Here is a 46,956-nt window from a genome sequence, read left to right as displayed (position 1 = left end):
GTCCTGGTACGCCGGCAGAGCGATGGCGATCAGGATGCCGAGGATCGCGATCACGATCATCAGTTCGATCAGGGTGAAGCCTTGCTGGTTGTTCTTCATGGTGTAGTCCCCTTTGGCGAGTTCACGTGTCCGCGGCTCGGAGTGCGGCGGCAGCCGTGCGGAGTGCACGTGCCTAGGGAAATGCTACGCATAAAGTATGCCAATTCAGCCTTTTAACAAGTCTCAGGACGGTACCTTGCGTACCTGCGCCGTGTGGAAGGAGGGAGGGGTTGGCGCTGAGGTCGGCAGGCGCGCTGGGCTTGTGTGGCACACAAACTAAAGACCCCGGCAAGCCGGGGTCCTGAGGTCACAAAAACGAAACCCCGGCGAACCGGGGTTTCGTGTGCAGCGCTTACGGAGACGCTTAGCGGCACTCGGCCGGGATCTGCGAGTCCGGAGCGTTCGAGGTGCAGGTCCACTCGATGCGGCCCGAACCGGCCGGCATAGCCGGGGTCAGGGTGTGCGTGGCAGCGGTGGTGGCGCCGGTGCTCTGGGTGGTCATGCTGATGACGCCGTTGGCGCCCACTGCGACGTTGGCGCAGTAGNGCCGGGGTCAGGGTGTGCGTGGCAGCGGTGGTGGCGCCGGTGCTCTGGGTGGTCATGCTGATGACGCCGTTGGCGCCCACTGCGACGTTGGCGCAGTAGTCGCTAGCGGTGAAGTTGTAGCCGGTGTTGGTCGAGGTGACCAGGCTCAGCGAACCACGGTCCTGAGCGGTTTCGGACACGGCCAGCTTGGCGGCGGCGGCGACGTTCAGGCACTCGGTGTTCTTGGTGCGGATCGTGTAGTCCTGGTACGCCGGCAGAGCGATGGCGATCAGGATGCCGAGGATCGCGATCACGATCATCAGTTCGATCAGGGTGAAGCCTTGCTGGTTGTTCTTCATNGTCCTGGTACGCCGGCAGAGCGATGGCGATCAGGATGCCGAGGATCGCGATCACGATCATCAGTTCGATCAGGGTGAAGCCTTGCTGGTTGTTCTTCATTGTATTTCCCCTAGGAGTGGTGAACTTCACGTGCCTGCTGGCCCGGCTTTGCGGTCCTTCGGCTGCCGTGCGGAACTGCACGTGCGCTAAAAGCATACGCATAACCCATGCCAATAGCGGCCATCGCCGATCCGAAATTCCAAACTGGCAAGCCGATCACGCTAACCGGGGCGGGCCTCAAAAAAGGGTGACGCGAATTGTCAGTCGCGGCAATTCGATGTGACGTTTTGCGTCACATCGCGCTTCGGCGAGCCGCTAATGGGCGCGCTGCGCGCGGCACGGGCGCCCCCGGTAGAGAGGGTGCGGCAGCGGTGACGGCGATCCCAGCTCGGCCGCTCGCCGCGTCGCAGGTGCGGGGCGAAATGCATACTAAGCGTGTAGCGCGAGCGCGGGAGACATCCCTGCCGAGCCGTGCATGCATAAGCTGGGGGCTTGGGTGATCCGTGAAATCCTGATGATCGTGTTTGTGGCCTGCTCGACCCTGGGCAGCCAGTTGTTGATCAAGCGTTCGTTGCTGCATCTGGCCGCGAGCAGTCCCGACCTGAAGGGTTTCGAATGGCTGATGGCCGCCGTGCTGTCGCCGGGCGTGCTGACCGCGGTCGCGATCCAGGGCCTGGGCTTCGTGATCTGGGTAGTCGTGGTCAGCAAGGTCAAGCTCGGCATGGCCTTCGCGATCAATGGCGCGTCCTTCTATATATTGATGGCGGCAGTGAGCTGGTGGCTCTACGGCGAGCGCCTGACACCGGTGCAGTGGGGCGGGATCGTGCTGGTGTCGGCTGGCGTGTTGATGCTGTCGAGCATGGGGCAGAACGCCTGAGCCCCGAACCCATGTCTGACCTGCTCCATTCCTTCGTGGTCCCGGCTTACGGCCGTTCTCCGCACCTGCGCGATTGCCTGGAGTCGCTGCGGCGCCAGAGCCTGCCCTCGCGTCTGTTCATCGCCACCTCCACGCCCTACGACGGCCTGGCCGAAGTCGCGCGCGAATACGGCGCCACGCTGGCCGTGCATGCGCCCAACGCCGGGATCGGCCGCGATTGGAACCATGCCCTGGCCCAGGCCGACACGCCGTGGCTTACGGTGGCGCACCAGGACGATATCTATCTGCCCGAGTTCACCCGCCGCACGCTGGACGCTGCCGCGGCGCGACCGGATGCGGCGCTGCTGTTCACGGGCTATGCCGAATTGCTGGCCGACAGCGATGCGGTCCGCGACGCCACCGCGATGCTGCGGATCAAGCGCCTGCTACTGGAACTGGCGTTCCTGGGACGCGACGCCGTCGCCCGGCCGGGCGCGAAGCTGCGTGCCCTGCGCTTCGGCTGCCCGATCCCGTGCCCCTCGGTGACCCTGGCCCGGCGCTCGCCGCCGTTCCGCTTCCGCGAAGACCTGCGCGTCAATCTGGACTGGGACGCCTGGGTGCGTTACGCGCGGGAGCCCGGCGCGTTCGTGTACATTCGCGAGTCGTTGATGCTGCATCGCATCCATCCGGGTAGCGAGACCAGCGCGGGCGTGCGCGACGGGGTGCGCGCGGCGGAGGACCAGATGATGTTCGATTCCCTGTGGCCGAAGCCCATCGCGCGCACGCTCGCGCGGGCCTACCGGCTGTCCTACGCGGGCGCGGAGCGATGAGCCAGGTCGCCGACCGGATCGGCCTGAATGCGCTGCCGCAGGCGCTGGCCGAGGACGCGCCGCGGATCGCGGTGGTCGTGCCTTGCCACCGCGTCCGCCAGCACATCCTGGAAGTGATCGACGACGTGCCGGCCGTGGTCTGGCGCATCTACGTGGTCGACGACGCCTGCCCCGAACAGTCCGGCCGCTACGTCGAACAGGAATGCCGCGATCCGCGCGTGCAGGTGCTGTTCAACGAGGTCAACCTGGGCGTCGGCGGCGCGGTGATGGCCGGCTACCAGCGTGCGGTCGCCGACGGCGCCGACGTGGTGGTGAAGATGGACGGCGACGGCCAGATGGCCGGTGCGGCGCTGCCGCAGCTAGTCGGGCCGATCCTGCGCGGCGACGCCGACTACACCAAGGGCAATCGCTTCTACGACCTGGCCCAGATCGGGCGCATGCCGAGGCTGCGGATCTTCGGCAACGCCATGCTGTCGTTCATGACCAAGATCTCGTCCGGCTACTGGGACGTGTTCGACCCGACCAACGGCTACACCGCGATCCACGCCAAGGTCGTGGCCAAGTTGCCGCTGCACAAGATCAGCCGGCGCTATTTCTTCGAGACCGACATGCTGTTCCGGCTCAACATCGTCCGCGCCGTGGTCGTGGACGTGCCGATGGACGCGCGCTACGGCGCCGAGACCAGCAACCTGCGCATCTCCAAGATCTTGTTCGACTTCCTGTTCAAGCACCTGCGCAATACCTTCAAGCGGGTGTTCTACAACTATTTCCTGCGCGATCTGTCGCTGGCTTCGATCGAACTCGCGTTCGGCGCGCTGTTCATGCTGGTCGGCACCGCGCTCGGCGCCAAGTTCTGGTTCGACTCCTACCTGACCGGCGTCACCGCCTCGGCCGGTAGCGTCATGCTCGCGGCGCTGCAGGTGATCGTGGGCATCCAGCTGGTGCTGGGGTTCCTGGCCTACGACATCGCCTCGGTGCCCAAGCGCACCCTGCATCCCTTGTTGCCGTCAGACGAGGAATGAATGAGCGGCGAATTCGACCAGCGCTACACGGCCTACCAGACCGATCGCAGCGCGCTGCGGCGCCTGGTCCGACGCGTCTACCTGCGCAGCGCGGCCGCGCAGTTGCAGGGGCCGACCTTGGATTTCGGTTGCGGCGTCGGCGAACTGCTGGAGCGCCTGCCGGCCGGATCCAAGGGCCTGGAGTACAACCGCGCCACCGTCGCCCATTGCCGTTCGCGCGGACTGGACGTGGACTGGTACGACGGCTACGCCGACGACTGGGGCCTGACGCCGCTGCGCGGCCAGCGCTACCAGTCGATGGTGATCAGCCACGTGCTGGAGCACTTCATCGGCCCCGAGGCGATCCTGTCGAGGTTGTTGCGTTCGGCGGGGGATCTCGGTGTGCGGCGCGTACTGGCGATCGTGCCCGGCCGCGCCGGTTACCGCATCGACGACACCCACCGCACCTTCGTCGATCGCGCGATGCTGGCCGATCCGGCGATCGTCGCCGGCAGCGGCTTCGCGCTGCAGCGCGCACGCTATTTCCCGGGCGATGTCCGCAAGATCGGCGACTGGTTCCCGCACCACGAACTGCAGGCGCTGTTCGTCCGTCGCGATTGAATGCGCCGCGCCAGCGCGCGGCGGCGGGGCTCAGTCGATCCCGAGCTTCTTGAGCTTGTAGCGCAGCGCGCGGAAGGTGATGCCCAGCGCCGCGGCGGTGCGGGTCTTGTTGTAGCGGTTTTCCTGCAAGGCCTGCTGGATCGCGGCGCGTTCGATTTCCTCGATGTACGAGGGCAGGGCGCTGGTCGAGGTGTCGCGCGGGTTGAGCGTGCGCGGGTCGGCGCCCGCGGGCGCGGCGGCCGCAGCCGCGGGGGCGCCGGCGACCGGCGCCGGGGCCTGGGTCGACAGGCGCGGCAGGCGCAGGTCGCTGGCGTTGAGCAGTTCGCCTTCGGCCAGGGCCAGGGCGCGTTCGAGGATGTTCTCCAGCTCGCGCACGTTGCCCGGGAAGGCGTAGGCGCGCAGCGCTTCGAGGGCGTCGTCGCCCAGGCGCGGGATCGGGCGGCCCTGGGCGTTGGCGAGGCGCTCGAGCACCTTGCTGGCCAGGCCGGGCAGGTCGTCCAGGCGCTCGCGCAGCGGCGGCACGCGCAGCTCGATCACGTTGATGCGGTAGTACAGGTCCTGGCGGAAGCGGCCGTCGGCGACCAGTGCGGCCAGGTCCTTGTGGGTGGCTGAGAGGATGCGCACGTCGACCACGACTTCGGCCTGGGCGCCGACCGGGCGGATCGACTTCTCCTGGATCGCGCGCAGCAGCTTGACCTGCATCGGCAACGGCAGCTCGGCGACTTCGTCCAGGAACAGGGTGCCGCCGTCGGCGGCCTGGAACAGGCCGGGCTTGTCGGCGTGGGCGCCGGTGAAGCTGCCCTTCTTGTGGCCGAAGAACTCGCTTTCCATCAGCTCGGCCGGGATCGCGCCGCAGTTGACCGGCACGAACGGGCCGCTGGCGCGGCCGCCCTCGGCGTGGATGGTGCGGGCGACCAGCTCCTTGCCCACGCCGGACTCGCCGGCGATGTAGACGGGGGCCTGGCTGCGCGCGACCTTGCCGATGGTCTGGCGCAGTTTCGCCATCGCCGGCGACTCGCCGTACAGGCGCGAGGCCACGGTCTCGGCGGTGCTGCGGCGGCCCTCGTTCAGTTCCAGGGCGTGCCGGACCAGGTCGCGCAGCACGGTCAGCTCGACCGGCTTGGCGACGAAATCGAAGGCGCCGGCCTTGAGCGCCTCGACCGCGGCTTCGACGTTGCCGAAGGCGGTGATCATGGCGACGGGGGTGTCCGGATGCTTGTGGCTGATCTCGGCGATCAACTCCAGGCCCGAGCCGTCGGGCAGGCGCATGTCGGTCAGGCACAGATCGTAGCGATTGCGGGACAGCTGGCTGCGCGCCTCCGAAACGCTGGAGGCGGTGTCGCAACGCAGGCCCATGCGGCCCAAGGTCATGACCAGCAACTCGCGAATATCGCGCTCGTCGTCGATCACCAGTGCACTACGAGTTTCAGCCATTGCGTCCTCCGCCCGACACGATAGCTTAAGGGTGCGTCACGGCCAAGCCGGAAGCGTGCTCCAGATCACGCCGGGAGCATGGCATTGGTGCCTGAGAGGTGGATCCGGAAGCAGCCGCCGCCGCCGGGCATGGGTACGTAGTCGAGCGAGGCCTGGTTGGCCCGGCACAGTTCCCGGGCGATATACAGCCCCAATCCGGTGCCATGGCTGGAGGTGGTGAAGAACGGCCGGAACAGCCGCGCGGCCACCGATTCGGGGATGCCGGGGCCGCGGTCGAGCACGTCGATCACCGGCACCGCGTTCGCGTCCAGGTACGCATGCACGGTCACCCGCGCCGGTTCGCCGGGCATGCGGCCGTAGGTCAGGGCGTTGTGCACCAGCACGGTCAGGGCCTGATGCAGCTGGCGCGGGTCGACCAGGGCCGCGATCCGCGGCTGGGTCGAGGTCGCGCGCAGGCTGTCGAGTTCGATCGGGTGGCTGCTGTTGTATTCGTCGACGAACTGGCGGTTGAAGCCGACCAGCTCCACATGCTCGGGCTTGGCCGGTTCGCGCCGGGCCATGCCGAGCACGTTCTCGACGATGCCGTTCATGCGCGTGCCCTGCTGGCGCACGATCTCGAGCAGGCGGCGGTCGGCCACCGCGATGTCGCGCGACTCCTCCAGCAGTTGCACGGCATAGCTGATCGCCGCCAGCGGGTTGCGGATTTCGTGGGCCAGGCTGGCCGAGAACCGGCCCAGCGCGGCCAGGGTGATCGATTCGGCGCGGCGCGAGACCAGCGAGGTGTCGTCGAGGAAGATCAGGGTCTGGTCGCTGCCGGCGAGCAGGCGGGTGAAGCGCGGCACCACCTCGGGCTGGTCGGCCGCCATTTGCAGCGGGGTCTCGTCGGGGATGGCGTCGGCGCGCCAGCGGCCGAGCCGGCGCGCCAGCTCCGGGGACGCGATCGCCAGGTTGCGGTGACTGTGCTCGGAGTGCTCGCCGGGGTCGCCCAGCAGCAGCATCGCGGCCTCGTTGGCCAGGCGCAGGCGGCCTTCGCCGTCCACCAGCAGCACGCCGGTGCGCATGCGGCGGATGATCAGCTCGTTGATTTCGGCGTAATTGGCGGCTTCGGCGCCGCGGCGTTCGGCCAGGTCCGAGCTGGCGCGCATCTCGCGCCCGAGCAGGCTGGTCAGGGTGGCGATGGCCATGAAGCCCAGGGCGAACATCGCCGGCTCGCCGACCACGCGTTCGCTGCCGCCGGCGTACTCGCTGAGCGCGTATTCGCCCAGGATCAGGGCCACCGCGACTGCGGCCATGCCCAGCCCGTAGCGCATGCGCAGCAGCAGCGCCGCCGCGCCGACGTTGAACACCAGCATCAGGGCGATGCCGGTGCCGGCCGCGGGCAGGGCGTGCAGGGCCAGGATGCCGGCCGCCAGGTCGACGATGATGCCGATCAGGGCCTGGGTGTGGAGGTCGCCGCGGCGGCCGGACACGAACAGCAGCATCGCCGCGAGCATGTAGCCCAGGACCACGCCGCGGGCCAGCAGGGGCAGGGTCGGGGCGCGGATCAGGACCTGGGCCGGTCCGAACACCAGCAGCGCCAGCAGGGCGGCTTCCAGCAGCCGGTACAGGGTGAAGAAGTACAGCTCGCGGCGCAGCGCGTGGTCGGCATCGGTGGCGGCGACGGGGGCGAGACCTGACGGCAAGCGGCTGTCCCTGTTCGGACCTGGATGGCACCGAGTATGCGCGAAAGTGCACGGATCGCCCACGCGCCGGGGCCTCGCGCCGGCCGGCAGCGGGTCGCGCCGGGAGCGCTCCGGGGCCGGCGCGGCGGGCTTTGCCGGGTCTGGCCGGGCGGGCCGCGGCCGGGGCCGGTTTTGCTCGCCCAGCCGCGATGGGCGACAATGCGGCCCCCTCGCGCTGGCCCGTCCAACGGTCCGCTGTTCGCGCGGGACGTCTTTCACTCCCCTCGGTGACGCATGAATTTTCACGAATATCAGGCAAAGCAGCTGTTTGCCGACTACGGCATTGCAGTGCCGGCCGGGCGCGTCGCGCGCACGCCGGATGAGGCCGTTGCGGCCGCGAAGGCCATCCCCGGCGACCTTTGGGTGGTCAAGGCCCAGATCCACGCCGGTGGCCGCGGCAAGGCCGGCGGCGTCAAGCTGGCCAAGAGCTATGACGAAGTGAAGCAGTACGCCACCGCCATGCTCGGCACCAAGATGGAGACCTACCAGTCCGCCGGCGTCGCCCTGCCGATCGACACGGTGCTGATCTCCGAAGGCACCGACATCGCCAAGGAGCTGTACCTGTCGGTGTTGGTCGACCGCTCCACCAAGTCGATCACCTTCATCGCCTCCGCCGAAGGCGGCGTCGAGATCGAGAAGGTCGCGGCCGAGACGCCGGACCTGATCAAGACCCTGCACGTGAACTACATCCAGGGCCTGCAGCCCTACCAGTGCCGCGATCTGGGCTTCGACCTGGGCCTGAACGCCAAGCAGGTCGGCCAGCTGACCAAGATCATGCTGGGCCTGTACAAGCTGTTCAACGAGAAGGACCTGGCGCTGGTCGAACTGAACCCGCTGGCCATCCTCACCAACGGCGACCTCGCCGTGCTCGACGGCAAGATCAACAGCGACGACAACGCCACGTTCCGTCACAAGGACCTGGCCGCGATGCGCGACATCCGCCAGGAAGACGAGACCGAGGTGCTGGCCAGCCAGCACGACCTCAACTACGTCACCATGGACGGCAACATCGGCTGCATGGTCAACGGCGCCGGTCTGGCGATGGCGACCATGGACGTGATCGCGCTCAACGGCGGTTCGCCGGCCAACTTCCTCGACGTCGGCGGCGGCGCCACCAAGGAACGCGTGACCGAGGCGTTCAAGCTGATCCTCAGCTCGGACAAGGTCAAGGCGATCTTCGTCAACATCTTCGGCGGCATCGTCCGCTGCGACATGATCGCCGACGGCATCATCGCCGCGGTCAAGGAAGTCGACGTCAAGGTGCCGGTGATCGTGCGCCTGGAAGGCACCAACGTCGAAGCCGGCAAGGAACTGCTGAAGAATTCGGGTCTGGCCATTACCCCGGCGGACGACATCAACGACGGCGCGAAGAAGGCGGTTGCCGCCGTCGCCGGCAAGTAAGGGGCCAATGACATGTCCGTTTTGATCAACAAGAACACCAAGGTCATCGTCCAGGGCTTCACCGGTACCCAGGGCAGCTTCCACGCCGAGCAGATGCTCGATTACGGCACCAAGGTCGTCGGTGGCGTGACCCCGGGCAAGGGCGGCACCCAGCACCTGGGCCTGCCGGTCTTCAACACCGTGCGCGACGCGGTCGCCGAAACCGGCGCCGACGCGTCGGTGATCTACGTGCCGCCGCCGTTCGCGGCCGACGCGATCCTGGAAGCGGCCGAGGCCGGCATCAAGGTCATCGTCTGCATCACCGAAGGCATCCCGGTGCTGGACATGCTGCGGGTCAAGAACACCCTTGCCGGCTACCCGGACGCGGTCCTGATCGGTCCGAACTGCCCGGGCGTGATCACGCCGGGCGAGTGCAAGATCGGCATCATGCCGGGCCACATCCACCTGCCGGGCAAGATCGGCATCGTCTCGCGTTCGGGCACGCTCACGTACGAAGCCGTCAAGCAGACCACCGACGCCGGCCTCGGCCAGTCGACCTGCATCGGCATCGGCGGCGACCCGATCAACGGCACCAACTTCATCGACGCGCTGAAGCTGTTCCAGGAAGATCCGCAGACCGAGGGCATCATCATGGTCGGCGAAATCGGCGGTTCGGCCGAGGAAGAAGCGTCCGAGTACATCGCCAAGCACGTGACCAAGCCGGTGGTCGGCTTCATCGCCGGCGCCTCGGCTCCGGCCGGCAAGCGCATGGGCCACGCCGGCGCGATCGCGTCCGGTGGCCAGGGCACGGCCGCGGGCAAGTTCGCGGCGATGGAAAAGGCCGGCATCACCACGGTCAAGTCGCCGGGCGACCTGGGTGCGGCGATCGCGAAGCGTCTGGCGAAGTAAGCCGGGACGCTACGCTGTTGTGGAAAGGCCGCCTTCGGGCGGCCTTTTCGCTTTCTGGGGGTGTGTCGGCGGGCGGCCCTCACCCCAACCCCTCTCCCGCGAGCGGGAGAGGGGCTCAGGGCGCTGGGCTTGGTTTTAGCGCATCGTCTGCCGCGCGCGCGCGCCGCCTTCCCGAAATCCCACCCACCGCTGCGGCTTAGCCCCTCTCCCGCTCGCGGGAGAGGGGTTGGGGTGAGGGTCGGCTTCTAGCGCATCGTCTGCCGTACATGCGCGCCGGCTTCCCGAAGCCCCCACCTATCGCTGCAGCTTAGCCCCTCTCCCGCTCGCGGGAGAGGGGTTGGGGTGAGGGTTGGCTTCTAGCGCATCGTCTGCTGTACATGCGCGTCGCCTTCCCAAATTCCTACCCACCGCTGCGGCTTAGCCCCTCTCCCGTTCGCGGGAGAGGGGTTGGGGTGAGGGCGGCCCTTTCCGATACAGCCCCAGCCCGCAAACCAAGAAGCTGTAACCCCAACCAGCCCCAAGGAGCGCAAGGATGCGCCCAGACCAGAAACGCGACTGCGCACGCCGCCTGCGCCGGAGCATGACCGACGCCGAGCATCGCCTGTGGTTCCATCTGCGCAACCGGGCGCTGATGGGCTGCAAGTTCCGCCGCCAGCACCCGGTCGGCCCCTACGTCGCCGATTTCGCCTGCATCGAACGCAGCGTGGTCGTCGAAGTCGATGGCGGCCTACACGCGGATTCCGGCGCCGACCCGGGGCGGACCCGCTTCCTCGCCGCCTGCGGCTACCGTGTCCTCAGATTCTGGAACAATGACGTCCTGGCGCGGACCGATGCGGTGCTGGAGCAGATCCACGCCGCTTTGAGCCACGCCGCTTTGAGCCGCGACGCCGTGAGCCCGCGCTGACCTTCCTGCCGACCGAGCCCCCATGTCCCAGATTCTCCGCATCGCCCTGGCCCAATTCGACTTTCCGGTCGGCGCCGTCGAGCGCAACGCCGAACGCATCGCGCAGATGATCGCGCAGGCGCGCGACGAGCATCGCGCCGACGTGGTGCTGTTCCCGGAACTGGCGATCAGCGGCTATCCGCCCGAAGACCTGCTGCTGCGCCCGAGCTTCCTGGCCGACTGCGAGGCCGCCTTGTTGCGCATCGCCGCCACCACCAACGGCATCACCGCCGTGATCGGCTGGCCGCAGGCGGCCGGTGCGGTGGTCTACAACGCCGCCAGCGTGCTGCGCGACGGACGCGTCCACGCCACCTACCGCAAGCGCGAGTTGCCCAACTACGCGGTGTTCGACGAGCGCCGGTACTTCGATGTCGACCCCGACGGCGAAAGCTGCGTATTCGAGGTCAAGGGCGTGCCGGTCGGGCTGGTGATCTGCGAGGACCTGTGGTTCCCCGAGCCGCTGGCCGCGACCGCCGCGGCCGGCGCCGAACTGGTGCTGGTGCCCAACGCTTCGCCGTTCGAGCGCGACAAGCACGCCCAGCGCGATGCCCTGATCGCCCAGCGCGTGCGCGAAAGCGGTTGCGCGCTGGCCTATCTCAACGTGGTCGGCGGCCAGGACGCGCTGGTGTTCGACGGCGCCTCGGTGCTCGCCGACGGCGGCGGACGCGTGCACAACGCTGCGCGCGCGTTCGAGGACCACTGGCTGGTCGCCGACTACGACGCCGCCACGCGCGCGTTCGCGCCGGTGGCCTGGCCGGAAGAGGGCGACGACGGCCGCGATTCCCTGGCCTGGCGCGCGGTGGTGCGCGGCACCCGCGACTACTGCCGCAAGAACGGCTTCGACTCGGTCTGGCTGGGCCTGTCCGGCGGCATCGACTCCTCGCTGGTGCTGGCGATCGCGGTCGACGCATTGGGCGCCGACAAGGTCACCGCGGTGCGCATGCCTTCGCGCTACACCGCCGGCCTGTCCAACGATCTCGCCGCCGAGCAGTGCCGGGCGCAGGGCGTACGCCTGATCGCGCTGCCGATCGAGAAGCCGTTCCAGGGCTATCTGGATGCCCTGGCCGAGGTATTCGCCGGCAAACCGGTCGATGTGACCGAGGAAAACCTGCAGTCGCGCACCCGCGGCGCGCTGCTGATGGCGCTGAGCAACAAGTTCGGCGGGCTGCTGCTGACCACCGGCAACAAGAGCGAGTACGCGGTCGGCTACGCCACCATCTACGGCGACATGTGCGGCGGATACGCGCCGATCAAGGATCTGTACAAGACCGAGATCTACGACCTGGCGCGCTGGCGCAATGCGGTCGCCGGCGAGCCGCTGATTCCGCCGGGCGTGATCGACCGTCCGCCCTCGGCCGAATTGCGCGACAACCAGAAGGATCAGGACTCGCTGCCGCCTTACGACGTGCTCGACGCGATCCTGCTGCGCCACGTCGACCAGGAGCAGTCGCGCGACGAGATCGTCGCCGCGGGTTTCGCCGCCGACACCGTCGATCGGGTGCTGCGTCTGGTGCGGATCAGCGAGTGGAAGCGGCACCAGGCCGCGCCCGGGCCCAAGGTCTCGCACCGCGCCTTCGGCCGCGAGCGCCGTTATCCGATCAGCAGCGGCTACCGCGGCTGAGACGCGGTCGGCGCAAACGCCTTAGCATTCCTGCTTTCCCCCCTGGCTCTCCCTACAGGATTCCGCCCATGTCCCGACAGATCGTCCACACCGACAAGGCTCCCGCCGCGATCGGCCCGTACTCGCAGGCCGTGCGCGTCGGCGACACCGTCTATCTCTCCGGCCAGATTCCGCTGGACCCGGCCACCGGCCTGGTCATCGAAGGCGACATCGAGGCGCAGGCGCACCGCGCCTTCAGCAACCTCAAGGCCGTCTGCGAAGCCGCCGGCGGTTCGCTCGAGAACGTCGTCCGCCTGGGCCTGTTCCTCACCGACCTGGGGCACTTCGGCCAGGTCAATGCGGTGATGGGCGAGTACTTCAACGCGCCGTACCCCGCGCGTTCGACCGTGCAGGTCTCGGCGCTGCCGCGCGGCGTCGGCTTCGAGGTCGACGCGATCATGGTGCTCGACTGAGCGACCGCCGCCGCGCCGCGCTCAGGCGGGCGGCAGCGCTTTGCGCGGCATCGCTTCGTCCAGCAGCCGCTCGCGCGCCTCGCGCGGCGTGCTGCCGGTCAGGCGCTTGAACGCGCGACGGAATTCGCGCGGGTCCTTGTAGCCGATCGCCGCGGCGACGCCGGCGATCGGCCGTTCGCGGTCGCGCAACAGCGCATAGGCCTGATCGATCCGTAGCCGGTCGTGCAGCGCGTTGTAACGCGTGCCCTCGGCGCTGAGCTGGCGGCGCAGGGTGCGCTCGCTGACGTGCAACTGCGCGGCGATGTCGGCCAGCTTGGGGTCGCTCGCCAGTTGCGCGCGCAGCAGGCGCTCGACCGCGGCGGTGGTTTCGCCGGGGGACTGGGTCGCCGGCATCTGTGCGCGCAGCAGCTCCAGCACCTGGCGTGCCGCGATCGGGTTGTGGGTGCTCAGCGGATGCGCCAGCCAGCGCTCGTCCAGCACCAAGCGGTCCTGCGGCTGGTCGAACGCGACCGGGCATTCGAACACCTGGGCGTAGCGCTCGGCGTAGTCGGGCGCCGGATAGTTGAACTCCAGGCGCAGCGGCCGTAGCTCCGCGCCGACCAGTCCGCGCGCCAAGGCCAGGCAGCTGGCGAAGAACTCCTCGCAGACGAAGCGATGGATCGCCGGGATCGCCACGATCATCTCGCCGGCCAGGGCGATCTCGCCCGGTGCGGCCGCGCTTTCGACGAAGCGCATCAGGCTGCCGACCACGGGCGTGAAGCGCAGGCCCAGCGCGATCGCCTCGCCGAAGGTGGCGGCGGTGGTCATCGCCAGGCCGAGCAGGCCGAAGTTGCCGACGTTCTGCTGCGCCCCCAGGTCCAGGCCGATCGACGGCGGCAGCACCCGCAGCGCGCGTTCGACCACGATCGCGGTCTGGCGGTCGGGCAGGCGCACGCCGGGGTCGTCGATCTGGGCGCGGCTGAGGCCGGTGCCCTGCAGCCAGTCGGCGCTGGACACGCCGAGTTCCTCCGCGCTGCGGAACAGCCCCCACAGCAGATTCGGCGACATCAGGGCGATGTCGGCGCGCGGCGTCTCCTGGATCCGATGCGGCATCGTTCTCGCAACTTGGCCGTTAATCCCCCCTTAGTGTGCCGCAACTGCCCTCACGCGTGCTCGCGACCGCGGCCGAGACTCGTGGATGGAGCGGCGGCGCCGGCATGGGGGATGCGGCGCAGCCCGAACGCAGCGGCGCGCGAGCGCGCCGGCCACGACCACACGGGGAGCGCAAGACTCGATGAGCAGACTGATCCTGGCATTGTCGATCGTGATCGTCCTGGCCGCCTGCGGCCGCGACGCCGGACCGGCGCACGTGCCCAGCGCACAGGTCGCGGCCGGCGATCCGGCCTTTGCCGACACCCTGCGCACCCGCCTGCTCGACGCCAAACCCGGCGACGTGATCGAAGTGCCGGCCGGCCGCTACAGCTTCGACCGCAGCCTCAGCCTGCGCGTGGACGGGGTGACCCTGCGCGGTGCGGGGCCGGACAAGTCGGTGTTGAGCTTCAAGGGCCAGAAGGCCGGCGCCGAAGGCCTGCTGGTCAACGCCAGCAACTTCACCATCGAGAACATCGCCATCGAGGACAGCAAGGGCGACGGCCTCAAGGTCAACGAAGGCGAGCACATCACCATCCGCAACGTGCGCGTGGAATGGACCGGCGGCCCCAGCACCAAGAACGGCGCCTACGGCCTGTACCCGGTCAAGACCCGCAACGTGCTGATCGAGAATTCGGTCGCGATCGGCGCTTCCGACGCCGGCATCTACGTCGGCCAGTCGCGCGACGTGATCGTGCGCAACAGCCGCGCCGAGTTCAACGTCGCCGGCATCGAGATCGAGAACACGATCAACGCCGACGTCTACGACAACGTCGCCACCAACAACACCGGCGGCATCCTGGTGTTCAACATGCCGGCGCTGTCGCAGCAGGGCGGGGCGATCCGGGTGTTCAAGAACAAGGTGTACAAGAACAACACCGCCAACTTCGGCGCAAAGGGCACGCCTGTGTCGAGCGTGCCGGCGGGCAGCGGCATGGTCGTCAACTCCAACGACGACGTCGAGATCTTCGGCAACGACATCAGCGACAACGCCACCGCCAACATCATCATCTCCAGCGTCTACTCCACCGGTTACAAGGACGAGCAGGCGGCCAAGGATTTCGACCCGTATCCGGAGCGCATCTCGGTCTACGGCAACCGCCTTTCCGGCGGCGGCGACGCGCCCGACGGCTTCGATCTCAAGGCCCTCAAGGTCGCCAGCTACGGCCTCAGCGGAAGCCTGCCCGACGTGCTCTGGGACGGTTACCGCAACCCCAAGCCGGCCAAGCCGGGCGATCCGCACCTGTGCCTGCGCGACGTGTCCGGCGTGCTCAACGCCGACGGTCCCGGCGGCTACAAGAATCCGAGCAAGGACATGGCGGGCTACGGCTGCACCCTGCCGAAGCTGCCGGCCATCGATCTCAAGCGCGGCTAAGCGATGACGGGATCGCGATCGCGCACCTGCTTGTTGTTGCTGCTGTTGTCGTGGCTGGCCGCCTGCGATCGCGCACCGGCGCCGGTGCGCTTCCACGCCCAGGGCCAGCCGGCCCTGCTCAGCGACTGGGGCGTGCTGCGCGTGGCCGACCACCATTTGCGTCTCAACGACGGCGTGGTGCCCTACGAACTCAACACGCCGCTGTTCAGCGACTACGCGCACAAGCTGCGCACGGTCTGGATGCCCAAGGGCGATGCGGCGCGCTATGTCGCCGACGGCGCTTTCGATTTCCCGGTCGGCACCGTGGTCAGCAAGACCTTCTACTACCCGCGCGTGCCCGGCGAGGCGGTCGATAGCGACGTGGTCGCGCGCAGCAACAGCGCCGATGGCGAGTTCCATGACGGCGCGCTGGACCTGGCGAAGGTGCGGCTGATCGAAACCCGGCTGCTGGTGCGCCGCCAGGAAGGCTGGGTTGCGCTGCCTTACGTCTGGAACGCCGAGCAGACCGAAGCCAGGCTGATGCGCGGCGGCGAACTGGTGGCGCTGAGCCTGCAGGCCGCCGACGGCAGCCGCGAAAGCGCGACCTACCAGGTGCCGGATCAGAACCAGTGCGGCGGCTGCCACGGCACCGACATCAAGAGCAAGACGCTGCAGCCGATCGGGCTGAAGGCGCGCCATCTCAATCGCGACTTCGACTACGCCGGCGGCCGCGCCAACCAGCTCGCCCATTGGCAGCAGCTGGGCTACCTGCGCGACGCACCGGCGCCGGACGCCGCGCCGCACGCGGCCGACTGGCGCGACAGCGCCCGCGCCAGCCTGGACGCGCGGGCGCGCGCCTACCTCGACATCAATTGCGGCCATTGCCACAGCCCCAAAGGACCGGGCAACACCTCGGGCCTGTGGCTGGACGCGGCGACCGACGAACCGCTGCGCCTGGGCCGCTGCAAGCTGCCGATCGCGGCGGGCAAGGGCACCGGCGACCGCCGCCACGACATCGTGCCGGGCGATCCGGATGGGTCGATCCTGGTCTACCGCATGGGCAGCGACGACCCGTCGGCGATGATGCCGGAGGTCGGCCGCAGCGTGGTGCATCGCGAAGGCGTGACGCTGATCCGGGAATGGATCGCGGCGCAGCAGGGAGATTGCGGCTAGCGCCCGGCGAGGGCGTGCGCTGCGTGGGGAGGGCGACGGGCGTGTTCGGGGGAACGCGTCGCCCATGTCGAAAACGAGCGTGAAGGAAGATCCCGATGCTCTTGCGTAAACACAAGCTGGTCACCGCGATCGCCGCACTCTGCGGCGGCGCCGTCCTCACCTTCGGCGCGCCCGCGCCGGCGCGCGCGCAGACCGCGCCCGAGCCGCAGCCGCGCGCCGAGGCCAAGGACCTCGACACCATCACCGTCACCGCGCAGAGCCGCGAGCAGGAACTGCAGGACGTGCCGATCGCGCTGCAGGTCGTGACCGAGCAGCTGATCGACGATGTCGCCGCCGAGGACCTGGGCGATATCGACAGCTTCGTGCCGGGACTGGTGGTCAACAGTCAGCAGCCGACCCAGCCCAGCTTCCAGTTGCGCGGCATCAGCACCGACGACTTCGGCATCGGCACCGATCCGGCGGTCGGCATCTACGTCGACGGCGTCTATGCCGGTCGCGGCGGCGGCGTGCTGCTGCCGTTCACCGACGTCGAGCGCATCGAAGTGCTGAAGGGCCCGCAGGGCACCTTGTTCGGCCGCAACACCGCCGCCGGCGCGGTATCGATCGTGACCCGTAAACCCGGCAGCGAAACCGAGGCGCGCGCGCGCCTGCGCCTGGGCAACGAAGGCAAGATCTACACCGACGCCATGGTCAACCTGCCCACCGGCGAGGACTCGGCGCTGCGCGTCAACGCGCTGTTCAACCACAGCGACGGCTGGATCCAGGACGCCAACACCGGCCGCGACCTGAACCCGGAGAACAACTGGGCCACGCGCGCCGCGTTCAAGCTCGGCCTGGGCGAGCGCACCAGCGCCCTGATCAGCTGGGACCACGAGAACCTCGACCAGCTCGGCCAGGCCACCACCGGCATCGTGCCGCTGCCGCCCGCACCGGGCCTGCCGACGCTGCCGGTGGACGAGGCCGGCTACCTCGATCCGCGCAAGATCCCGACCGCGGTCGATGTCGAAGGCAACGAAGAGTCGCGCCGTTTCGACGGCATCACCTTCATCCTCGACCACGGCTTCGACTGGGGTTCGTTGACCGCGACCACTTCCTGGCGCGACTACGATTCGGTCAACCGGGTCGAAGAGGACGGCACCGACCGCAAGTACCTCTACGTCGACTCGACCAACACCGAGAGCAACCGCAGCCTGTACCAGGAGTTCAAGTTCGCCGGCAGCACCGACCGCATCGACTGGGTCGCCGGCGCGAGCTACTTCGAGGAAGAGGCGCGCCAGACCAGCGAAGTCAACGCGATGACCGACTCGGTCGACACCATCGTCCACAATCTGGGCATGGCGCCGACGCCGACCGGTTACCTGTTCGGCTACGTCGATCAGCAGCTCGAAGCCTTCGGCATTCCTGTCCGTCTGCTCGGCCATCGCTGGAACGAGAAGTTCAACAACACGCTCGACACCAAGTCCTACGCGGTGTTCGGCGACGTGATCTGGCACGCCACCGATAAGCTCAACCTGACCTTCGGCCTGCGCTACACCCGCGACGAGAAGGAGTTCAGCTGGCGCAACGATCCGCGCTACGCGCCGACCCTGGACGCCGCGCTGGACCAGCTGGAGGCGATGGGTTTCTTCAGTCTGGCCGGCATTCCGCGCGAGGCCTTCGTTTTCGACGTCGCCTTCATCGACCCGCCGGCGCTGCTCAACAAGGGCGTGACCAACCGCACCAAGCGTGCCTGGACCGACTTGAGCCCGCGCTTCGTGGTCGACTACCACTTCAGCGACGACACCATGGCCTTCGCTTCCTTGGCCAAGGGCTACAAGGCCGGCGGCTTCAACTCGCTGCAGATCGGCAGCCGCTTCGACAACGAGGACGTCTGGAACCTGGAGGCCGGCATCAAGCAGGCCTTCCCCGACCAGCGCCTGCAGTTCAACGCCTCGGCCTACTACTACGTCTACGACAACCGCCAGGCGGTGCGTCTGGACACCACCACCAGCATCCCGCGTTTCGTGGTCGACACCTCCGATCTGGAGGCCTACGGCCTGGACTTCGACGCGCGCTGGCAGGCCACCGACGCGCTGGGCCTGGACTTCAACGCCTCGTACATCGATTCGACCTACAAGAACTACGTCACCCCCGAGGGCGTGGACCTGGGCGGCAAGCCCACCGGCGTGCCGCATTGGTCCTTCGCCGGCGGCTTGACCTACCAGTGGTACTTCCAGGACGCCGGCGATCTGCGCTTCTCGCTGCGTCATGCTTATCGCGGCAAGAACCGCTGCACCGCCGAATCGCAGTCGCAGGGCAGCTGCGGCATCAGCCCGGCGCTGGACCTGGGCGAGGCGCGCAACCGCACCGACCTGCGTCTGGCCTGGACCGCCAGCAGCGGCCATTGGGGCCTGGCGCTGTACGGCAACAACGTGTTCGACAATCAGTACATCAACGCGCTGGGCACCTACGGCATGGGCGTGCTCGGCACCGTCGGCGCGCGCGTGAGCGAACCGCGCACCTACGGTGTGGAGTTCAACGCGAAGTTCTGAGGGCGCCGCAGCCCGGCCGCGCGCCGGGCGACGACACCGGACCCCGACGCCGCGAGGCGCCGGGGTTTTGGTTTGCGCGCGTTACCGGCATGCTTAGCCGATGCCGAAGCGCAAGGGCGGGGCATCCGTCGATCTCCAATTGCTGCCGCTCTCCAGCCTGCCCGGGGTCGGCCCGCGCGTGGCCGAGAAACTCGCCGCGCGGGGTCTGACCACCCTGCAGGACCTGTGGCTGCAGCTGCCGCGTCAGTACGAGGACCGCACCTCGATCACCCCGATCCAGCTGTTGCAGCCGGGCGTGGCGGCGCAGGTCGAGGGCCGCGTCGAAGCGGTCGAGCGCGGCTTCCGTTATCGGCCGGTGCTGCGCGTGGCGATCGGCGACGACAGCCGCGGCACCCTGGTGCTGCGTTTCTTCCATTTCCGCGCCGCCCAGGTCGCGCAGTTCCGGGTCGGCGCACGCGTGCGCTGCTACGGCACGCCCAAGCCCGGGCAGATCGGGCTGGAGATCGTGCATCCCAGCTATCGCGTGCTCGACGATAACGACGGCAGCGCGCTCGGCGACCAGCTCGATCCGGTCTATCCCGCCGTCGAAGGCATCGGCCCGGTCTCGCTGCGCCGGCTGATCGGCCTGGCCCTGGACCGCCTGCCCGACGAGGACGCGCTGGAGCTGCTGCCGCACGAGCTGCGCGAGCGCCTGCAGCTGCCGACCCTGCGCGAGGCCCTGCTGACCGTACACCGGCCGCCGCAGGACGCCGACGTGGCCGCATTGATCTCCGGCACCCATCCCGCGCAGCGCCGGCTCGCGCTGGAGGAGTTGCTCGCGCATCACCTGAGCCTGCGCCGCCAGCGCATCGCCCAGCAGGCGCACAAGGCGCGTGCGCTGAAGGGGATGGTGCTGGCCGAGCGTCTGCGCAAGGCGCTGCCGTTCGCCCTGACCGGCGCCCAGCAGCGCGTGTTCGCGCAGATCCGTGCCGACCTCGCCAAGCCTTCGCCGATGCTGCGCCTGATCCAGGGCGACGTCGGCAGCGGCAAGACCGTGGTCGCGGCAATGGCGGCGATGATCGCCGTGCATGCCGGTCGCCAGGCCGCGCTGATGGCGCCGACCGAACTGCTGGCCGAGCAGCACCTCAACAATCTGCGCGCCTGGCTGGAACCGCTGGACGTGCGCGTGGCCTGGTTGGCCGGCAAGGTCACCGGCCGCGCCCGCGCCAAGGTGCTGGAGGAAGTCGCCAACGGACAGGCCCAGGTCGTGGTCGGCACCCATGCCTTGATGCAGGAGGGCGTGGCCTTCCGCGATCTGGCCCTGGCGATCGTCGACGAACAGCACCGCTTCGGCGTGCACCAGCGCCTGGCGCTGCGCGACAAGGGCGCCGGCGGCAGCGTCGGCGCCGACGCGATCGTGCCGCACCAACTGGTGATGACCGCGACGCCGATTCCGCGCACCCTGGCGATGGCGGCCTACGCCGACCTCGACGTCTCGGCGATCGACGAGCTGCCGCCCGGCCGCACGCCGGTGCAGACCGTGGCGCTCAGCGACGAGCGCCGGCCCGAGTTGGTGCAGCGTATCCGCAGCGCCTGCGCCGAGGGTCGCCAGGCGTATTGGGTCTGCACTTTGATCGACGACTCCGACGAGGTCGTGGCCCAGGCCGCGCAGACCACGTACGAGGAGCTGTCCCGGCAACTCACCGAGCTGCGCATCGGCCTGGTCCACGGCCGCATGAAGGCCAGCGAGAAGCAGGCGACGATGCGCGCATTCAAGGACGGCGCGGTCGATCTGCTGGTCGCGACCACCGTGATCGAAGTCGGCGTCGACGTGCCCAACGCCTCGCTGATGATCATCGAGAACGCCGAGCGCCTGGGCCTGGCGCAACTGCACCAGCTGCGCGGCCGGGTCGGCCGCGGCCGCGCGGCGTCGAGCTGCGTGCTGCTGTACCGCTCGCCCTTGTCGGGCCTGGCGCGGCAGCGCCTGGAGACCATGCGCCAGACTCACGACGGTTTCTTGATCGCCGAAAAGGACCTGGAACTGCGCGGTCCCGGCGAACTGCTGGGCACGCGCCAGACCGGTCTGGCCGGCTTCCGCGTCGCCGATCTCGCGCGCGACGCCGACCTGCTGCCGCTGGTGCAGGAGGTCGGCGAAAAACTGCTCGCGCAATCGCCCGAACTGGCCGAGCGCATCGTCGCCCGCTGGGTCGGCGGGGCGGTGCGGTACGCGTCGGCTTGATCGGGACGGGACGCGAGCGCGTGGTTGCGGGCTCGTTCCGGGCCCTCATTCGCCCTGCGGACGCCTTCCCCCGCAAGCGGGAGCAGGCAGGATCGCAGGCTTGAGGGTCTGAAGCCCTCTCCCTGGAGTATCGGTTAGGGGAAGCCCGGCCTGGCCTCGATCCGGAATCCCGCCGCGCGCCGCAAACGCCCCGGCCCTGACTTTCGCAAGCCCCGCCACACAAACCGCCGAAACTCTGGCTATAGTGTCCCGCCGCCAGGAGCGCACCCCCCGGATGCCGGGAGCCCCTCACAACGCGGCTACGCAATGGTTCGGCCCGGCTTTCGAGCGGCTGCACCCTCTGCTGCAAGCGCTGCACCGCAGCGGCGGCACTCTGAGCGGCGAAGTCGCGATCTCCCCGGTACCGGCCTGGCCGGGCGCCTCGGCAAGCGCCTGGCGCGACGCCTGGGCATTCCCCTGGATCGTCCGCAGCGCGGGTTCCAGGTCCGCATCGTCCACGACGGCGAAGCCATGCACTGGCGGCGCCGCTTCGACGACGGCAGCGAACTGGTCTCGGTCTTCCATCCCGTCGGCCGTTACCCCGACGGGCATTGGCTGGAAAGCACCGGCCCGGCGCGCCTGCGCCTGGGCGTGGACCTCGACGGCGGCGGCTGGCGCTGGCACCTGCTCTCGGTCGCGCTGCGCGGCCTGCCGCTGCCGCGCGTCCTGTTCCCGCGCACCGACGCCTACAAACGCATCGAGGACGGCGACCGCTATCGCTTTGCCGTCGCCTTCTCCCTGTTTCCCCTCGGCGAACTGCTGCGCTACGAAGGCGCGCTGCACGCCATCCCGGCCGATCCGGCCGTTACTGTCGAAAGAGTGGTTACATGACCGACCGCATTCCCCTGCTTATCGATACCGACCCGGGCGTGGACGACGCGCTCGCACTGCTGATGGCGTTCAACGATCCGCGCCATGAGCTGGTCGGTCTGACCATCGCCGCCGGCAACGTCGGCCTCAAGCACACCGTCGCCAATGCGCTGAAGCTGTGCGAAGTGTCCGGGGTCGACGTGCCGGTGTTCGCCGGCGCGGCCGCGCCGTTGCTGCATCCTTCGCCGGACGCGGGCTACGTGCACGGCCAGGACGGCTTCGGCGACGTCGGCTACGAAGCCGCCCGGCGCCAGGTCGAGGCCGAGCACGCCGCGCTGGCGATCCTGCGCCTGTCGCACGAGCATGCCGGCAAGCTCCTGCTGGTCGCGCTGGGCCCGCTGACCAACATCGCGCTGGCGCTCAAGCTCGATCCGACCCTGCCCGAGCGCGTCGCGCGCTTCGTGGTCATGGGCGGGGCGGTCACCTGCCGCGGCAACATCACCCCGGCGGCCGAGTTCAACATCTACTTCGACCCGGAGGCCGCGCACATCGTGTTCGAGGCCTTCCCGCGCATCGAACTGGCGGACTGGGAGGCGGTGATCGCGCACGGCTTCCTGCACGACGACGTGGTCCAGTGGCTGCGGGCCGACAGCCCGCGCGCGCGCTTCTACGAGCGCATCTCGGAGAAGACCCGGCTGTGGTCGGCCGACCGCCGCGGCGCCCACTGGCATGCCGCCGACGCCCTGGCGATGGCCTTCGCGCTGGAGCCCGAGGGCGCCGTCGAGGTCCTGGACCGGGCCCTGGCGATCGAGCTGGAGGGGCAGCACGGCCGCGGCGCGACCGTGGTCGACTGGCGCGGCGAGGGCGGGGCTCCGGCCCGGGTCGCGATCCTGATGCGCTACGACCAGGAGCGCTTCCAGGGCCTGATCCGGGCTGCCCTGGCGGCCGTTTAGCCCAGGACTTGCCTCGGGCGGGAAGGGGCCGCTATAATGCCGCTCTTTCCCGCATCAATTTGTGAGTGCCATGAAGGCAGGTATCCATCCCGAGTACCGCGACGTCGTTTTCCAGGACGTCACCACCGATTTCCAGATCGTGACCCGTTCGACCCTGTCGAGCAAGGAAACGGTCAAGGTCGACGGCACTGAGTACCCGCTGATCAAGGTCGATATCTCGTCGGCTTCGCACCCGTTCTACACGGGCAAGCACAAGATCATGGACACCAGCGGTCGCGTCGACAAGTTCCGCAAGCGTTACGCGCAGAAGTAATCGCGGCGCAAAGTTGCACGCAGAACGGCTGCCTTCCGAGGCGGCCGTTTTTGCGTTTGCGGTCCGCCGACAGGAACCGGCCTGAAGCGGCCGTTCGCTTCCGCCGGCTTGCGGGCATCCCGATGCGGCGGATCGTTCGCGTCGGTCCCGATGTTCTCCATCAATCGTCCTGACGGTCGTTCGCGATCGCGGCCGGCGCTTGCGCGGCCGATCGCCCGGCGGCCGCGTTCCATGCCGGTCGGCGCTCCGTTCGTCCTGCCCATCCACCGTATGCGCAGCGCGTCGCCGGCGCCGCATCGACCCCGTCAACGGAACAGCCCGGCCCGTCCCCGCGACCAAAGTCCGAGCCGGTGCTCCACGTCGGTATGCGATAATTCGTGGACGCGGCATGTCCGCGATTCCCTGTCCCCACCTCGCCCGCGGCCATCCCTGCGGTGCGCAGACATGAGGAGCTGTTCGTGTCCGCTTCTGATAAATCCGCTGCTGAGAAAGCTGTCCCGAATAAACCCGGCTTCGACCAGGTGACCCTGGCCGCCGGCGACAAGAGCGTGACCCTTCCGGTCCAGCACCCGGTGCTCGGCGCTTCCTGCATCGACATCGCCAAGATGCCGAAGGAAACCGGTCTGTTCACCTACGACCCGGGCTTCACCGCGACCGCCAGCTGCAAGTCGGCGATCACCTACATCGACGGCGACGAGGGCGTGCTGCTGTACCGCGGCTATCCGATCGAGCAGTTGGCCGAGAAGTCGAGCTTCCTCGAAGTCGCCTATCTGCTGATGAACGGCGAACTGCCGACCGCCAGCGAGTTCGACAAGTTCGAGCACGAGGTCACGCATCACACGATGATGCACGAGGCCTTCCGCACCTTCCTGTACGGCTTCCGCCACGACGCCCATCCGATGGCGATGCTGGTCGGCATGCTCGGCTCGATGGCGAGCTTCTATCACAACGAACTGGACCTGGACGATCCGGAGCAGCGCCGCCTGACCGCGATCCGCCTGATCGCCAAGGTGCCGACGATCGCCGCGGCCTGCCATCGTTATTCGATCGGCTGGCCGATGCGCTATCCGAAGAACAACCTCGACTACACCACGCGCTTCCTGCACATGCTGTTCGAAGTGCCGAGCGAGCCGCTGGAGCTGAGCCCGGTCGCGGCCAAGGCGATGGACCTGTTGTTCATCCTGCATGCCGACCACGAGCAGAACGCCTCGACCTCGACCGTGCGTCTGGTCGGTTCGACCGGCGCCAACCCCTACGTCAGCGTCGCCTCGGGCGTCGCGGCGCTGTGGGGCCCCGCGCACGGCGGCGCCAACGAAGCCGTGCTCAAGATGCTCAACGAGATCGGCCGTCCCGAGAACGTCAAGGCGGCGGTCGACAAGGCCAAGGACAAGGAATCGGGCTTCCGCCTGATGGGCTTCGGCCACCGCGTCTACAAGAACTACGACCCGCGTGCGGCGCTGGTGCGCAAGATGACCCACGACGTGCTCGGCGAGCTCGGCGTCAACGATCCGCTGCTGGAAGTGGCGATGAAGCTGGAGGAGGCGGCGCTGCAGGACGACTACTTCGTCCAGCGCAAGCTCTACCCGAACGTCGATTTCTACTCGGGCATCATCTACAAGGCGCTGGGCATTCCGGTGGAGATGTTCACCGTGATGTTCGCGATCGCGCGCACCGCGGGCTGGGTGTCGCATTGGCTGGAGCAGCAGAACGATCCGGAGAACAAGATCGGCCGGCCGCGCCAGATCTATACCGGCCACGGCGTGCGCGACTACGTGCCCACCGACAAGCGCTGAGCTGTCGTCACCGCATCACCGAACGCCCCGCCCAGTGCGGGGCGTTTTCGTTTCCGGCGGTCGGGCTCGAGTCGGGGGCTACGGCTGAGTCGCGGCCGTCGGATGCCGTCGGGACTGTGCCGACTGCGGGAGCGGCGTAAGCCGCGATCGCTCGCGCGGACATCTCCCGCCCGCGCCGCGGCTCATCGCCGCGCCCGCAATCAGCCGCCGCTTTCGTAACCGGCGATTTCCTCGTCCGCCAGCAGCTGCCGCAACTGCGCCGCCGAGGCGCGCTTCATCGGCTTCTCGTCGACGCCCGACAGAGGGGCCTGGCGCAGCACGTCCAGAGGCAGCACGGTCAGGTCGAAGCTCAGCTCCTCGGCGCTGAATATCCAGACCGGGAAGTCGTCGCTGCGTTCGCGGTCCAGGCGCAGGTGGCGGCTGCGGGCCTCGGCGGGAATGCCGTGCTGGTCGAGGAAGCGCGATGCGGCGTCGGGGTCGTCGCTGTACAGGTGCAGGGCGACCGGGCTGCGGGCATCGGCGGTGCCGTCCAGGACCGGGCCGACCAGGCGCGGCTCGAAGGCGCTGAAGAATTCCATCGCGCGCAATGCGGCTTCGCGGCGCTGGCGCAGGCCGACCAGGTTGTCGCGCTGGAACAGGCGCTGGTACTCGCGCAGCGCATCCTCGATCTCGCGGTTTCGCGGTAGCGAGGCGTCGTCGTAGATGCCCAGGCGTTCGGCGGCCTTGAGCTTGGCTTGGTGGTAGTCGCGGATGCCGCCTTCGGCCATCAGCCGTGCGGCCTCGTGGGCGAGGCGGTGGCGTCGTTCGCGGGTGCGGGTCTCGGCATGCTGCTGTGCGTGCTGACGGGCGTAGTGTGGCATGACGACCTCCGCGGCTGGCACGGCGACGGCGAGGGGACTCGCCGCGGCCGGCGGCCCGCGCCGGCGGTTTCAACGCTAACACGCCGATGCGGCTTTTCTCATCACATCGGCGCTGGAACGGCCGACGCCCGCGGTGAGGCGGGCGTCGGTGGGGTTCGAGGCCGGAAGCAACTCCGGCTCAGCGGGGGCTCCGGCTCAGTAGGGCTCGGCTCAGAAAATGTCGAACGAATCTTCCGTCGGCGCCGCTTCGGCCGGGCCGTAGTCGACGTAGGACTGCATCTTGTCCAGGTCCTCGGCCTTGACCCATTCGACGATACCGCCGCCGCCGTCCGGGATCAGCGCGCCGTTGGCGCCGACCGAGACCTTGACCATGCCCTGCGGCGGCTCGTTGGCGGCGATCGGCTTGTCCTTCAGCGCGACCCGCATGTAGTCGATCCAGATCGGCAGCGCGGCCTTGCCGCCGTATTCGCGGTAGCCCAGCGACTTGTAGTTGTCGCGGCCGACCCAGACCGTGGTCACCAGCGGGCCGCCGAAGCCGGAGAACCAGGCATCGCGGTGGTCGTTGGTGGAGCCGGTCTTGCCGCCGACGTCCTCGCGGCCGAGCACCTTGGCCGCGGTGCCGGTGCCGCGCAGGACCACGTCGCGCAGCATCGACACGATCTGGTAGGCGATGCGGTCGTCGATCGCGCGCGGCGCGACGACCAGGTCGGCAGGCGGCTTGGCCGCGGGTTTGGCCGGCTCGGAGGCGGTGGCGCCGGCCTTGGGATCGGGCTTGGCGCCGCCTTCCGGGCCGAAGTTGAAGCCGTCGACCAAGCCGCCGGAGCGCACCGTGGTACCCGGGCCGCGGCCGCCGCATTCGGGACAGGCGGTGGCCGGCTTTTCCTTGAACACCACCGCGCCGGCGCGGTCCTTGATCTCGTCGATGAACCAGGGCGTGATGCGGAAACCGCCGTTGGCGAAGGTGGCGTAGCCGCGCGCGACCGACAGCGGGGTCAGCGAGGCGGTGCCCAGAGACATCGACAGGTTCGGCGGCAGCTGCTCGATGTCGAAGCCGAAGTTGCTGATGTACTTGCGGGCGAAGTCCACGCCCATCGCGTCGAGCAGGCGCACCGAGACCAGGTTGCGCGACTGCACCATCGCCTCGCGCACCCGCATCGGGCCGGCGAAATTGCCGCTGTCGTTCTGCGGGCGCCAGATGTGGCCGCGGCGGTCGCGGAACACCACCGGCGCATCGAGCACGATCGAGGCCGGGTTGTAGCCGCGCTCGAACGAGGCCGCATACACGAACGGCTTGAAGCTGGAGCCGGGCTGGCGCCGGGCCTGGGTGGCGCGGTTGAACTTGGCGCCGGCGAAGCTGAAACCGCCGGACAGGGCGCGCAGGGCGCCGTTGGACGGTTCCAGCGAGACCAGCGCGGCCTGCGCCTGCGGCAGCTGCTCCAGGCGGTAGCCCAGCGGCGCGCCGACCATCGGCGGCGCCTCGGCGATCGGGGCGTCGGGCTTCTTCGGATCGGCCTTGGGCGCCGGCGGCTCGATCCGCTCGATCCGGACCAGGTCGCCGCGCTTGACCAGGCTGCCCGGGCTGCGGCCGCCCCAGCCCTGGCTGGCGTTGAGGCTGACTTCGCTGCCGTCGGCCAGGGCCAGGCGGGCACCGCCGCCGGCGTCGTTGCCGAGCACGATCGCCGGCAGCAGGCCGGCCTGGGCCGGGATCGAACGCAGGCGCTGCTTGGCGGTCGCGGCGTCTTCGTTGGCGGCCAGGTCGAAGTGCTGCTCGACGCCGTGCCAGCCATGGCGGCGGTCGTAGACCTTGAGGCCGTCGCGCACGGCCTTGTCGGCCGCCATCTGCAGGGTCGGGTCGATGGTGGTGGTGACGTGGTAGCCCTTGGTCAGGGCCTCGGCGCCGTAGCGCTCGATCATCTGCTGGCGGACCATCTCGGCCACGTACGGCGCGTAGACCTCGACCGGGCGCTCGTGCGGGGTGGCGTGCATCGGCACGGCCTTGGCCGCGGCGGCCTCGGCGGCGCTGATGAAGCGCTGTTCGGCCATGCGGTCGAGGATGTAGTCACGGCGGACCTTGGCGCGCTCCGGATTGCTCAGCGGGTTGCCGCTGGACGGGAACTTGGGAATGCCGGCCAAGGAAGCCATTTCGTCGAGCGCAAGCTCGTTCATCTTCTTGCCGTAGTAGAACTCGGCGGCGGCGCCGACGCCGTAGGCGCGGTTGCCGAAGAAGCTCTTGTTCAAGTACAGCTCGAAGATCTCTTCCTTGCTCAGCTCGCGCTCCATCCGCATCGCCAGCAGCATTTCGCCGAGCTTGCGCTTGTAGCTGTATTCCGAGCTCAGGAAGAACTGGCGCGCGACCTGCTGGGTGATGGTCGAGCCACCCGGGACGCGCTTGTCGTCGGTGGTCGCCAGCAGCCAGACCGCGCGCGCGACGCCCTTGTAGTCGATGCCGTGGTGCTTGTAGAAGCGGGCGTCCTCGATCGCGATGAAGGCCTGCTTGAGCCGGGTCGGCACGTCCTCGATCGCCACCGGGTAGCGCCGGGTCTCGCCGAACAGGGCCATCAGGCGGCCGTCGGCGGCATAGACGTACATCGGCTCCTGCAACTCGACGTTGCGCAGGGTTTCCACGTCCGGCAGTTTGGGGGCGATCAGGTAGTACAGGGTGCCGGCGGCGATCACCCCGAGCAGGGCCAGGCCGGCGAACGCATAGAGCGCCCAGCGCAAAAGACGGCGGAAACGGGGCATCGAAGCGGGTTCCGATTGCGGGTTGTAGTGGGCGTGGAGTATAGAGGAGCCGGGACAGGGACCGCCCCAGGGGGCGGGCGGCCGGTGGTTTCCGCTAAGGCCGTTACGCAAAAAAGGCGTTCTCGGTTGGCATTCCAGAAAGAAATGGTTGCCAGCCTGTGAAAAGTCCGTTATCTAAGGCGGGGCCACACGAAGTGCGCGTAAGCGCTTGTGGCATGGGGAGAAAACAGTGGGCGTCATCACAAAAAGCCAGCCGGCCCTCGTCGGCGTGGATATCAGTTCGACCGCAGTGAAGCTGTTGCAGCTCTCCCGAGCCGGCAACCGCTACCGGGTCGAGCATTACGCTGTCGAGCCGCTGCCGCCGAACGCCGTCGTCGAGAAGAACATCGTCGAGGTCGAGGCGGTGGGCGAGGCGATCAAGCGGGCGGTCGCACGGTCCGGCACCCGGTCCAAGCACGCCGCCGCGGCGGTCGCCGGGTCCTCGGTGATCACCAAGGTGATCCCGATGCCGGGAGACCTGGACGGCGAGGAACTCGAGTCGCAGGTCGAGCTGGAGGCGGTGAACTACGTGCCGTATCCGATCGAAGAAGTGAATCACGACTTCGAGGTGCTCGGCCCGATGCCCAACAGCCCGGACATGATCCAGGTGCTGCTGGCCGCGTCGCGCTCGGAAAACGTCGAAGTCCGCGCCTCGGCGCTGGAGCTCGGCGGCCTGACCCCCAAGGTCATGGACGTCGAGGCCTTCGCGATCGAGAACGCGTTCGCGCTGATCGCCGACCACCTCAGCACGCCGCGAGACGGCATCGTCGCCCTGATCGACTCGGGCGCGACCATGACCACGCTCAACGTGCTGCGTAACGGCCGCAGCCTCTACAGCCGCGAGCAGGTCTTCGGCGGCAAGCAGCTCACCGACGAGGTGATGCGCCGCTACGGCCTGAGCTACGAGGAGGCGGGCCTGGCCAAGCGCCAGGGCGGCCTGCCCGAGAGCTACTCGGCCGAAGTGCTGGAGCCGTTCAAGGAAGCGATGGTGCAGCAGGTCAGCCGCCTGCTGCAGTTCTTCTATGCCGGCAGCGAGTTCAACCGCGTCGACCAGATCGTGCTCGCCGGCGGCTGCGCCTCGATCCCCGGCATCGCCGAGATGGTCGAAGAGCAGTTGGGCGTGCCCACCATCATCGCCAACCCGCTGGCGCACATGACGCTCGGTCCGCGCGTGCAGGCGCACGCGCTCGCGCAGGATGCGCCGGCGTTGATGATCGCTTGCGGCCTCGCATTGAGGAGCTTCGACTGATGGCACGGATCAATCTGCTCCCGTGGCGAGCCGAACGCCGTAAACAGCGGCAGAAAGAATTCGTCACCATGATCGTGATGGCGGTTCTGGGCGCGCTCGTGCTGTCGGGCCTGATCGTGATGTTCTACAGCGGTCAGATCGACGGTCAGAACAAGCGCAACAACTTCCTCAAGGATCGCATCGCCGAGGTCGACCGGCAGATCAAGGAAATCGAGGAGCTCGACAAGAAGAAGTCGAAGCTTCTGGCTCGCAAGGAAGTGATCGAGCAGCTGCAGTCGAACCGTTCGCAGATGGTGCACCTGTTCGATTCGCTGGTGCGCACCATTCCCGACGGCGCGGTGCTGACGGCGATCAAGCAGGACGCCGACACCCTCACCTTGGAAGGCCGCGCGCAGTCCAACGCCCGCGTCAGTACCTATATGCGCAACCTGGAAGGCTCGGGCTGGATGACCAGCCCCGACCTGTCGATCATCGAGGCCAAGGGCACCGACAAGGGCCTGCCGTACGAGTTCAAGCTGCAGGTCAAGCTGGCCAACCCGAACGCGCCCAAGGACGAGGACGGCGACGGTCAGCCCGACGCGCCGGCCGCTGGCGCCGAGGCTGCAGTGGCCGAGGCCGCCGCCGCCAACGCCGCCGCTCCGGCCGCTGCTGCACCTGCGGCCGCCAACGCTCCGGCAGGCGCGACCGCTCCGGCCGCGATCGCTCCGGTGGCTCCGGCCGCGGCGCCCGCCGCCGCTCCGGCCGCACCGAAGCCCGCTACCACCCCGGGCAGCGTTCCGACGCCCGCCCAGGCTCCGCCGGAAACGGCGCCGGCCGCTGGCAACAACAAGGGGGCCGAATCGTGAGCCAGAAGAAGATGTCGCTCAAGGACCTCGACTTCAACAACATGGGGTCGTGGCCGCAGCAGGCCAAAATCGGCTTCTGCGTGATCGTCGGCCTGGTGATCGTGGGCCTGGCCTGGTACCTGTTCGTCAGCGACAAGCGCACCCAGCTCGAAGGCCTGGAGCGCACCGAGGCCGAACTGCGCACCGAGTTCGAGACCAAGCAGGGCCGCGCCGCCAATCTGGAGCCGCTGAAGCAGCAGCTCGTGCAGATGGAGCAGCAGTTGCAGCAGATGTTGCGCCAGCTGCCGAGCAAGACCGAAATGCCCGACCTGATCGTCGACATTTCGCAGACCGCGCTCGCCACCGGCATCACCAACGAACTGTTCCAGCCCGGTCCGGAACAGCCCAAGGACTTCTACGCCGAGAAGCCGATCGCGCTGCGCATGGTGGGTACCTATCACCAGTTCGGCGGTTTCGTCAGCGGCGTCGCCTCGCTGCCGCGCGTGGTCATCATGACCATGCACGACATCTCGCTGCGTCCGCGCGGCGCTGCGGCCGGCGACAAGTCCGCGGTCATCACGCCCAACAGTCCGCTGGAATTGGCCGGCACGGTCAAGACCTACCGTTACCTGGACGAAGAAGAAGTGTCGGCGCAGGAAAAGGCCAACGGCGATCCTAACGCCGCCGCGGCCGCGCCTGCCGCGCCCACTGGCGACAAGAAGGAGGGCGGCTGATGCGTACGACATTCAACGCAGGCGCTCGCGGTCGCGTCCTGATCGCCGCGACGATGCTGCTGGCGGCCACCGCCTGCTCGCGCGGCATCACCAGTACGCCGGGCGATGCGCCGAACCTGGAAAAGTGGGTCGCCGAAGTGAAGGCGCGTCCGGCTCCGCCGCTGGATCCGCTGCCGGTGATGCAGCAGTTCGAAACCTTCGAATACGCCGCGCAGGCGATGCGCGATCCGTTCAGCAACGCGTTCACCGACCAGGGCGGCGGCAACGGTCCGCGTCCGGACGCGACGCGTCGCAAGCAGACCTTGGAACAGTTCCCGCTCGACAGCCTGGACATGGTCGGCACGCTCGGCCGCGGTCCCGGTGTGATCGCCCTGGTGATGGCGCCCGACAAGGTGACCTACCGGGTGCGGCCAGGCGCGTACATGGGGCAGAACGACGGTCGGGTGACCAGCGTGTCCGAAGACCGGATCGAGTTGGTGGAACTGGTGCCGGACGGCGCCGGTGGCTGGCTGGAACGTCCCGCCACCGTGGCGTTAGAAGACAATTGATTGGGGGATAGCACGATGACCGTATTCAACGCCAAATGCTCGCGGCCGGCCCGGCGCCCCTTGGCTTTCAGCACGCGCAGCGCCGGCCTGGTGGTCGGTTTGCTCGCCGGACTCAGCGCCGCGCACGCCGCGACGCCGATGTCCGGGGCCGCGGCACCGGTCGCGGCTCCCGCCGCGCCTGTGGTCGCTCCCGCGCACAGCCTCGATCCGGCCAAGCAGCTGCCGGGCGCGATCTCGGTCGCGAACATCGATTTCAAGCGCGGCGACGGCGGCTCCGGCAAGCTGATCCTGAAGTTCAGCGGCGACGGTGCCGCGCCGGACCTGCGCAGCCAGGGCTCGAGCGTGATCATCAACGTCGGCAACGCCCAGTTGCCCGCTGCGCTGCAGCGTCCGCTGAACGTCACCGACTTCGCGACCCCGGTCCAGCGCATCGACGCGCGCGCCAGCGGTAACGGCACGCAGCTGGTGCTCAACACCAACGGCGGTTTCGAGTCGCTGGCCTACCAGACCGGTCGCGAGTACATCGTCGAGATCGTGCCCAAGGCCGCCTCGGCCGTCGGCAGCCGCGCAGTCGGCGCCGCCGGCGGCGGTGCGACCGACTCGGCCAAGCGCGGCTACAGCGGCCGCCCGGTGACCTTCAACTTCCAGGACGTGCCGGTGCGCACCGTGCTGCAACTGATCGCCGAGGAGTCCAATCTCAACGTGGTCGCCGCCGACACGGTCCAGGGCAACGTGACCCTGCGTCTGGTCAATGTGCCCTGGGATCAGGCGCTGGATCTGGTCCTGCAGGCCAAGGGCCTGGACAAGCGCCGCAGCGGCAACGTGGTGTGGATCGCGCCGCAGGCCGAAGTCGCCAAGTACGAGCAGGACAAGGAAGACGCGCGCATCGCGCTCGACAACCGCGTCGACCTGGTCACCGAGTACATCCAGATCAACTACCACAACGCGACGGCCATCTTCAAAGCGCTGACCGAGGCCAAGGGCGTCGGCAGCAGCGGCGGCGGTGGCGGTGGTAGCGGCGGCCAGAGCCAGAACGAGAACGGCTTCCTCTCGCAGCGCGGCCGACTGGTCGCCGACGAGCGCACCAACACGCTGATGATCAGCGACATCCCGAAGAAGGTTCAGCAGATGCGCGAACTGGTTCGGGTGATCGATCGCCCGGTCGACCAGGTCGTGATCGAGGCCCGCATCGTGATCGCGACCGAATCGGTCTCGCGCGAACTCGGCGCCAAGTTCGGCATCAGCGGCAACAAGGACAATTCCTACTTCAGCGGCAACCTCGACGCGAACACCGCGACCCGCAATTCGCAGGTCGCCGCCGACACCGCTTATGCCAACGCCTTCCGCGACTGGCTCAACGCCGGTTCGGTCGGCTCGCCGCCGGTGCGTACGCTGGGCACGATCACCCGCGGCCTGATGACCAACCTGGGCGTCGACAACCCGGCCGGCTCGCTGGCGCTGTCGATCCTCAACGCCGGTTACCTGCTCGATATCGAGCTCTCGGCGATCCAGGAAGAAGGCCGCGGCGAAGTCATCTCCAACCCGCGCGTCGTCACCAGCAACCAGCGCGAAGCGGTGATCAGCCAAGGTCAGGAAGTGGGCTACGTGACGATCTCCCCGCAGCAGGGCGGCAACAGCACGCCGATCCCGAACGTCCAGTTCAAGGACGTGCTGCTGGAGCTCAAGGTCACCCCGACCATCACCAACGACGGCCGCGTGTTCCTGAACATGGCGGTCAAGAAGGACGAGGTCGACGGCACCCTGAACACCTCGATCGGCCAGGTGCCGATCATCGCCAAGCGCTCGGTCAACACCGCGGTGCTGGTCGAGGACGGTCAGACCGTGGTGATCGGCGGCGTGTACGAGTTCCGCGATCGCAGCGACGTCACCAAGGTGCCGTTCCTGGGCGACATCCCCTTCCTGGGCAACCTGTTCAAGAAGAAGGGCCGCTCCAAGGAAAAGGCCGAGCTGCTGATCTTCGTGACGCCGAAAGTGCTCAAGGTCGCGCAGCGCTAAGCGCGGCCGATCCGGACGTAGTACGCAAGAGGGCCTTCGGGCCCTCTTCGCGTTTTCGGGGTCGGAAAGGGAGCGATGAGCTGAACGTGCCATTGGTTGGGTGAACCCCGGCCGCCAAGTTCGGTCAAAATCGGACCTCGCCCCGCGTCGGAACGCCGATGGAAACCCCCGAAATCCTCGCCGGCACCGCGCCGGTCCGTACGCCCGCCCTGCCGGATGCCGAACTGGCGCGTCTGCACGATGCCTTCCGCGGACTGCGCGAGGCGCTCTCGACCGAGATCGTCGGCCAGGCGGCGCTGATCGAGCGTCTGTTGATCGCCCTGCTCGGCGACGGCCATTTGCTGGTCGAAGGCGCGCCCGGCCTGGCCAAGACCAGCGCAGTGCGTGCGCTGGCGGCGCGCCTGGAGGCCGACTTCGCCCGCGTCCAGTTCACCCCCGACCTGCTGCCGGCCGATCTCACGGGTACCGAGGTCTGGCGTCCGCAGGACGGCCGCTTCGAGTTCCAGGCCGGGCCGATCTTCCATCCCATCCTGCTCGCCGACGAAATCAATCGCGCGCCGGCCAAGGTCCAGTCGGCGCTGCTGGAGGCGATGGGCGAACGCCAGGTCACGGTCGGCCGGGCTACGTATGCGCTGCCGCCGTTGTTCCTGGTCATGGCGACCCAGAACCCGATCGAGCAGGAGGGTACCTTCCCGCTGCCCGAGGCCCAGCTCGACCGTTTCCTGATGCACGTGCGCATCGGCTACCCGGAAGCGGCCGCGGAAGCCGAGATCCTGCGCCTGGCGCGCGAACGCGCACGCGACTCGCTGCGTACGGTGGCGCCGGTCGTGACCAAGATGCCGCTGGCCGACGTGTTCGCGGCGCGCGCCGCGGTGCTGTCGCTGCACGTCGCGCCCGCGGTCGAGCGCTATCTGATCGAACTGGTGCTGGCCTCGCGCGATGCCGCGCGCTACGACGCCGCGCTCGCGCGCCGGATCGCCTGGGGCGCCAGCCCGCGCGGCTCGATCGCGCTGGAGCGCTGCGCGCGCGCGCATGCCTGGCTGGCCGGTCGCGACTACGTGACCCCGGACGACGTGCGCGCGATCGCGCCCGAGGTGCTGCGCCATCGCATCCTGCCCAGCTACGAAGCCACCGCCGAGGGTTGGGACGGCGACCGCCTGGTCGCCGAACTGCTGCAGCGGGTGCCGCTGCCGTGAGCCGGCGCGACGCGTCGCCGCTGGTGGCGCGCGGCCCCGGTCCAGGATCGCCATGAGCGCTGCGTCCACCGAATCCAACGGCCTGCGTCCGCAACTGGCGGAACTGGTCGCGCTGCGCGCCGCCGTCGGCGGTCGCCGCAATGCGCGCCTGGGTCGGCACGGGGTCAGCGGCCATGCGCTGTCGCCCTTGCGCGGACGCGGCATGGAGTACGCCGAATCGCGCGAATACTCGAACGGCGACGATGCGCGCCACATCGACTGGCGCCTGACCGCGCGCACCGGCCGCGCCCACACCAAGTTGTTCCAGGCCGAACGCGAGCGCTTGAGCCTGATCGTCGCCGACACCTCGCCGGCGCTGTATTTCGGCACCCGCGTGCGCTTCAAGTCGGTCCAGGCCGCGCGTGCCGGCGCGATCGCGGCCTGGGCGGCGGCGCGCGACGGCGACCGCATCGCCGCGTTGCGCGGCAGCCTGCGCGAGGCGCCGGTGGCGCCGGCGTCGGGACCGCGCGGCGCCTTGCGCGCGCTCGACGCGCTGGTGCGCTGGTACGCGCAGCCGCCCGCGGACGACGCCGGTCTCGCGGTCGCGCTCGACCACGCCACGCGTCTGCTGCGGCCGGGCTCGCGCCTGGTCGTGCTGGCCGATCCGCGCAGCCTGGAGCAGGTGCCCGAGCGGCGCTGGCCGGCACTGGCCCAGCACCACGAAGTGATCGTGCTGCTGCTGACCGATCCCTTGGAAAACGCGCCGCCGCAATCCGCGCTGCCGTTCCGCAGCGGCGAGCGCCGGATCGAAGTCGATCTTGGCGTGCCCGCACAGCGCCGGCGCTGGGCTGAGGAATTCACCGCACCAGTCGCGGCCGCATTGGAAAAACTGCCCTCGCGCGGCGTGCGTGTGCAGGCCCTGTCCACCGATGCGCCCAGTGAATCCTGGTTGCCCTTGCTGGGCCGGGCACGGCCGCTGGTGGCGTGATGGCCGATCCGACCCTGCTCCTGCGCGACGTGCACGAGAGCGTGGCGCCGTCCTGGTGGCCACCGGCGCCGGGCTGGTGGATGGTGTTCGCGGCCGTGCTGCTGGTCGTGGCCGCGGTGTGGTTGTGGCGCGCGCGCCGGCAGCGCCGGCGGCGCGCGATCGAGCGCGTGTTCGACGATGCGCTGGCCGAAGCGGCTACGCCGTCGGCGCAGGTCGCGGCGATGTCGGAACTATTGCGCCGTGCCGCGCGCCGCCGCGACGCGACGGCGGACCGCCTGCAGGGCGAAGACTGGCTGGCCTTTCTCGATCGCAGCGCGAAGTCGCCGCAGTTCGTCGAGGCCGCGGGCCGTCTGCTGCTCGACGGCGGTTACCGCCGCGACGTCGATCCTCTGCAGGCGGAGGCCTTGCGCGAGCTGGTGCGCACGCGCTTCCTCGAACTGATGGGCGCAGGCCGATGATGGACGCGCTCGCCCGCGCCCTGGCCGATGCGCGCGACCTGTTCGCGTGGCCTTGGTGGCTGCTCGCGCTGCCCTTGCCGTGGCTGGCGCGCTGGCTGCTGCCGGCCGCGCGCGACGGCTCGGCGGCGTTGAAAGTACCGTTCGGCGAACGCCTGGATGCGGTCGCGGCCGTCGGCGGTCACGGCGTGCGCGGGCGCGGCCCGGGCTGGTTGATCTGGGCGGCGTGGATCCTGCTCTGCATCGCCGCCGCGCGGCCGCAACAGCTCGGCGACGCGGTGCAGCCGCCCCAGGTCGGCCGCGATCTGATGCTGGCGCTGGATCTATCGGGCAGCATGCGCGAGCCGGACATGGAACTCGGCGATCGCCCGGTGGATCGCCTGACCGCGGCCAAGGCGGTGCTCAACGACTTCCTCGAACGCCGGGTCGGCGACCGCGTCGGCCTGCTGGTGTTCGGCCGCCGCGCCTACGCGCTGGCACCGCTGACCCTGGACCGCGCGACCGTGCGCGACCAGCTCGCCGACAGCGTGGTCGGACTGGCCGGCCAGGAAACCGCGATCGGCGACGCGATCGCGCTGGCGGTGAAGCGCCTGCGCTCGCAGCCCGCCGAGCAGCGCGTGCTGATCCTGCTGACCGACGGCGTCAATACCGCCGGTGCGATCGAGCCCAAGAAGGCGGCAGAACTGGCCAGCGCCGATCACGTGCGCGTGCACACCATCGCCTTCGGCGGCGACGGCACGCTGTCGGTGCTCGGCATCAAGTTGCCGATACCCGGTGGCGGCGACGACATCGACGAGACCACCCTGCGCGCGGTGGCCAAGCAAACCGGCGGGCGTTTCTTCCGCGCCCGCGACACCTCCGAACTGGCCGGCATCTACGCCGAGATCGATCGGCTGGAGCCTATCCAGCGCCCAGGCGAGACCGTGCGCCCGCGCATCGAGCGCTACGTCTGGCCGCTCGCGGCCGCGTTCGTGCTGGCGCTGCTGGCGTTCGCCCTGCAAGGGAGGCGACGCGCATGAGCACCGATTGGATGGGGACGTTCTCGCAATTGCACCTGTTGCGTCCGCACTGGCTGTGGGCGCTGCTGGCCTTGCCCTTGATCGCGCTGTGGTGGCGCGCGCGCCGGCGTCGCGCCAGCGCCTGGCGCGATGCGGTCGATCCGCACCTGCTGCCGCATCTGCTCGAAGCCGGGCAGGACAAGCGCACGCGTTACGGCGCCTGGTTGGCGATGCTCGCCGGCGTGCTCGCGGTGTTCGCGCTGGCCGGCCCGAGTTGGCGCCAGACCGAGCAGGCCCTGTGGCAGAGCCGGGCGCCGCTGGTGATCGCGCTCGATCTGTCCAGCGCCGTGCTCGCCACCGACTTGCCTCCTACGCGCCTGGCGCAGGCGCGGGCCAAGATCGCGACCCTGCTGCGCGAGCGCGACGGCGGCCAGGTCGGGCTGGTGGCCTACGCCGGCGATGCGTTCACCGTCGCGCCGCTGACCGACGATGCGGCCAATGTCGCCTTGTTCCTGGACGCGCTCAATCCCGACGTGATGCCGGTCGACGGCCAGCGCGGCGATCGCGCCATCGTCTGGTCGACGCGGCTGCTGCGCCGCGCCGGCTTCGAACGCGGCGACATCCTGTTGCTGACCGATCATAGCGATGCGCGCACGCGCGCCGCGGCGGCCGCAGCCGCGGCCGACGGCTACCGCGTGTCCGCGCTGGGCCTGGGCAGCGCCGCCGGGGCCGCGATCCGCCGCAGCGACGGCAGCATCGTCGGAGTCAAGCTCGAACCGGCCACCTTGCGCGATCTCGCCGGCGCCGGCGGCGGCAGCTACGCGGCCATGAGCGGCGGCGACGAAGATCTGCGCGCGCTGGGCGTGCTCGAACCCAAGGCCACCGATGCCACCGCGGCCAAGGGCAGCAAGGGCCGTACCTGGCAGGACGAAGGCTATTGGCTGTTGCCGCCGCTGCTGCTGGTGGCGCTGTTCGCGTTCCGTCGCCGCAGCGGCGCGCTCGCCGCACTGCTGCTGTGCGCCTGGCTGCCCTGGCAACCCGCGCGGGCGGCCGAGCTATGGCGTCGTCCCGACCAGCTCGTCCACGAGCGCATGCAGGACGCGACCCAGGCCTACCGCCGCGGCGACTACCCGCGCGCCGCGCAGCTGTACCGCAGCTCGGACAGCGCCGATGCCCAATACAACCTCGGCAACGCGCTGGCCAAGGCCGGGCAGTACCCGCAGGCGATCGCCGCCTACGACCGCGCCTTGAGCCTGCAACCCGGCATGCCCGATGCGCTGGCCAACAAGCGCGCGGTCGAAGCGGCGATGAAGCGCAAGCCGCCGCCCAAGGACAAGTCGCAGCAGAACCAGTCGTCGCAGGGCGGGCAAGGCCAGCAGAACCAACCGCAGAAGCCGCAGCAGGGCCAGCAGAAACAGCAGAAGCCGGCCCAGGATCAGCCCAAGCCCGAGCGCGAGGAATCCGGTTCCAAATCCGAATCCGATCCCTCCGCCGCGGCCAAGGCGCAGGAACAGGCCGACCGCGCCCAGCGCGAGCGCATGCAGCGCGCCTTGCAGCAACAGCCGCGCACCGAGCAGCCGGCGCAGGCGCGCGCGCGCGGCAAGGAAACCGCGCAGCAGCGCGAAGTCCGGGTCGCCAACGAAGCCTGGCTCAGGCGCGTGCCGGACGATCCGGGCGGTCTGCTGCGCGAGAAATTCCGTATCGAGCACGAACGCCGCCAGGTTCTGGGCGAGCAAGGAGAATGACCGCGATGCCGCGCATGCCGTCCGTCCACGCCCGCACCGCCGGTCTGTTCGTCTTGTGGCTGGTGCTGTGCGCCGCCAGTTTCGGCGTGCTCGCGCAGCCGCGCGCGTGGCTGGACCGCGACGCCGTCAATGCCGGCGAAACCGTGACCCTCAACATCGAGACCACCTCGCTCAGCGGCGCCGGTCCCGACTACTCGCCGCTGGCCAAGGACTTCGAGGTCAGCAACAACACCAGCCGGCGTTCGTTCGAACGCAGCAACGGCCAGTTCGTCACCCGCTCGCTGTACGGCGTGGCCCTGCGCCCGCGCCGCGACGGACGCCTGACGGTGCCGTCGCTGAGCGTGGGCGGCGAACGCACGGCGGCGCTGACCCTGGTGGTCGCGCCGGTGGCCGCGCGCGCGCCGGCGCACGCCGGCGACGACGTCTTCATCGAGAGCGAAGCCGACGCGACCGATCCCTACGTGCAGCAGGCGGTGGGCTGGGTGGTGCGGCTGTATTCGGCGGTGCCGATCGTGGCCGGTCAGCTCGACCAGCCGGCGCCCGAAGGCGCCTCGTTCCAGCGCATCGGCGACGACGCGCAGTACACCCGCGAACTCGGCGGGCGCCGCTACAACGTGGTCGAGCGCCGCTACCTGCTGGTGCCCGAGCGCAGCGGCGTGGTGCAGGTGCCGGGCGCGCGTTTCGAAGGCCGCAGCGCGCCCAATTTCTTCGAGGACATGTTCGGCGGCAACGGCGACACCCTGCGCGTCGCGGCCACGCCGCGGCGCCTGCAGGTACGCGCGATGCCGGCCAACGCGCCGCAGCCCTGGCTGCCGCTGCGCGATCTGCAGCTGCGCTACCAGTCCGCGCCGCAGGACCTGCGCGCGGGCAGCGCCGCGACCCTGACCGTCGAGGTCACCGCCGACGGCGCCACCGCGGCGCAGATTCCGGAACTGCAGCTGCCGCCGATCGACGGCGTGCAGGTGTTCGCCGAACCGGTCCAATCCGACGAAAACTTCGCCAACGGCCGGCCGCGGGTCAAGCTCACGCGCAAGTTCTCGTTGGTGCCTTCGCGCACCGGCGAGGCGCGTCTGGACGGGCTGCGCCTGGGCTGGTGGGACGTGGGCTCGGGCACGGCGCGCAGCACCCAGCTACCAGCGCTGACCTGGAAGATCGCCGCCGCCGACGGATCGGCCCCGGCGCCGTTGCCGGCGCCCGCTGCGGACGAGGCCAAGGCCGGCGCGAACGCTTCGCCGATCGCGGCGATCGCGCAGGATCCGGCCGCGCGCTGGTGGGCGTTGGCGGCGCTGGTGTTCGCGGCGCTGTGGCTGGCGACCCTGGTCTGGGCGCTGCACCTGCGCGCGCATCCGGCGGCCGTCCGCGCCGGCGCAGCGCCGCCGCTGCCGGTGGCGGGCGAACTGCCGGCGGCGCCGCCGTCGGGCCGTCGCGGCGCGCTCAGGCAGGTGCTGGACAGCGGCGACTTCGGCGAGGTCGCGGCCGCGCTGTGCGCCCTGGCGAACCCGCCGGCAGCGGATATCGACGAGGTCATCGCGCGCCTGGACGACCCCGCCCAGCGCGAAGCCCTGCAGGCGATGCAGCGTGCACGCTGGGCCGGTGGCGATGGTCCGGCCGCGCGTGCGCAATTGCGCTCCGCGTTCGTGCAGGGCCCGCGCTGGCGCGCTGTCGCCGCTGTGGCGGCCTCGCCGCTGCCGCCGCTGTATCCGCCGGGCTAGCCGGCCCTGGGGTAGGAGCGGCGTAAGCCGCGACCGCGCAACTCCGATGGGCACACGGGTCGCGGCTTACGCCGCTCCTACCCCACAGCACGGCTGCTGCGGAGGCTTGGCGTGTTTACGGTAGCGATCCCCTTCGTTCAGCCTGGGGCGCAGGGCAGGCCGGATCGGGCAGGTTTGCTAAGCTCCGCGGGTTCAAGTCGGGGAGTACGCAAATGACCGAAGCGATGACCGGGGCCGACGGCGCCAAGCCCAAGAAGCTGCCGCTGCACTGGAAGATGGCGATCGGTTTCGCGGCCGGCATGGTGCTCGGCCTGCTCGTGCACTACCTGGTCGGCGGCGACGCGGGCTGGGTCAAGACCCTCACGACCTACGTCACCCAGCCGTTGGCGACGATCTTCCTGCGCCTGATCTTCATGCTGGTGATCCCGCTGCTGTTCTCGGCGCTGGTGATCGGCGTGTCGGAAATGGGCGACGTGCGCGCCTTCGGCCGCATCGGCTGGCGCACGCTGGCCTTCACGGTGCTGATGTCGGCGATCGCGGTCGCGATCGGCCTGGTGCTGGTGAACTGGATCCAGCCCGGCGCCGGCGTCGATCCGGCCTTGGCGAAGCAGTTGCTGGCCGAAAACGCCGAACGCGCCAAGGCCATCGTCAGCGACGTCGGCAGCCAGCCCAAGGGCATGGACATGCTGTTGTCGATCGTGCCCGACAACGTGGTCAAGGCCGCGGCCGAGAACACCATCCTGGCGGTGATGTTCTTCGCGCTGATGGTCGGTATCGGCATGGTGCTGACCCGCTCGGAGGCCGTGGACACGCTCAAGCGCGGCATCCAGGGCCTGTTCGAAGTGTCGATGACCCTGATCGGCCTGGTCATCCGCATGGCGCCGTACGCGGTGTTCTGCCTGATGTTCAACATGACCGTGGTGTTCGGCGCCGACTTGCTGGCCAAGCTCGCCAGCTACGTCGTGGTGGTGGTGCTGGCGCTGGCGCTGCACCTGTTCGTGACCTATTCGCTGGCGCTGCGCTTCCTCGGCGGCTGGTCGCCGCTGAAGTTCTTCCGCGGCGCGCAGGAACTGATGCTGCTGGCGTTCTCCACCGCCTCCAGCAACGCCAGCCTGCCCACCGCGCTGCGCGTGGCCGACGAGATCGGCCTGCCGCGACGGGTGTCGCGCTTCGTGCTGACCGTGGGCGCGACCGCCAACCAGAACGGCACCGCGTTGTTCGAGGGCGTGACGGTGATCTTCCTGGCGCAGTTCTTCGGCGTCGAGCTGAGCCTGGCGCAGCAGGTCACGGTGATGTTCGTCTGCATCCTCGGCGGCATCGGTACCGCCGGCGTGCCCTCGGGCTCGCTGCCGGTGATCGCGCTGATCTGCGGCATGGTCGGGGTGCCGCCGGAAGGCATCGGCCTGATCCTGGGCGTGAACCACTTCCTGGACATGTGCCGGACCACGCTCAACGTCACCGGCGACCTGGCCGTGGCCGCGGTGGTCTCGCGCGGCGAGAGCGACCCGCCCATCGAGCGCCTGGCCGACTGAGCCCGGCCCGTGGCGCCTGCGCGGCGCCCCGGCACGATCCGCAAAGCCCGCTACGGCGGGCTTTGCCGTTTCCGGGCACCGGACCAGCCGATCCGGCGCGACAGGGCGGCGCGCGGATGGGACAATGGCGAGTCCGCCCGGCTGGTCCAGCCGCTCGCGCGGCCGCCTCCCGCCTCCAGAAGACCCCGTGCCCGACGCCATGACGACGCCCAGCCGCCGCGACCTCGCCAACGCCATCCGATTCCTCGCCATCGACGCGGTGCAGGCCGCCAACTCCGGTCATCCGGGCATGCCGATGGGCATGGCCGACATCGCCGAAGTGCTCTGGAACGATTACCTCAACCACAATCCGAACAATCCGAAGTGGTTCAACCGCGACCGCTTCATCCTCTCCAACGGCCACGGCTCGATGCTGCAGTACGCGCTGCTGCACCTGACCGGCTACGACCTGTCGATCGAGGACCTCAAGCGCTTCCGCCAGCTCGAGTCCAAGACTCCGGGCCACCCCGAGAACTTCATGACCCCGGGCGTGGAAACCACCACCGGTCCGCTCGGGCAGGGCTTCGCCAACGCGATCGGCATGGCCCTGGCCGAGAAGCTGCTCGCGCAGCGCTTCAACCGTCCCGAACTGGCCGTGGTCGATCACCGCACCTGGGTGTTCATGGGCGACGGCTGCCTGATGGAAGGCATCTCGCACGAAGCCGCCTCGCTGGCCGGCACCTGGGGCCTGGGCAAGCTGGTCGCGTTCTGGGACGACAACAAGATCTCGATCGACGGCAACACCGACGGCTGGTTCACCGACGACACCCCGGCCCGCTTCGAGGCCTACGGCTGGCGCGTGATCCGCAACGTCGACGGCCACGATCCGGTCGAGATCAAGACCGCCATCGACACCGCGATGGCCAAGTCCGACAAGCCGACCTTGATCTGCTGCCGCACCACTATTGGCTTCGGCTCGCCGGCCAAGGCCGGCAAGGAATCCTCGCACGGCGCGCCGCTGGGCAAGGACGAAGTCGTCGCCACCCGCGAAGCGCTGCATTGGCCGCACCCGGCGTTCGAGATTCCGGAACCGATCTACGACGGCTGGCGTTCGCGCAGCACCGGCATGGTGCGCGAGGACCAGTGGAACCGCCTGTTCGACGCCTACGCCGCGCAGTACCCGGCCGAAGCCGCCGAACTGACCCGCCGCTCGCACGCCGATCTGCCGGAAACCTTCGCCGCCGACGCCGATGCCTACATCGCCAAGCTGCAGGCCGACGGCCAGACCATCGCCTCGCGCAAGGCCTCGCAGATGGCGATCGAGACCTTCGCGCCGCTGCTGCCGGAACTGATCGGCGGTTCGGCCGACCTCGCCCATTCCAACCTGACCCTGTGGAAGGGCAGCAAGTCGGTCGCCAGCGACGATCCGAACGCCAACTACATCTATTTCGGCGTGCGCGAATTCGCGATGACCGCGATCAGCAACGGCCTGAGCCTGCACGGCGGCTTCGTTCCCTACGACGCCACCTTCCTGGTGTTCAGCGACTACGCGCGCAACGCCGTGCGCATGAGCGCGCTGATGGGCGCCCACGCGATCCACGTCTACACCCACGATTCGATCGGCCTGGGCGAGGACGGCCCGACCCACCAGCCGATCGAGCACCTGGCCAGCCTGCGCTACATCCCGCACAACGACGTCTGGCGTCCCTGCGACGCGGTCGAGTCGGCGGTGTCCTGGCGCGCTGCGATCGAACGCAAGGACGGCCCCAGCTGCCTGATCTTCTCGCGCCAGAACCTGGCCCATCAGCCGCGCAGCGACGAGCAGCTCAAGCGGATCGGCCGCGGCGGCTACGTGCTGCGCGACAGCGACGGTACCCCGGAGTTGATCCTGATCGCGACCGGTTCCGAAGTCGGCCTGGCCACCCAGGCCGCCGACGCGCTCGCCGCCGAAGGCCTGAAGGTGCGCGTGGTGTCGATGCCGTCCAGCGACGTGTTCGACCGTCAGGACGCGGACTACCGCGAATCGGTGCTGCCCAACGCGGTGCGCAAGCGCGTCGCGATCGAAGCCGGCGTCAGCGATTTCTGGCGCAAGTACGTCGGCCTGGACGGCGCCGTGATCGGCATCGACGGCTTCGGCGCCTCGGCTCCGGCCGAAGCCCTGTTCCCGCACTTCGGCTTCACGGTCGAGCGCGTGGTCGCGGCGGCGAAGGTGCTCTGATTCCTAGGATGCCCGCGATGATCGGGGCCGCAACGCCGGAGCGCGACGGTTGATCGCGGGCCCGGCGCGGGAGCAGGCATCGCCGCCGCAAACCTTGCGGCGCAATGCCGTCCCGCTCTGGGCGCGGCTGTTGGGAGTGCGGCTGTTGGGAGCGACGCTGTCCGGGACGATGCTGTTGTGCATCGCGACCGGCAGCGCGCTGGCGGCCGCACCGCCCACGCGCTGCGACGCCAGCCCGACACCGCGACCGCTGCCGGATCCGGCGATCTGTCCGCGCCGGGTCGGTCTGGCCGAGGGCGCCGACCTGTCGACGGTCGCGCGCACCGGTGAAGCCCTGCTCGCGCAGGCGCGCAACGAAATCGGCAGCGGCCGCTTCGAGCAGGCCGAGCAGGCCTTGGATTGCGTCGAGGCCACGATCGGTCGCGATCCCGACTGGGAGTTGGGTTACGAACTGATGCGCCAGCGCGGCGTGCTCGCCTACCGCCGCGAACTGATACCCGAAGCGCTGGGACGTTTCGAATGCGCGCTACAGCTGTCGACCGCGCACGACGACAAAGAAGCGATCGCGCGCGACCTGAGGAACGTCGGCAGCGCACTGCGCCGGCTCGGCGATTTCCGCGGCGCCTTGCGCACGCTGACCGCGAGTCTGCAGATGCAGCGCGCCCGCGGCGAGGTCGGCGGCGCGGTGTTCAACAACATCGCCGACGTCTACCGCGAACTCGACGACCCCGATGAGGCCACCCGGCATTACCGCGAAGCGCTGACGGCGTTCCGCGCCCAGGGCAACCGGGTCGAAGCCGGGCACGTGCTCGAAAGCCTGAGCGAGCTGAGCCTGGATCGCGGCGACGCCGCCCAGGCCCAGCAGTGGCTGCAGGAGGCGCTGCAGACCTACCGCCAGGCCGGCAATCGCGCCTACGAGCTGCGCGTGTACGCGGGCCTGATGCGCGCCGCCCTGGCGCGCGCGGACATCGCGCAGGCGCGGCAATGGCGCCTGGCCGCGTTCGCGATCGCGGCCGAACACCGTTTGGCCTTGCCGGCGTCGCTGCAATTGCAGATCGCACGCAGCGAGCGCCTGGAAGGCCGCGCCGCCGCGGCGGCGACGCGCCTGCACGAAGCGATCGCGGCCCTGCCCGAAGGCGGCGTCGAACGCATCGCGTTGCTGCAGGAACTGTCGCTGGCGGAGGAGGCCGCAGGCGACCGTAGCGCCGCCATCGCCACCCTGCGTCGCAGCCACGAGCAGGAGCGTGTGCTCAGCCGGGCGCAGCAGGACCGGCAACTGGGCTGGCTACGCACGCGCTTCGAAACCGCCGAACGCGACCGCACCATCGCCGCGCTGGAAACCGAGAACCGTCTGCGCCGGGTCGAACTGCGCCAGCGCACCTTGCTGCTGTGGCTGACCCTGGCCGCCACGCTGGCCGCGGCCTTGGCGCTGGGCTTGCTGCTGATGCGCCGGCGTCAGCGCGCGCGTCTGCTCGAAGCCGAGCGCCAGGTGCGCCAGGAAGAAGCGCTGGCGCGCTACCGTCACGCCGCCGATGCCCTGGCCGAAGACCGCAGCCTGCTCCAGGCCCTGCTCGACAGCCGCCAGGATGCGGTCTGCCTGGTCGATGCCGAAGGCCAGGTGCTGGCCGCCAATCGCGCCGCCTGCGGCCTGCTCGACGCGGACGGGCTGTCGCCGGTCGCGCAGTCGCCGGTCGGGCAGGCGCTGGGCGACTACGTCGGCGAGGCCGATCGCGAGTCGCTGGCCGCGGCCTTGGAGCGGATGGAGGATGCGAGTGCGCAGACCTTCGAATTCGCCCGCCGCGACGGCGTCGTGCGCCTGCAGGCCCAGCTCACGCCTTGGGAACGCGGCGACGGCCTGATCGTGCTCGGATTGCGCGAGGCCTCCGCGGCCTCCACGCCGATGGCGACGCTCGCGGACGGGACCGCGGGCGACGCCGATCCCGCCCGCGACGAGCGCATGCGCGAAGACTTCCGGCGCACCCTGGTGGAACTGATGCTGGCGGTGGTCGACACCTGGGAACGCAGCACCGGCAGCAGCCGGCTGGAACTGGCCGAACGCAGCCGCATCTGGCGCGTGACCATCGACGAAGGCCGCTTGC

The 46,956-nt window shown here is 69.3% G+C and carries 40 protein-coding genes (1 of these 40 running past the window's edge); 31 read left to right on the top strand and 9 right to left on the bottom strand.

Features of this window, described 5'->3' with window-relative positions; all coding sequences use genetic code 11:
* The 3 genes from ASE10_RS19490 to ASE10_RS19985 all read right to left on the bottom strand — a co-directional run.
* A partial coding sequence (locus ASE10_RS19490) for a prepilin-type N-terminal cleavage/methylation domain-containing protein (protein WP_157488344.1) occupies positions 1-99 on the bottom strand: 99 nt, incomplete at its 3' end.
* A 486-nt stretch (positions 100-585) separates the two neighbouring features.
* A partial coding sequence (locus tag ASE10_RS20700) for a prepilin-type N-terminal cleavage/methylation domain-containing protein (RefSeq protein WP_157480909.1) occupies positions 586-923 on the bottom strand: 338 nt, incomplete at its 3' end.
* A gap of 1 nt (position 924) precedes the next feature.
* On the bottom strand, positions 925-1,023 hold a 99-nt coding region (locus ASE10_RS19985), incomplete at its 3' end, for a prepilin-type N-terminal cleavage/methylation domain-containing protein (RefSeq protein WP_157488344.1).
* A 415-nt stretch (positions 1,024-1,438) separates the two neighbouring features.
* On the opposite strand from ASE10_RS19985, the gene ASE10_RS20530 reads away from it, so the two are divergent.
* From ASE10_RS20530 to ASE10_RS04690, 4 genes are read left to right on the top strand one after another with little or no spacing between them, the layout of a single operon-like run.
* Positions 1,439-1,840, top strand: coding sequence for a hypothetical protein (locus ASE10_RS20530; protein ID WP_055903908.1), 402 nt, complete (start codon positions 1,439-1,441; stop codon positions 1,838-1,840).
* 11 nt (positions 1,841-1,851) lie between these two features.
* The gene (locus ASE10_RS04700; RefSeq protein WP_056304956.1) at positions 1,852-2,649 is read left to right on the top strand and encodes a glycosyltransferase family A protein; all 798 of its coding nucleotides are present in this window, start codon (positions 1,852-1,854) and stop codon (positions 2,647-2,649) included.
* Positions 2,646-3,671, top strand: a complete 1,026-nt coding sequence (locus tag ASE10_RS04695; RefSeq protein WP_082559701.1) for a glycosyltransferase — start codon at positions 2,646-2,648, stop codon at positions 3,669-3,671. Before ASE10_RS04700 ends, ASE10_RS04695 begins: the two co-directional genes overlap by 4 nt.
* Positions 3,672-4,271 (top strand): class I SAM-dependent methyltransferase, encoded by a 600-nt coding sequence (locus ASE10_RS04690; protein WP_056304957.1) that lies wholly within the window; start codon positions 3,672-3,674, stop codon positions 4,269-4,271.
* Between the two features lie 30 nt (positions 4,272-4,301).
* Here the strand turns inward: ASE10_RS04690 and ASE10_RS04685 are convergent, their stop codons facing one another.
* Positions 4,302-5,705 carry a sigma-54 dependent transcriptional regulator gene (locus ASE10_RS04685; RefSeq protein ID WP_056304958.1) on the bottom strand — a complete coding sequence of 468 codons (1,404 nt, stop codon included), beginning with the start codon at positions 5,703-5,705 and terminating at the stop codon, positions 4,302-4,304.
* 65 nt (positions 5,706-5,770) lie between these two features.
* Positions 5,771-7,387 (bottom strand): ATP-binding protein, encoded by a 1,617-nt coding sequence (locus ASE10_RS04680; RefSeq protein WP_055903897.1) that lies wholly within the window; start codon positions 7,385-7,387, stop codon positions 5,771-5,773.
* Positions 7,388-7,660: 273 nt separating this feature from the next.
* Between ASE10_RS04680 and sucC the strand changes: the two genes are divergently transcribed.
* The 5 genes from sucC (at position 7,661) to ASE10_RS04655 (ending at position 12,731) form a co-directional block, all read left to right on the top strand.
* The gene (sucC, locus tag ASE10_RS04675) at positions 7,661-8,827 is read left to right on the top strand and encodes an ADP-forming succinate--CoA ligase subunit beta (protein WP_055903894.1); all 1,167 of its coding nucleotides are present in this window, start codon (positions 7,661-7,663) and stop codon (positions 8,825-8,827) included.
* Between the two features lie 12 nt (positions 8,828-8,839).
* Entirely contained in the window at positions 8,840-9,715 is an 876-nt protein-coding gene (gene sucD, locus ASE10_RS04670) for a succinate--CoA ligase subunit alpha (protein ID WP_055903891.1), read from the top strand.
* A 532-nt stretch (positions 9,716-10,247) separates the two neighbouring features.
* Entirely contained in the window at positions 10,248-10,619 is a 372-nt protein-coding gene (locus ASE10_RS04665; protein WP_055903888.1) for a DUF559 domain-containing protein, read from the top strand.
* A 22-nt stretch (positions 10,620-10,641) separates the two neighbouring features.
* Positions 10,642-12,279 carry an NAD+ synthase gene (locus tag ASE10_RS04660; protein WP_055903885.1) on the top strand — a complete coding sequence of 546 codons (1,638 nt, stop codon included), beginning with the start codon at positions 10,642-10,644 and terminating at the stop codon, positions 12,277-12,279.
* Positions 12,280-12,347: 68 nt separating this feature from the next.
* The gene (locus ASE10_RS04655; RefSeq protein WP_055903883.1) at positions 12,348-12,731 is read left to right on the top strand and encodes a RidA family protein; all 384 of its coding nucleotides are present in this window, start codon (positions 12,348-12,350) and stop codon (positions 12,729-12,731) included.
* Between the two features lie 21 nt (positions 12,732-12,752).
* Here the strand turns inward: ASE10_RS04655 and ASE10_RS04650 are convergent, their stop codons facing one another.
* Positions 12,753-13,823, bottom strand: a complete 1,071-nt coding sequence (locus tag ASE10_RS04650; protein WP_055903880.1) for an AraC family transcriptional regulator — start codon at positions 13,821-13,823, stop codon at positions 12,753-12,755.
* A gap of 181 nt (positions 13,824-14,004) precedes the next feature.
* On the opposite strand from ASE10_RS04650, the gene ASE10_RS04645 reads away from it, so the two are divergent.
* The 7 genes from ASE10_RS04645 (at position 14,005) to ASE10_RS04615 (ending at position 23,250) form a co-directional block, all read left to right on the top strand.
* Entirely contained in the window at positions 14,005-15,234 is a 1,230-nt protein-coding gene (locus ASE10_RS04645) for a parallel beta-helix domain-containing protein (protein WP_055903877.1), read from the top strand.
* A gap of 3 nt (positions 15,235-15,237) precedes the next feature.
* On the top strand, positions 15,238-16,386 hold the full coding sequence (locus ASE10_RS04640; protein WP_055903875.1) for an SO2930 family diheme c-type cytochrome: 1,149 nt from the start codon (positions 15,238-15,240) through the stop codon (positions 16,384-16,386).
* Positions 16,387-16,481: 95 nt separating this feature from the next.
* Complete coding sequence (locus tag ASE10_RS04635) at positions 16,482-18,917, top strand: TonB-dependent receptor (protein ID WP_055903872.1); 2,436 nt, start codon at positions 16,482-16,484, stop codon at positions 18,915-18,917.
* Between the two features lie 100 nt (positions 18,918-19,017).
* Positions 19,018-21,135 carry an ATP-dependent DNA helicase RecG gene (recG, locus tag ASE10_RS04630; protein ID WP_055903869.1) on the top strand — a complete coding sequence of 706 codons (2,118 nt, stop codon included), beginning with the start codon at positions 19,018-19,020 and terminating at the stop codon, positions 21,133-21,135.
* Between the two features lie 306 nt (positions 21,136-21,441).
* Positions 21,442-22,005: a DUF4166 domain-containing protein gene (locus ASE10_RS19475; protein WP_082559700.1), complete on the top strand. Its 564-nt coding sequence runs from the start codon at positions 21,442-21,444 to the stop codon at positions 22,003-22,005.
* Complete coding sequence (locus ASE10_RS04620; RefSeq protein WP_055903863.1) at positions 22,002-22,937, top strand: nucleoside hydrolase; 936 nt, start codon at positions 22,002-22,004, stop codon at positions 22,935-22,937. The genes ASE10_RS19475 and ASE10_RS04620 overlap by 4 nt, the downstream gene beginning before the upstream one ends.
* Before the next feature lie 70 nt (positions 22,938-23,007).
* Positions 23,008-23,250 carry a type B 50S ribosomal protein L31 gene (locus tag ASE10_RS04615; protein WP_055903860.1) on the top strand — a complete coding sequence of 81 codons (243 nt, stop codon included), beginning with the start codon at positions 23,008-23,010 and terminating at the stop codon, positions 23,248-23,250.
* Here the strand turns inward: ASE10_RS04615 and ASE10_RS19980 are convergent.
* On the bottom strand, positions 23,235-23,483 hold the full coding sequence (locus ASE10_RS19980) for a hypothetical protein (protein ID WP_157480859.1): 249 nt from the start codon (positions 23,481-23,483) through the stop codon (positions 23,235-23,237). The genes ASE10_RS04615 and ASE10_RS19980 overlap by 16 nt on opposite strands.
* 225 nt (positions 23,484-23,708) lie before the next feature.
* Here ASE10_RS19980 and ASE10_RS04610 point away from each other — a divergent pair, with 225 nt between their 5' ends.
* The gene (locus ASE10_RS04610) at positions 23,709-25,043 is read left to right on the top strand and encodes a citrate synthase (RefSeq protein WP_082559719.1); all 1,335 of its coding nucleotides are present in this window, start codon (positions 23,709-23,711) and stop codon (positions 25,041-25,043) included.
* A 200-nt stretch (positions 25,044-25,243) separates the two neighbouring features.
* Here the strand turns inward: ASE10_RS04610 and ASE10_RS04605 are convergent, their stop codons facing one another.
* On the bottom strand, positions 25,244-25,903 hold the full coding sequence (locus tag ASE10_RS04605; RefSeq protein ID WP_055903858.1) for a hypothetical protein: 660 nt from the start codon (positions 25,901-25,903) through the stop codon (positions 25,244-25,246).
* Between the two features lie 210 nt (positions 25,904-26,113).
* The gene (locus tag ASE10_RS04600) at positions 26,114-28,645 is read right to left on the bottom strand and encodes a penicillin-binding protein 1A (RefSeq protein ID WP_055903855.1); all 2,532 of its coding nucleotides are present in this window, start codon (positions 28,643-28,645) and stop codon (positions 26,114-26,116) included.
* Between the two features lie 229 nt (positions 28,646-28,874).
* On the opposite strand from ASE10_RS04600, the gene ASE10_RS04595 reads away from it, so the two are divergent.
* The 14 genes from ASE10_RS04595 to ASE10_RS04530 all read left to right on the top strand — a co-directional run.
* Entirely contained in the window at positions 28,875-29,933 is a 1,059-nt protein-coding gene (locus ASE10_RS04595; RefSeq protein WP_055903851.1) for a pilus assembly protein PilM, read from the top strand.
* On the top strand, positions 29,933-30,778 hold the full coding sequence (locus ASE10_RS04590; RefSeq protein ID WP_055903848.1) for a PilN domain-containing protein: 846 nt from the start codon (positions 29,933-29,935) through the stop codon (positions 30,776-30,778). The genes ASE10_RS04595 and ASE10_RS04590 overlap by 1 nt, the downstream gene beginning before the upstream one ends.
* A complete protein-coding gene (pilO, locus tag ASE10_RS04585) occupies positions 30,775-31,491 on the top strand; it encodes a type 4a pilus biogenesis protein PilO (RefSeq protein ID WP_055903845.1) in 717 nt (238 codons plus the stop codon). The genes ASE10_RS04590 and pilO overlap by 4 nt, the downstream gene beginning before the upstream one ends.
* Positions 31,492-31,544: 53 nt before the next feature.
* On the top strand, positions 31,545-32,039 hold the full coding sequence (locus tag ASE10_RS04580) for a pilus assembly protein PilP (protein WP_055903842.1): 495 nt from the start codon (positions 31,545-31,547) through the stop codon (positions 32,037-32,039).
* Positions 32,040-32,054: 15 nt separating this feature from the next.
* The gene (locus ASE10_RS04575) at positions 32,055-34,055 is read left to right on the top strand and encodes a type IV pilus secretin PilQ family protein (RefSeq protein WP_055903839.1); all 2,001 of its coding nucleotides are present in this window, start codon (positions 32,055-32,057) and stop codon (positions 34,053-34,055) included.
* Positions 34,056-34,213: 158 nt separating this feature from the next.
* The gene (locus tag ASE10_RS04570; protein WP_055903837.1) at positions 34,214-35,251 is read left to right on the top strand and encodes a MoxR family ATPase; all 1,038 of its coding nucleotides are present in this window, start codon (positions 34,214-34,216) and stop codon (positions 35,249-35,251) included.
* A 52-nt stretch (positions 35,252-35,303) separates the two neighbouring features.
* On the top strand, positions 35,304-36,218 hold the full coding sequence (locus ASE10_RS04565) for a DUF58 domain-containing protein (RefSeq protein ID WP_055903834.1): 915 nt from the start codon (positions 35,304-35,306) through the stop codon (positions 36,216-36,218).
* Positions 36,218-36,676 carry a DUF4381 domain-containing protein gene (locus ASE10_RS20950; protein ID WP_055903831.1) on the top strand — a complete coding sequence of 153 codons (459 nt, stop codon included), beginning with the start codon at positions 36,218-36,220 and terminating at the stop codon, positions 36,674-36,676. Before ASE10_RS04565 ends, ASE10_RS20950 begins: the two co-directional genes overlap by 1 nt.
* Positions 36,676-37,692, top strand: coding sequence for a VWA domain-containing protein (locus ASE10_RS04555; protein WP_055903828.1), 1,017 nt, complete (start codon positions 36,676-36,678; stop codon positions 37,690-37,692). Before ASE10_RS20950 ends, ASE10_RS04555 begins: the two co-directional genes overlap by 1 nt.
* Positions 37,689-39,416, top strand: coding sequence for a VWA domain-containing protein (locus ASE10_RS04550; protein WP_055903825.1), 1,728 nt, complete (start codon positions 37,689-37,691; stop codon positions 39,414-39,416). Before ASE10_RS04555 ends, ASE10_RS04550 begins: the two co-directional genes overlap by 4 nt.
* Before the next feature lie 14 nt (positions 39,417-39,430).
* On the top strand, positions 39,431-41,128 hold the full coding sequence (locus ASE10_RS04545) for a BatD family protein (RefSeq protein ID WP_055904100.1): 1,698 nt from the start codon (positions 39,431-39,433) through the stop codon (positions 41,126-41,128).
* Between the two features lie 224 nt (positions 41,129-41,352).
* Positions 41,353-42,660: a dicarboxylate/amino acid:cation symporter gene (locus ASE10_RS04540; RefSeq protein WP_055904097.1), complete on the top strand. Its 1,308-nt coding sequence runs from the start codon at positions 41,353-41,355 to the stop codon at positions 42,658-42,660.
* Between the two features lie 199 nt (positions 42,661-42,859).
* Positions 42,860-44,857 (top strand): transketolase, encoded by a 1,998-nt coding sequence (tkt, locus tag ASE10_RS04535; protein ID WP_055904094.1) that lies wholly within the window; start codon positions 42,860-42,862, stop codon positions 44,855-44,857.
* Positions 44,858-45,002: 145 nt separating this feature from the next.
* Positions 45,003-46,956, top strand: partial view of a tetratricopeptide repeat protein gene (locus ASE10_RS04530; protein ID WP_157480860.1) — the 5' portion only. 185 nt of this gene lie beyond the right edge of the window; the window shows 1,954 of its 2,139 coding nt (coding positions 1-1,954); its start codon is at positions 45,003-45,005; its stop codon lies beyond the right edge, outside the window.

It is taken from the genome of Lysobacter sp. Root76, from assembly GCF_001428685.1.
GTDB lineage: Bacteria > Pseudomonadota > Gammaproteobacteria > Xanthomonadales > Xanthomonadaceae > Lysobacter.
The sequence above is the reverse complement of the archived record's forward strand: the minus strand, read 5'-3'. Positions and strand labels throughout refer to the sequence as shown.

What these genes read in the sequence shown, in the direction of transcription:
- ASE10_RS20530 (WP_055903908.1), top strand. Translation starts at nt 1,439, where the DNA reads ATGCATAAGCTGGGGGCTTGGGTGATCCGTGAAATCCTGATGATCGTG.
- ASE10_RS04700 (WP_056304956.1), top strand. Translation starts at nt 1,852, where the DNA reads ATGTCTGACCTGCTCCATTCCTTCGTGGTCCCGGCTTACGGCCGTTCT.
- ASE10_RS04695 (WP_082559701.1), top strand. Translation starts at nt 2,646, where the DNA reads ATGAGCCAGGTCGCCGACCGGATCGGCCTGAATGCGCTGCCGCAGGCG.
- ASE10_RS04690 (WP_056304957.1), top strand. Translation starts at nt 3,672, where the DNA reads ATGAGCGGCGAATTCGACCAGCGCTACACGGCCTACCAGACCGATCGC.
- ASE10_RS04685 (WP_056304958.1), bottom strand. Translation starts at nt 5,705, where the DNA reads ATGGCTGAAACTCGTAGTGCACTGGTGATCGACGACGAGCGCGATATT.
- sucC (WP_055903894.1), top strand. Translation starts at nt 7,661, where the DNA reads ATGAATTTTCACGAATATCAGGCAAAGCAGCTGTTTGCCGACTACGGC.
- sucD (WP_055903891.1), top strand. Translation starts at nt 8,840, where the DNA reads ATGTCCGTTTTGATCAACAAGAACACCAAGGTCATCGTCCAGGGCTTC.
- ASE10_RS04665 (WP_055903888.1), top strand. Translation starts at nt 10,248, where the DNA reads ATGCGCCCAGACCAGAAACGCGACTGCGCACGCCGCCTGCGCCGGAGC.
- ASE10_RS04660 (WP_055903885.1), top strand. Translation starts at nt 10,642, where the DNA reads ATGTCCCAGATTCTCCGCATCGCCCTGGCCCAATTCGACTTTCCGGTC.
- ASE10_RS04655 (WP_055903883.1), top strand. Translation starts at nt 12,348, where the DNA reads ATGTCCCGACAGATCGTCCACACCGACAAGGCTCCCGCCGCGATCGGC.
- ASE10_RS04650 (WP_055903880.1), bottom strand. Translation starts at nt 13,823, where the DNA reads ATGCCGCATCGGATCCAGGAGACGCCGCGCGCCGACATCGCCCTGATG.
- ASE10_RS04645 (WP_055903877.1), top strand. Translation starts at nt 14,005, where the DNA reads ATGAGCAGACTGATCCTGGCATTGTCGATCGTGATCGTCCTGGCCGCC.
- ASE10_RS04640 (WP_055903875.1), top strand. Translation starts at nt 15,238, where the DNA reads ATGACGGGATCGCGATCGCGCACCTGCTTGTTGTTGCTGCTGTTGTCG.
- ASE10_RS04635 (WP_055903872.1), top strand. Translation starts at nt 16,482, where the DNA reads ATGCTCTTGCGTAAACACAAGCTGGTCACCGCGATCGCCGCACTCTGC.
- recG (WP_055903869.1), top strand. Translation starts at nt 19,018, where the DNA reads ATGCCGAAGCGCAAGGGCGGGGCATCCGTCGATCTCCAATTGCTGCCG.
- ASE10_RS19475 (WP_082559700.1), top strand. Translation starts at nt 21,442, where the DNA reads ATGGTTCGGCCCGGCTTTCGAGCGGCTGCACCCTCTGCTGCAAGCGCT.
- ASE10_RS04620 (WP_055903863.1), top strand. Translation starts at nt 22,002, where the DNA reads ATGACCGACCGCATTCCCCTGCTTATCGATACCGACCCGGGCGTGGAC.
- ASE10_RS04615 (WP_055903860.1), top strand. Translation starts at nt 23,008, where the DNA reads ATGAAGGCAGGTATCCATCCCGAGTACCGCGACGTCGTTTTCCAGGAC.
- ASE10_RS19980 (WP_157480859.1), bottom strand. Translation starts at nt 23,483, where the DNA reads ATGGAACGCGGCCGCCGGGCGATCGGCCGCGCAAGCGCCGGCCGCGAT.
- ASE10_RS04605 (WP_055903858.1), bottom strand. Translation starts at nt 25,903, where the DNA reads ATGCCACACTACGCCCGTCAGCACGCACAGCAGCATGCCGAGACCCGC.
- ASE10_RS04600 (WP_055903855.1), bottom strand. Translation starts at nt 28,645, where the DNA reads ATGCCCCGTTTCCGCCGTCTTTTGCGCTGGGCGCTCTATGCGTTCGCC.
- ASE10_RS04590 (WP_055903848.1), top strand. Translation starts at nt 29,933, where the DNA reads ATGGCACGGATCAATCTGCTCCCGTGGCGAGCCGAACGCCGTAAACAG.
- ASE10_RS04580 (WP_055903842.1), top strand. Translation starts at nt 31,545, where the DNA reads ATGCTGCTGGCGGCCACCGCCTGCTCGCGCGGCATCACCAGTACGCCG.
- ASE10_RS04575 (WP_055903839.1), top strand. Translation starts at nt 32,055, where the DNA reads ATGACCGTATTCAACGCCAAATGCTCGCGGCCGGCCCGGCGCCCCTTG.
- ASE10_RS04570 (WP_055903837.1), top strand. Translation starts at nt 34,214, where the DNA reads ATGGAAACCCCCGAAATCCTCGCCGGCACCGCGCCGGTCCGTACGCCC.
- ASE10_RS04565 (WP_055903834.1), top strand. Translation starts at nt 35,304, where the DNA reads ATGAGCGCTGCGTCCACCGAATCCAACGGCCTGCGTCCGCAACTGGCG.
- ASE10_RS20950 (WP_055903831.1), top strand. Translation starts at nt 36,218, where the DNA reads ATGGCCGATCCGACCCTGCTCCTGCGCGACGTGCACGAGAGCGTGGCG.
- ASE10_RS04555 (WP_055903828.1), top strand. Translation starts at nt 36,676, where the DNA reads ATGGACGCGCTCGCCCGCGCCCTGGCCGATGCGCGCGACCTGTTCGCG.
- ASE10_RS04550 (WP_055903825.1), top strand. Translation starts at nt 37,689, where the DNA reads ATGAGCACCGATTGGATGGGGACGTTCTCGCAATTGCACCTGTTGCGT.
- ASE10_RS04545 (WP_055904100.1), top strand. Translation starts at nt 39,431, where the DNA reads ATGCCGTCCGTCCACGCCCGCACCGCCGGTCTGTTCGTCTTGTGGCTG.
- ASE10_RS04540 (WP_055904097.1), top strand. Translation starts at nt 41,353, where the DNA reads ATGACCGGGGCCGACGGCGCCAAGCCCAAGAAGCTGCCGCTGCACTGG.
- tkt (WP_055904094.1), top strand. Translation starts at nt 42,860, where the DNA reads ATGACGACGCCCAGCCGCCGCGACCTCGCCAACGCCATCCGATTCCTC.